Genomic DNA, 52,970 nt, shown 5'->3' on the forward strand with positions numbered 1-52,970 from the left:
TAACTTTTTTTAAAAAAGTTTTAACAACTCCTGCCTCAACTTGACAGCTATATTATATTAACAATTTTTTTATCCTTTGTCAATAGTTTTTTAGATAAAATAATATTTTTCGATAAAAAAGATTCTATGATATATCATAGAATCTTTTTCTTTTTAATCTTTGATATCGTCTTTACTTTCCTGAGCCATTTTTTCTTTTACTTCATCATATGACAGTGCATGTTCTTCTTTATCCATATTCTCTTCAGGCATTTTACCAGTTTCATAAATAGACTTGATTTGAGCAGCATCCAGTGTTTCATATTTGAGAAGGGCTTCTGCAATTAAGCGGTGGATTTCACGATTGTTATTGATAATATCAGCAGCTGTATTGCGAGCTTCATTAAGAAGATTTCGTACTTCATCATCAATAAGTTGTGCGGTCTTTTCAGAATACGAATGCTCTGGTGTAAATTGACCTGGTTGCATCGCATGGCTACCCTCATATTGAACTGGACCTAACTTCTCACTCATACCATATTCTGTAACCATGGCACGAGCCATTTGGGTAGCCTGTTCAAAGTCGTTAGAAGCTCCTGAGGTCTGCGCATTAAAAATGATTTCTTCTGCAACACGACCACCCATAAGACCTGCTAACTGCTCTTTCATATCATCTTTTGAAAGTAACATTTGATCTTCTTTTGGAAGAGCTATCATGTAACCACCTGCTCGTCCACGTGGTACGATAGTCACTTTATGAACCACACGGGCATTTGACAAAGTAAGACCAACAATAGTGTGCCCTGCTTCATGATAAGCAACCATTTGGCGCTCATGTTCAGAGACTGTACGGTCTTTTTTAGATGGACCTGCAATCACACGATCTTCGGCTTCATCAATATCGCTAGCATCAATAATGGTTTTATTACGGCGTGCAGCGACTAGGGCTGCTTCATTCAAGACATTTTCAAGATCAGCACCAACAAAACCTGGCGTTTGCTGTGCTACCACTTTAAGATCAACATCTTGTGCTAAAGGCTTGTTTTTCGCATGAACGCGTAAGATAGCTTCACGTCCTTTGACATCTGGGCGTCCAACTAAGACCTTACGGTCAAAACGACCTGGACGTAAAAGGGCTGGGTCTAAAACATCGCTACGGTTAGTTGCGGCAATAACGATAATATTCTCGTTACCTTCAAAACCATCCATTTCGATAAGGAGTTGGTTGAGCGTTTGTTCGCGCTCGTCATTACCTCCTCCCATACCTGCACCACGGCGACGTCCAACGGCATCGATCTCATCGATGAAGATAATTGCTCGTCCTGCTTTCTTTGCATCTTCAAAAAGCGAACGGACACGACTAGCACCAACACCGACAAACATTTCAACAAAGTCAGAACCTGAAATACTAAAGAATGGGACACCAGCTTCACCAGCAACCGCTTTTGCCAACAAGGTTTTACCTGTCCCTGGAGGCCCTTCAAGTAGAACACCAGAAGGAATACGGGCTCCAAGAGCTTTGTAACGCTCTGGCTCTTTCAAGAAATCAACAACTTCAACGAGTTCTTGCTTTTCTTCTTCCGCACCTGCGACATCAGAAAAACGTACTTTGACTTCACCTTTATTTGAAGAGCGAGCTTTATTTTTACCAAAACTCATGGCGCCACGTGCACCGCCACCACTTTGATTCATCATCATCATGAAAAATCCTAGCATGATAATGATAGGTAAAAAGCTAGCTAGAAACGAAATCCAAGCACCACTAGAACTCTCTGGTTTTACATTTACAGTGGTATCAGTCTCAGCTGCCGCATCTGTAATATCTTTGATACTAGCATCACTCGGCAGAACTATTGACGTAAATGACGTCACTTTCGAAGATGCCGCTCCACCTAAGAAGGTCAAACCAGTACTTTGAGAAGTCGTTTGTTCTTTTTCGTATTTACCACTAATTTCAATCACACTACCACTTGGTTGGTAAGTGATTGATTTGATGTCACCAGCTTTAAGCTGTTTGATAAGCTTTGAGTAACTAATTTGTTGGCTCTGTGTCCCACTGCCTCTAAAATAGTACTGGACAGAGGTCACAACAATAACAATGACTAGAATGTAAATAAAGGAACTTCTAATGAAGCCATTATTTTTATTGTTTTTCATATAATTGTTAACCTTTACTAATTATAAATTTCTTCTTTTAGGACTCCTACATAAGGAAGATTGCGATAATTTTCGGCATAGTCTAAGCCAAATCCAACGATAAATTCATTCGGAACATCATAGCAGACATAATCAGCCTCAATCTCAACCGCACGTCCTTCGGGTTTGTCAAATAGAGTGGCAATTTTAACAGAATTAGCCTGACGATATTTAAACATGTCACGAAGGTATTTTAAAGTACGCCCTGTGTCAATAATATCTTCAATAAAAATGACATCGCGCCCTTCGACGTTGGTATCTACGTCTTTCAAAATCTTCACTTCACCGCTACTCGTTGTACCACCATGATAGCTAGATACTACCATAAAGTCAATCTCGACATGTGTATCAATATGTTTCATCAACTCAGCCATAAATGGCACTGAACCTTTTAGGACTCCTACCAATAGTGGATTTTTACCTTCATAATCCTTGGTCAACTGTGCGCCTAGCTCTTTTGTTTTTAAAACAATGTCTTCCTCTGTATAGAGAATTTTTTTGATGTCATTTTCAAGCATAGTGTCTCCCTTATTTCATGCTTTTATAGTACAATTTGCCTAACATTATATCATGTTTATAGGCTTTTCTCAAATATGTTTTACGCTTTGTCACAACAAAGATAATCTGCCCATCTTGCTCACCAATAATAGCGTTTTGACGCTCAAACTGCGGTAACTTATCGTCAATAAAGAGTCTTGAGATTTTTTTATGAAATGCCCCCAAAAAGAGTTTATCACCATCTTGACGTCTTCTAAGATAAATCTTACTACGGCTATAAAGTGGTACAAAACGATCTGATTGCTCTAAAAAAGTAAACTGATACTCTCCATAATAACCCTCTTCACCATATAAAAGGCATAGAGTCTCGTCCTCTTGAGGCGATGTCAACGCTTTTTCAATCCAAAAATGCTTGTCATCTTTATACAAGACATAGCCCAACTTAATCTCATAGCTCAGATGCGAACGCCTTCTAAGTAAGTCTAACATTATTTTAAATTGCGCGCGACTAAGGTCTAATTCTGGAAAAGCAGTCAGATATTTCTGTAAAGACACTTCCTGGACAGACAGCGTTTGCTGATGAAATACTGTGACTTGTGTCATATCTTTATCAGCTGTCACATCATCAAAGGCTTGATATATCGTCTCAATATCTCTAGCCAAATAAGTCAGCGCTTTTTTTAATTGTGGGTTTTCCTTGGATAGACTAGGCAAATAGCTGTTTCGAACACGATTTCTAAAATAGTTTTCTGAGGCGTTAGAACTATCTTCAAAATGCTCAACATCAAGTAAGTCTGACTTTGATAAGTGTAAAAACGGTCTAATCAACTCACCACTACCAAAGCTTTGAACTTCCTTGATACCTGAAAGATGACGCAAACGACTCCCTCTGATAATCCTCATCAAAACCGTTTCAGCCTGGTCATCAGCATGGTGAGCCGTTACCAGAGCACTATAATGGTATTTTGACATAATCTCTTTGAAAAAAGCATAGCGAAAATCACGCGCACGTTTTTCTGTAAACTTACCTTCAAAATGACCAACATAAAGCGCTATTGAATGCTCTTTTGCCCACTGCCTGATGTAGTCTTCTTCAACACTAGCTTCAGGACGCTGATGGTGATTCACATGAGCAATCCCTAGCTCAATATCTAAAATATCACGATACGCATATAAAAAGTACAGTAAATTCATCGAATCTTTGCCTGTTGACACAGCGACAAGTACTTTTTGGTGCTTAGCAAATAATTGTTTATCTTGAAGATATGTTAATAATTTGGTGTCAGTCATCATTTTAAAATAGCATAGATATCATCAGCGATTTTGGTAATATCCTCGTAGGAGGCTTTATCTGTAAAAATGGATAGGATAAAAGGATGCTCTGCATACACAATAGCTACATCGTGCTTATAATCGTAAGCATCACCAATTTTATGAGCGACAGGGACCGATATGTTTTTTGAAATCCGATTATCATCGAAATCTGTATCAGACAAATACGAAATAATATCACCATCTTGATAGTAAATAGCCTCCATAAGATTGCCTGCACTATGAGCTGAAAACGAACGGTCCTTCATATTCCATGATTGTCCCATGATACTGGTCACTTGACTATAAAACGCAGTGTCATATTGATTGGTGATGTAATAACCAAGCATATTAGCAGCAACATTATCCGAATGTTTAGCAGTCATTTTAATCAGGTCTCCAACACTGTAATCTTTATTATCTGCTTTTTTAGGTAAATGCCCGCTGCCACTTGGGTCATATGCTCCATCAAATGTATTAACATCAGGTATGTAGCGTAACGTGTCTGATAAACTAATCTCACCATTGTTTAGCTTTTGTTGCGTAATATACAGCTCTGCTAGCTTAGCGATACTTGCTGAGTACATACTTTTATCCATATTGATGCCAGCAATAGTCTGAGTGTCTAGTTGCTTAACATAGATACTATAATTGTCCTTATTGTATTTTTCAGTTAAATACTTTTGGACTTTTAACATACGAGTATCTGTCGATGACACATCACTATCTAAAACCCAACTACCAACATCTAGTTTGTAGTAGGTTCCATAGTGTGTCTTGGCTTTAGCAACAACACGTACCTTATCGCCTGCAGTGAGTTTCGTTTCTTGGGGCTTAACCCCTATCTGATAAGGCGCCTGATACAAGACAAAACGGTCTTTTAACCAAAATGTCGCCTCCATCTCTAACGTCTCTACAACATCTTCATAGATAGCTTCTCGACTGGCCTCTATATAAGCACCGTCAGCCAATCGAAAAACGTAAATCCCTTGCTCATTGACCAATATCTCTGAAATACGCAACGAGCTATCTTTGGGTAAAGTCCCTAACTGCTGTGTCAAAGAAGAGTCACTGTAAGTCAAAGTGCTTGTCGCTAATCTTGGCTTTTGAGGAATACTTGTAAAATACATCAGTTGTGTAGCAGCTGTATTTGTCAACTCTTCTTTTAGCGTTTCGGACAATTCCCCCTCAACTTCGGTACTATCTACGGTCACTGGAAAAAAGAGCACTGCGGCTAAGATGATAGCCGTTAGTTTTTTCATGACTCCTCCTCTTTGACATCCTTTCCGTAAAATGCCTCTATAAGTCTTTGGTTTTTAACCTGCAATTCCTCTAACTTATCGTCTGAATATCTTAAAAATTGCTCTATTGTGGTTACGATATTTTCCATAGTTATTTTGGTAACAATCCTAGTACTAAATAAAGCGTTTCGCCGTCTTTTGAGAGATAGTACTTGGCACGCGCATATTTTTCAACATAAGTCGTATCCTGCAAACTTTTGGCAAGAAGCTGCTCCTTATCTGTCTTTTTAGCTAGTGCTTGGTACTCTTTATTTAACTTTGTTATTTCCGTTTTATTGTCTTGAATATTGCGGTAACTCTGAACAAGGTTAAATGTCGGCAGAATAAACAACAAGACCATACACAACATGATGATTCCCATCAAGCGATGACGACGACTCGTTTGCTCTTCTTCGTATCGCTTTTTTTGGTGCTCGTCTGTGATATATTGATTGTTCAGCTGAACGACTGGTTTTTTACTCATCTGCTTCTACCCTTACCTCGCTAATTAGCTCGTACATTTTAGCCGCATCTTCCTTCTTGGTACTATCTTTCATCTCTAGGACACGCACTGTTACTAGCTTTGTTCCAAATCGAATCTCAATAGTATCGTCAACCTTGAGAGAGGTTGATGATTTAGCTAAAACACCATTGACCTTGATACGTCCTTTATCAGCCACTTCTTTGGCAACAGGACGTCTTTTAATCAAACGTGATACTTTTAAATACTTATCTAAACGCATAGTTTCACCTCACTATCTTATTCATTCTACCATTTTTTTACAAAACAAACAGAGCTAGACCTCATATTATATCAAAAAAGAGGTATCCTATCCTCTTTTTACCTAACTGATAAAGCAGATACTGACACGTTTAAGATGTTTTATCTTGCTTTCTAGTTTTAATACTGACTAAGTGGCTCGCAAAAAGCATCAATTCAGCTAAAATGGTGTGATCTTTTTGTCGTCTGACATCAAAGGTAATTTCAACTTGACCTTGATGGTCGCTAATGCGTGCCTTAAGATGTGTCTTTGATAACGCTTCAAAGTAATCCTGAGTCAAGAAATGCTGTAACGATACTTTTTCAAAACGCACAACAACACTATCATGTTTACGCTCAATACGCTCTGCAAATGACTGATCTAAATAGGCTTTTAAAAGACCAATCTCTAAAAGATAGGCAACTTGATCAGGATATTCTCCAAAACGATCAATAATATCTGTTTGTAGCTCTTCATAATCGTGAACTGTTTCAATCTCACGAATACGCTTATAGATCTCGATTTTTTGACGCTCATCATCGATATATTCTTTAGGAATATAAGCATCGATATGTAGTATGATCTCACTATTACTTTTTTGTCTGACGGCTGTTTTACCTTGCTTTTCCAAAATAGCTTTCTCTAAGAGCTGAGAGTAAAGCTCAAATCCGACAGAGTCTATAAAGCCACTCTGTGACGCACCGAGGATATTTCCAGCTCCACGAATGGCTAAATCACGCATGGCAATTTTAAAACCAGAACCAAGCTCTGTAAAGCCTTTTATCGCTTCTAAACGCTTTTCAGACACTTCTGTCAAAAGTTTGTCAGGTCGATACATCAGATAAGCATAAGCAATACGATTGGAACGCCCCACGCGCCCACGCAATTGATACAGGGTTGATAGTCCCATATGATCAGCATTTTCAATAAAGAGAGTATTGACGTTTGAAATATCAACGCCTGTTTCGATTATGGTCGTTGCCACTAGGACATCATAATAACCATTTAAAAAATCAAGAAGTGTATTTTCAAGCTGAACCTCGCTCATCTGACCATGGACGAACCCAATGGTCGCCTCTGGTATTATTTCTTGGAGTTCTGAGACTTTTTGCTCAATCGTGTCAACCTTATTGTAAACATAAAAGACCTGTCCTCCTCGATTGAGCTCACGCATAACTGCTTCTCTAACCACGCCATAGTTGGTCTCCATCACATAAGTCTGTACAGGATAGCGATTGGTCGGAGGCGTTTCGATAACAGATAAATCACGAATTCCAAGCATAGACATATGCAACGTCCTTGGAATAGGGGTCGCTGTCAACGTTAGGACATCAACCTTGGTCTTCAGCGTTTTTAAAGCCTCCTTGTGTTTCACACCAAAACGCTGCTCTTCATCAATCACAATCAAGCCTAAGTCCATAAAGACGACATCTTTTGATAATAAACGGTGTGTCCCAATCAAAATATCGACTTGCCCTTTTTTAACTTTTTCTAATGTATCTGTCTGCTCTTTTTTACTCTTAAAGCGACTAAGGACATCCACCGTCACAGGATAATCCTCAAAGCGCTCTTTAAAATTATCATAATGTTGCTGCGCAAGTACAGTAGTAGGCACTAAAAAAGCGACTTGCTTGTGATCATTGACCGCTTTAAAAGCAGCTCTCATCGCCACTTCCGTCTTACCAAAACCGACATCTCCGACTAAAAGTCTATCCATCGGTTTATCACTTTCCATATCAGCTTTGATTTCCTTGATAGAGCGCAGTTGATCTTCTGTCTCAGCATAAGCAAAGGCATTGTCAAAATCATGCTGGAGATCATCATCAGGAGAAAAGGCAAATCCTTTTTGCTGACTACGCTTAGCATACAAAGCTATCAAATCATCGGCAATATCTTCTACTTGCTTTTCAACACGTTTTTTCGTTTTCTTAAAACGCCCATCATTAAGCGTATTAAGCTTGGGCTCCTTACCATCTGCGGATACATACTTAGAAAGTAACTCTATCTGATCAATAGGAATAGAAATACGGTCTGCACGTTGGTATTGGACCGTGAGGTAGTCTCTATGCACACCACCTACCTCAATCGTTTCAATCCCTAAATAACGACCGATACCATGAACGTTATGAACGACATAATCGCCAACTGCCAGCTCACTATAGTCTCTTAGACGCTCAGCATTACTGATATTTGAGCGGCGAATGCGACGCTTGACACTTTTATGAAAAATTTCTTTTTCCGTAATAAGGACTAGCTTACTATCTGAAACATAAAAACCATTAGAGAGATTGCCTATTGTCAACTGTACCTGATTAGCATGAAGCTGATTATGATTGACCACAGGCACAGACAAGCCATACTCTTCAAGGCTCTTTTGCAAACGCTCTAGCTGTTTTTTTGAGGAAGCTTGAAGGACAACAGTTGCTTTTGAATTGACATAACGATGAATCTCGTCAATCAACAGGGGAAATTGATTGAAAAATTCTTGCATGGCATATTGTGTTATCGTATAGCTTTTGTCAAACGTCAAACGACCCAAACCTTTTTGAAAAAGAGAAAAGAAGGTCGCTGGCTGATAGCCTCTCAGTTTTTTATAAATATCAGCAAAGTACGTCACCTGTGCAAAGCCCCGCCCTTGCTGTAAATCTTCTGTCAATAAGCTAGCACTTTCAAGATCAATGGCACTATTTCTGTCTATCAATTTTTGAAAATCATCAAAAAAGATAGGAGTACCCTTAGGAATATAATCAAGCAGTGTCCACTCTTTCTCATAAAAAAGCGATAGGAGCTTTCGTGTATCATCTAACCTATGTCCTTGTTGGCAGCTAGACAGCTGATTAGCAATATAACTCTTTAGTGGCTCACTGGGATTTTTTTGCCATTCTTTCTCTAAAAAACGACTCGCACGCGCAAAATCCTCAGAAGATAAAATCAGATCATCTGCTGGAGAGACATAAGCACTCTCTAGTGTCTCCAAAGACTTCTGACTATCGACATCAAAATACCTAATGCCATCCAACTCATCACCGAAAAATTCGAGTCGATAAGCTTTCTCACTCGTCATCTCAAAAATATCCAGAATATCCCCTCTATGACTATACTCACCAGGACTTCTGACTTGAGATACTTTTTCATAACCTATCTGAGCCAACTGCTTGACAAGCCTATCTAGCTCGTACTCTTCTCCTATGTCAAAGGAAAGTTGATTTTGATGATAAGCCTTAGGTGATGGTAATAATAAGCGTAACCCCAATAAACTAACCACTAAAATACCTGACTGATGCTCATCTTGTAAAAAACGCATAGCTGATAAACGAGAGACAGCTCTGTCTAACGACGAAAAGATAAACTCTGCTGGCAAAACATCATCTGTAAAGAACTGATAAACAGCCTCTTCACCAATAAGGCTAGATAGATTAGACGCTAATTCTTCTGCTTCATGTTGTGTGGCAACCACAACAACTATTTTTTCTCGACTATCCTCGTAAGCTGAGGCAATAGCTAGCGCTTTACTACTAGCAGACAAACCCATCACTAGCTGACGTCTAAGACTGTGCAGCACAGCGTGCCACTCTTGAATAGCTTCATTTTGACTAAATAACGTGACAATATCCATATCTCACCCATTAATACGTCGCATAATAGAGGCAGGTTCCTCTTCTTGTAAAAAAGCGTTGACAGCCTTGTCAACTTTGTCAAGGCTAATATCTATAACTATCCTGTCTTCGCTACTAAACTGTCCCAAAACATGATTGATGACAGTACCTTTCTTCTCAGGACGTCCTATACCTATTTTGATACGGTCAAATACTTGACTACCAATATGAGCTATAATACTTTTAATACCATTGTGACCACCTGCCGAACCTTGTTGACGAAAGCGAAGTTTTCCAACAGCCATATCAAGATCATCATAAATCACTAACATATCAGCAACATCAATATTATAATAAGTCAATAATGCTTTAACAGCCAGACCACTATTATTCATAAATGTTGTTGGTTTTACAAAATAGACCTTCTCACCATTGATAAAAGAGGAGGCTATCTGTGCTTTAAAAGTTTTATCTTCTGTAAAGGTGGTGTCAAGATTTTTGACAAAGTTGTCAATTGCCATAAACCCTACATTATGACGCGTGTTGTCATATTTACTGCCTGGATTTCCCAAGCCAACTATCATTTTGACCATGTCATTCTCCTTTTGAAATTGATGGTACGCAAAAATGATTAAGAGACCTAATAAGGTCTCCTAACCGCTAACTATTCGCCTTTTAAACGTTAAAACGAAATTCCATGATATCGCCATCTTGAACGATATACTCTTTTCCTTCCTCACGCAAGCGCCCTGCTTCCTTAACCGCTTTTTCACTACCGTAAGTCATCAAATCATCATAAGACATAGTGACCGCACGAATAAAGCCTCGTTCAAAATCAGAATGAATAATACCAGCTGCTTGAGGAGCTTTAATCCCTCTCTTGAACGTCCAAGCACGTACTTCTTTTTCACCTGCAGTAAAATAAGTCCCTAAACCAAGAAGATGATAAGCAGCTCGTGTCAACTTGTCAACACCAGACTCACTCAAACCAATAGCTTCTAAAAACTCTTGCTTGTCCTCATCATCTAGCTCTGAGATTTCCTCTTCTGCACGCGCAGAGATAACCACCACTTCGGCATTTTCTGTTGCAGCAAAATCTCTAATCTGTTTCACATAGTCAATATCATATGGATTAGCGACCTTGTCTTCGTCCACATTGGCGACGTAAAGGACCGGTTTGGTTGTCAAAAGAAAGAGACCTTTAACAATGTGTTTTTCTTCATCTGTAAAATCAATCGTTCTAGCAGATTTACCATCTTCTAAGACAGGCTTAATTTTTTGCAAAACAGCAAATTCAGCAACCGATTCCTTATCTTTTTGAGTGCGCGCCATTTTTTCAACACGCGCATAGCGCTTATTGATAGACTCTAAATCGGCTAAAATAAGCTCTAAATTGATCGTTTCGATATCTGCTAAAGGATCTACAAAAGCATCTTCACGCCCTTGCTCACGCATGACATTCTCATCGTCAAACGCACGAACAACGTGAACAATAGCATCTACTTCACGGATATTCGCTAAAAATTTATTACCAAGGCCTTCCCCTTTAGAAGCCCCTTTAACGATACCTGCAATATCTGTAAATTCAAAGGTTGTTGGAACTGTTTTTTTAGGGGTAATCAGCTCTGTCAACTTCTGCAAACGCTCATCAGGGACTTCTACCATGCCAACATTGGGATCAATGGTTGCAAAGGGATAATTGGCAGCCTCTGCTCCTGCCTTAGTAATTGCATTAAATAAAGTTGATTTACCGACATTTGGTAAACCAACGATACCTGCTGTTAAAGCCATAGATTAGTATTCTCCATTCAAAATAATCAGTCCTATTATACCAAAAAATAGGGACTTAGGTAAATATAGCGATCAAGACAAACCTGATTAAAATAACGCTCTGATAACTTTTTCTTAAGTTGAAATCTTTCACTAACAATACTATCAACTAGACGTCACTTGCTTTAGTTTTCGTTCAAAATCATGCCGACTCATCATAATGATATGCTGACAATTAGTACAGCGAAGTTTAATATCTGCTCCTAAGCGGGTAATCTCCCAAGCGTTTGCTTTTTTACCAGTTTCTTTAATAATACATGCATGTGGTTTTTTCATCTGTACGATAGAACCTAATTGGTACATATTATCTCCTTTTCTAGTTGTCAGGTATGAAAAAGAGCTAGAAAAATCACTCTTTTAATTCGTACGGACTGGCGTAATCAATTGAATGAAGTGATCAGCATCTTCAGTTGGTGTTAATGTGAAAGGACGTACAGGAGAGATAAAGTGAACACTGACTGTCTCACTTTTAAGAGCTTTCAAAGCTTCAATGAGATAAGTTGGGTTAAAACTAATGGTCAAATCACTACCTGATTGCTCTAAGGCCTCTAATTCTTCATTAACAGTACCAACTTCAGGTGAATTAACATGAGCAGAAACACTATTGGCTGCTATCTCTAAGCGGACAGTCCCATTTTGTGTTGCATTAGAGATAAGAAAAGCACGCTCCATAGCATGACGTAGGCCTTCTGTTTGAAAGACAACTTCTGTTTCAAATTGAGTCGTCAACAGACGATCAGTATCAGGATAAGTACCTTCTAACATGCGAGCATAAAAGCTGATATATTCGCTTTTGAAAAGTACTTGGCTATCTGAGAGATAGATTTCGATTGTTTTAATATCATCAGTAAAAACCGCTGTTAATTCTCTAAGGGAACGACTAGGAATAACAACATCAAAAGAAACTGAAGTATGATCTAATTCTAACTTACGTTGACTCATACGATGTGAATCAGTAGCAACAGCTTTAAACATATGATCTTCTAATACCATATGAACCCCTGTCAAGATAGGACGACTTTCTTGTTGACTAGCTGCAAAAGCCGTTTCAGAGATAAGCGTTTTTAAAACTTTAGTTTCTAAAACGAGAGGTTTATCTGTATTAACTTCTTGTAAAATAGGATAGTTTTCTACATCTTTACCTTTTAACGTGATTTCTGACTTACCACTAGTAAGAACTAATTGATGGTGTTCAATTTCTTTAAGGTCAACATTAATATCAGGAAGGCTTGAGATAACATTGATAAAAAAATTAGCATCAATTAAAATCGCACCCGTCGTGTTAATCAATAGCCCTGCATTTTGATGTTCAACTGGAATGGTATTTTCAATTGAAATTTGACCATTGGAACCTGTTAAGGTGACACCTTCGTTAGTCACTTGTAATTTTAAACTTGATAAAATAGGAATCGCGTTTTTAGACGAAATAGCACGTTTAGTTGCTGTTAGGGCTTGTAGAAAAAAAGTTTTGTTAATGGAAAAATGTAACATCATAACTCCTTTATTATAAGTATTATAGTTAGTAGTAGTAGTAGAACTTGTGGATAAGGTGGAAAAGGGTCTAAAAAGATCTTTTTTCTAAGATTAAGACTTGTGCACAATCTGTGGAAAAGATTGTTGTGTTTTGAGAGGTTATCCACATGTTAATTGATTTTACTTTTGATAGTTTCTAGCTCGATACGAAGATTTTCATCTTGTGAGAGCATATTTTTGATTTTATTATAAGCATGAAGAACAGTAGAGTGGTCACGTCCACCAAAGGATTTTCCTATTTTAGGAAGGCTATTGTCGGTGAGTTCACGTGCCAGATACATAGCGACTTGGCGGGCTAGGACAATATCTTGTGTGCGTTTGGTCGCTTTGATTTCTTTGACGGTAACGCCATAGAATTTACCAACTTGTTCTTGAATGTCGTCAATAGAAATCACGGTCATTGTCGGTGTATCATGTCGTCTAGCACGAATAGCTTCAGCAGCCAGCTCGACTGTGATAGTATCGGTGTGCTTAAAGTTAGCAACTAGATCAATATCTTTTAGGGCACCTTCCAAATCACGAACATTAGAGTTAAATTGATTGGCTAGGTACTCAATCGTATTTTGCTCAAAGGTATAAGGCAAGTGCTGGATTTTATTGGTTAAAATAGCGACGCGTGTTTCATAGTCTGGTGGTGTGATATCGACGGTTAAGCCCCAGTTAAAGCGCGAAACAAGTCGATTCTCAAGGCCGTTTAGCTGATCAGGCGTTCTATCACTGGTTAAGACGATTTGTTTGTTGTTGCTATGGAGGGCATTAAAGGTATTGAAAAATTCCTCCTGAGTAGCCTTCATCTTAGAGGTTCCCATTGATTGGATATCGTCAATTAAGAGGACATCCAAGGTCCTAAAGCTTTCTTTCATCTCATCTTTTTTACCTGTTTGGAGACTTTTTAGAAATTCATTGATAAAGGTCTCAGCAGAGATATAGCGAATTCTGGCATTTGGTCTATCGCTTAGGATTTGGTTTCCAATAGCATTGAGCAGATGTGTTTTACCAAGACCAGGTCCTCCATAGATAAAGAGTGGGTTATAGGTAATACCTGGAGAATTTGAAACAGCAATAGCAGCTGCTTTAGCCCATTTGTTGCCATCTCCTTGGACAAAGTTGTCAAAAGTATATTGTTTATCAATATTAGAGACAACAGGTGTCAGCTGATTAGGCGTGTCATTGTGATAAGCGTTCGTTGGCTCAAGATTAGGTTCTATTTTAGGTAGGCTATCTTCAAAGGTAAACTCACAGTTAATTTCTTGGTTAAAAATCTCAAAACCAGCTGTTAAAATTACTGATTTGAGATTTTGGCGCCAAAACATTTGTTTAAAATCTTCGAGATAAACCGTGGCTGTGTTGTCTTTAATAGTGAGAAGTCTAGCATCAGCCACGAAGTAATCATAGGCGGCTTGTTTTAGTTCTGCGCGTGCTAGCTCCAAGACACGATTCCAAAATAATTGTTCATTCGTCGTCATAATCGTCCTCTTGTGGATAATATCAGTTTCTCTATTGTATCATATTTATTTCAAGTTTTCCACAGGGCAAAACAAGCATTTTTTCGTTTAAAAAGTTATCCACAAATAGTGATATACCAAGCTTTTTAGGACCTCGTAGGACATAAGGTTAAAAAATTGTTACGAAAAAGTAAAAAAGAAAACCTCTAAGAGTTAAACTTGTGGATAAACGGAACTAACAGCTGTTTATAGCAGTTATCCACAAGTTGTGGATATTGTTCTTTGCTTACTGTCTCAGTGGATCTCAGCATTCTAGCCTGTGGAAAACTAAAATATAAAAAAAGAATTATCAACAGCATATTAAAAATTGTTGATAATTCTGTGTAATTCGGCTGTGTCTGAAAATGGAATGACTACTTGTCCTGAACCATCTTGTTTGTGCTTAAGGCGAACAGGAAGTCCTATCTGCTGGCTTAAGCGTTGTTCGATATCTTTTTGAAAAATATTTTTCTCTACTTTAGCTGGTGAGGATTGCTTAGATTTATGGAGTGCTTGTTGGACTTGCCTGACGCTTAGGTGCTCCTTTTGTATTTTGGCAAACCAATAGAGCTGCTCATCTTCTGAAAGTGTGAGGAGAAGTCGCGCGTGACCTGGGCTGATCTCTTTCTTTTGAAGTCCTTTTTGTAATGTTTGGGGGAGTTGAAGTAGTCTCAAGCTATTGGTAATATAAGGGCGTGATTTCCCCATATAGTCTGCAATAACTTCGTGCGTCAAGCCCTTCTTATCAATCAGTTGCTGATAAGCGAGCGCTTCTTCGATAGGATCCAGATCACTGCGTTGAAGGTTTTCGATGATGGCCTGTTGCATACTCTCAGTATTAGTCATGCTTTTCATAATAACAGGAATCTCTTTTAGCCCTGCCAATTTAGCAGCTCTAAGACGCCTTTCTCCTGCGACTAATTCGTAGCCAAAAATATCAGATTGTCGTACGATGATTGGTTGAATCAAGCCGTTTTGCTTGATAGAATTAGCCAATTCTTCTAACTCCTCCATTTTAAAATGAAGACGTGGTTGATAAGGATTGGGACTAATATCATCAATAGCAACAGTCAGTAGTGTGTCGTTTACCATAAGGGCTCCTTTATCAGTAATCAAAAAGAGGTTGAGAACCAACCTCTTTTTAAGATGCGAGTTTACTCGCTTTTATTGTACTATACCATTCAGGAAAAATCACTTCTTAATTTAGTTGTCAGATGAGCTAGATGACTGACTACTTAGATCTTGTGTTGATTTTGACAGAGTAATATCAACGGTTTTCTTGTCTGTTCCACGGTAGTAAGTCACTTTGATGGTGTCGCCAATGGCATGGCTGTAGAGAAGACTTTGCAAATCACTGGTTGAAGTGACTGCTTTACCATCAATTTCGGTAATGACATCGTATTTTTCAAGTTTGCCACTAGCAGGCATGCCATCTTGTACAGAAGCGACGACGACACCGCTTGTGATACTTGATGGGATATTAAGTTGACTAATAGCATTGGTAGAGAGGTTTGTCAAATCAGCCATAGAAATGCCTAGCGCTGGACGTGTGACACGACCGTCTTTTTCGAGTTGGTTGATGATGCTAACAACATCATTTGATGGAATGGCAAATCCCATTCCTTCGACAGAGTCGCCACTTGAAGAGTTGGTTGAAATCTTACTTGAGTTGATGCCGATGACTTGTCCTTCGATATTGATAAGAGGACCTCCTGAGTTACCAGGATTGATAGCGGCATCGGTTTGGATCGCGTTAGTGGAGATTGTCTCTCCGTTGTCATTGGTTAGAGTTACTGTACGGCTAAGGCTAGATACGATACCTTGTGTGACAGAGTTGGCATAGTCAGTCCCAAGAGGACTACCAATAGCAATGGCGACTTCTCCCACCTTGATGGTAGAAGAATCTGCAAAATCTGCAACTGTGATATCTTTTACTTTGTCAGAGCTGATTTTGATGACGGCTAAGTCGGAGTAAGTATCTGCTCCCACTAAATCTCCAACGACTTTACTGCCATCTGCGAGTTGAATTTCGATTTGTTGGGCTCCTTCGATGACGTGATTGTTGGTGACAAGATAGGCAGTGTTCCCCTCTTTTTTGTAAATGACACCAGATCCTTCACCATAGACGCTTAAATCACCCTCAGAAGCGTTGTCGCTACTATTGGTTTGGCTATCATTACCAAAAAGGCGACCGTAGAGTTCAGATAAATCAGCATTTGATGAGCTATCCTTTTGATAGTTAATAACAGAAACAACGGCTCCTTGTACTTTTTCGACAGCTTTAGTCGTGCTATTTGAGTTATCATAGACGACTTTGCCAGCGACAGTAGTAGATGAGCTAGAATTGTTAGTCAAGGGTGTGTGTGTGGCTACAAGAGTTCCTAAAATCCCACCGATAAAACCAATGAGAATAACCAGTAACCATTTACCCCATTGTTTGAAAAATGACTTGGTAGATTTCATAAATCCTCCTTTTAAAAGTTTTTTGTTTTTACAATATATCAGTTGACTTAATTTGAGCTTAAATCATCCCAAAAAAGTTATCAACAATTTGTGGAAAACTTTGTTCTGTTAATTATTATAGCGATATTATAAGCTTTTTACAAGAAAAAACACATATCCACTTGTGGAAAAAGTAGTGGATTTTATGTGGATATATGCTACAATAACAATTATGAAAATCAAAATTATCACTGTTGGCAAATTAAAAGAAAAATACCTTAAAGATGGTATTTTAGAGTATAGTAAGCGGTTAGGACGATTTACAAAATTAGAGTTGATAGAGCTAGTTGATGAAAAAACACCTGATAAAGCTAGCGCTAAAGAAAATGAGGCGATTTTGCAAAAAGAAGGAGAGCGCATTTTAGCTAAACTATCTGAGAGAGATTATATTTTTGCCCTAGCTATCGAAGGAGCAGAGCTTAGCTCAGAAGCCTTTAGTAAAACAATGAGTCAGGTAACTATACAAGGTTATTCGACGGTTACGTTTATTATTGGAGGTAGCTTAGGCTTGTCTTCAGACGTTAAAAAAAGAGCGCATCAACTATTGAGTTTTGGGCGCTTTACCCTTCCCCATCAATTGATGCGCTTGGTGCTTGTTGAGCAGATATACCGATCGTTTATGATTCAGCAAGGTAGCCCTTATCATAAATAAAAAGGCTATGTAGCCTTTTGAAATACTGATTCCAGCAGGATTCGAACCTGCGACCGTTCGCTTAGAAGGCGAATGCTCTATCCAGCTGAGCTATGGAACCATAACAGTATTATTTTATCAAAAAAGAGATGGTTTTGTCAAATAAAGATGAGTATTTATCTCTTCAAAAAAGAAAAAATTTTTTCAAAAAATACTAGACAAATGAAATCATTTTGTTATAATAGTAAGAGTGATAGAGATAACTATCTAATGGTCCGTTGGTCAAGGGGTTAAGACACCGCCTTTTCACGGCGGTAACACGGGTTCGAATCCCGTACGGACTGTTTCAAAGCTGCTTAGCAGTTTTTTGTTTATCCGGCATAGCTCAGTTGGTAGTAGCGCATGACTGTTAATCATGATGTCGTAGGTTCGAGTCCTACTGCCGGAGTGATAAGACACTTCTAGGAGTTCCTAGGAGTTTTTTTGATGTAAAAGAGCATCGGTCTATAAACCGATGCTCTTTATGTTTGATTTTGTTTAAAAAGATAGCTATTGATAGTGAGATAGCTAATAAAGCCAATAATGCCTAGGAGAGAGAGGATCACCCCTTCTTTAAATCCATTTGGGATAAAGGTTAAAGTCACTTCTCCTGTACCTTGTGGCACATCAACACGCATAAAGCCACCTTGAGCTTTTTTGAGTGCGACCTCTTTATTGTTTATTTTTGCAGACCAACCTTTATCATAGGGTAATGTCACCAAAAGGGAGCTTTCCTTATCCGTTTGATAAGAGATGTTAACATGATTAGATTGGGTGGTGACAGAGACGTCTTGATTATTGAGATGTGTCATTGCAGTCTGGTAAGCTGCTAAATCTAAGCCATAAAAGTGTGGTTCCTGAAAACTGATACGATTGTTATCAGGAAAACTAAAGATGACCTCTATGTTATCTCCAGCTACAAACTGTCCCAGATTAAAAAAAGTATAGGCATCATCGGTAGTGTAGGTGACTGTCTTACCGTTAATGGTGGCAGAGACAGTCTCATTTTGTGTGTTTGAAAAAATAATATTAGGCATACTGACATACACTTGGGAATCAGTCGTTATCTGAAATTGATAGGATATCGTTGCGGTGTTTGTGTCATTAGGTGTACTGGTAACAGTTGTTCCTAATAGATTAGCACCTGAGATAAGTTGCGACGACAGGCGATAAAAGTAGGTTAAATTAAGACCTGTCAATTGGTTTAAAAGTTTAGTCTGATTGTCAAGTGTATTGACAGTGAAGTCAACATCCTTGTAAACACCATTGCTTAGCAGAGCGAGTGGGCTAGCGTATTGATTTTCATAAAGAGAGGTGGTATTTTCAGTTTTAACACGCTTAAAGCCAAAGGTGTCAGGAATGGGTGTTGAGGAAAGTAGATACTTGATACCAAATAGACTATCTGCAATAAGGCTGTTATTTTGATAGCGTAGATTGAGATTGGTCCCTGTTGATTGGTAGCCTAAGCGGTCAAGGATGCTACTGGAAGAACGATTACGGATGGACGAAAATTGGGAGATGCCGTTGTAGCCAAATTTCATACTATCATTTCCTGTCTGGGGAATACTACGTTCCATTCGGTAGAAATCGGTATTTTGAGATTTTGTAAAGGTGACTAGATTGTCAATATCTGTCAAATGACGTTCGTAACCTTGGCGAGAAGGAAAGACCCATTCTTCTTTGATACCTACAATTTGAGAATGAGCATTTAATCCCATTTCTAAAAGGGTAAATAGTAGAGTGAAGCCTATGACAGCTTTTTTACTAATCCAGTTTTGAGATTGAGCAATGATTAAGATACTGTAAACAAGTGTAAAGAGTAGTGTAAAGATAAAAAGATAGCTTGTTAAAAAGCTATAGTGTTTTTGGAAAATGAAGGTCAGCAAAAAACCTACTGTTGGAATAGCCATTCCTACTATAAGACGTGGCAGACTTATTTGAGATAGGTAGGAAAGACTTTGTCCAGCTAGTAAAATCATAGTGAGAGAAAGAACCCAAGAATAACGATGTAAAAACATGTTTGGGGCGTGCATTCCCTGCCAGAAGAGATCTAGTGGTTGGAGGTAAAAACTTGCTATAATAAATCCGATGAGTAAAGCGTAAGCAAGGCGTGTTGTCCACTTGATTTGCTTTAGTGTAAAGAAGATAATGGTCAAGAAAAATGGAAATAGACCGACGTAAATCATCGGAATAGCACCGAACTTTGTCGTGTCGTAAGAACCAACGATCGTTTTAGCAAAAAGGTCAAGAAACCAGCTATTATCTGTAAACCAGCTTGTCAACTCTGTAAAGGTTTCACCGTGAGTTGACAGGTCTAAGTAAGTGGGAAGAAGCATGATAGCACTTGTCAGAGCGCTTAATATAGATATGAAACCAAAGCGGAAAAAGGCTTTTAGACGGCTTTTCCAATTAGGTAGACTAGTCATCTGAACCAAGCTATACAAGCTCAGGAAAATGGCCATCATAAATCCAAAATAGTAATTCTGAATCAATAAGATAGCTAAGCTAAAGTAATAGAGACTTACTTTTTGGTTAAAAATGAGGCGATGTAGTCCTAAAATAATGAAAGGAGCTATAATAAAGACATCTAGCCACATATTGATTTCAATTTGGCTAATGGCAAAACTCATCAAAGCGTAAGAGAGTGACAAACTAAGCGATAAGACGGGGTGAAGCTTTGTATAGAGCCTCCTGAGCATACTAAAGGAGGCTAATCCCATCAAACCGACTTTGATGAGTGTGAAAAGATAGATAGCATCAGGCATAGATGTCAAGTCAAAGAAATAGACAAAAGGGGCTAAAAAACTTCCCAAATAGTAGCTCATCAAGGCATAAAAGTTGAGTCCAAGACCGCTACTAAAGGTATAAAAGAGACTATCTTGTCCGTGTAAAATATTACGTAGTGTCTGTGCAAAGATGACATACTGGTGAAAACCATCACTAGCAAGAATGGTTGTAGGACTTTTCCAATAAATATTTTGAGATAAAAAGACAAGCCCTAAAATAGTTAACGGTAATAAAAAACTAGCTAGGTAAGTCAATAAAATCGTGTGTTTTCGAATAAAGGTCATAAAACAATCCCTTAATGGTAAATAGTAAAAAAGTCAAGTCTGGAATAGAATTCCAGACTTTAGATTATGATTATTTCCAAAGCTCCTGTACTTTTTCTTGTACTTCAGCATTGTTGAGAAAGTCATCGTACGTTTCGTCAATACGGTCAATGACACCATTTTTTGAAATGACAATGATATGATTGGCGAGAGTTTGGATAAATTCGTGGTCATGGCTGGCAAAGATGATAGATTCTTTAAAATCTTTGAGACCGTCATTTAAGCTAGAAATAGATTCTAAGTCTAGGTGATTGGTAGGGTCATCTAAGATAAGCACATTAGATTTTAAAAGCATAAGTTTAGAGAGCATGACACGCACTTTTTCGCCACCAGAGAGGACATTGACAGATTTGTTGACCTCATCTCCTGAAAAGAGCATACGTCCTAAAAAGCCTCTTAGGAAGGTATTATCGTCTTCTTCTTTGCTTGCAAATTGGCGGAGCCACTCAAGAATAGACTCGTCTGTAGCAAAATCTTTAGAGTTATCTTTAGGAAGATAAGATCGACTAGTTGTCACTCCCCACTTGATAGTTCCTTCGTAGTCGATCTCTCCCATCAAAGCACGAATTAAGGCTGTTGTTTGAATGTCGTTTTGTCCGATAAGAGCTGTTTTATCGCCTGGACGTAGGATAAAGCTAATATTATCAAGAATTTTCTCACCATCAATAGTGACGGAGAGATTTTCAACAGTGAGAAGATCTTTTCCTGTTTCACGTTCGGAGACAAACTTAATAAAAGGATATTTACGACTAGATGGGACAATCTCTTCAAGCTCAATTTTATCAAGCATTTTTTTACGTGAAGTGGCTTGCTTGGATTTTGAAGCATTGGCAGAAAAGCGAGCGACAAATTCTTGGAGTTCTTTGATTTTTTCTTCAGCTTTAGCATTACGGTCAGCTTGTAATTTAGCGGCAAGCTCACTTGATTGTTTCCAGAAATCATAGTTTCCGACATAGAGTTTGATTTTACCAAAATCAAGGTCAGCCATATGTGTGCAGACTTTGTTAAGGAAGTGACGGTCATGGGATACGACAATGACTGTATTGTCAAAATCAATCAAGAAATCCTCTAACCAAGCGATAGACTGAATGTCAAGACCGTTGGTAGGCTCGTCAAGTAGTAAGACATCAGGTTGTCCAAAAAGAGCCTTAGCTAAAAGCACTTTGACTTTGTCACCATTGGCAAGCTCACTCATGGTTTGATAGTGAAGCTCTTCTGGAATATTTAGGTTTTGTAGAAGTTGAGATGCTTCGCTCTCAGATTCCCATCCTCCAAGCTCGGCAAATAGCCCCTCTAGCTCAGCTGCACGGACACCATCTTCATCAGAGAAATCTTCTTTCATGTAGATGGCATCTTTTTCTTTCATGATACCATAGAGCTTTTCATTTCCCATGATAACCACGTCAATCACGCGCTCGTCTTCGTAGTCAAAGTGATTTTGACGTAGGACAGATAGTCTCTCATCTGGGCCTAGAGAGACGTGTCCTGTACTTGGTTCAATATCGCCAGCAAGAATTTTTAGGAAAGTTGATTTTCCAGCACCATTAGCGCCAATAAGCCCATAGGTGTTACCAGCTGTAAAGTTAATCGTTACATCATCAAATAATTTTCGATCGCTAAAGCGAAGCGATACATCAGAAACTGTTAGCAAATTTTTTCACCTCAATCTTTTGTTGCCTTTTCATTTTACCGAAAATACGGTGATTTTTCAATGAACTACATTGGTGGGATGATATCATCACCTGTTTTATGGTAGTGTTTGGTGATACTAAAGCCTCGTCCCATCACTTGGCTAGCTGGCATGACAACGATAAAGGCAGTTTCGTCAATCGCAAGGACGCCTTTTTGCAATCGAGGAAATTCTAAACTGGTGATAGTGGTCATGATCATGTCTTTTTGGCCACCTGTAAATCCACCGATAATAGGCCACTGACTGACTCCACGATCAAGTGTCTGTGTAATGTAGTCTTTGATCTCATCGGTATGTCTTGAGACAATCATGATATTTTTAGATGATTGAAAGCCAGTGCTTATAATATCAACGACATAAGAGATGACTAAAAGAGCTATAATAGAGTACATGACTGTATCGACATCAAAGGCAATAAAGCCTGTCCCAACGACCAAACCATCAATTAAAATAAGGATGACGCCAAACGGTAGGGGAGTGTATTTATTGATAATTTGAACGAGGATACCAGTACCTCCTGTGGATGAATTGCCTAAAAAGACAATGCCTAGTCCAATGCCTACAATAATCCCGCCAAAAAGCGCCGCTAGGAGCTGGTTGTCTGTGATATTGGGTAGCTGAGAGGTTAATCTCATAAAAATAGGATAGATTAGCGAACCATAAATGGTTTTGATAAAAACAGCTTTTCCTAGGAAAAGTAAGCAAAGAAAAAGCAAAGGAACATTTAGTGCCATAACAAAGTTAGACGGTGTCCAGCCAAATAATTTTTCAAAACTAACAGCTAGCCCTCCAACCCCTCCTGAGGCAATATGGTTATGTAAAAACATAGTATTAAAGCCAATTGATGCAATAAAAGCCCCTACTGTAACGAGACAAAAATCATATACTCTTTTCATCCTGTATCCCCTTTCATAAATGATTGCTCTCTCATTATCACAAAAGATAGAAGGCTAGTCAAGTGCTTTTCCTTTGAAATGACTGAAGTGGCAAGATGTTTGACGTGAAACAATCAGCTAATGTTCCTAGCCTTGGCAAAGAAGGCTTAGATTTGATATAATGGGTCTGTAATATGCTTAGTATGATAGCATTGATGTGACTTTTAGAGATAGAAAAGCGTTTTTTGTTTAGAGCGCTAGAGGAGTAAGAATTATGACAAAACCTATTATTCTAACAGGTGATCGCCCCACAGGAAAATTACATCTAGGGCATTATGTAGGCAGTCTAAAAAATCGTGTCTTGTTGCAAAATGAAGATAAGTATCAAATGTTTGTTTTTCTAGCTGACCAACAAGCGCTCACGGACCATGCAAAAGAATCAGCAGCCATTCGTGAGTCTATAGGTAATGTAGCGCTTGATTATCTGTCTGTTGGCTTGGACCCAGCTAAAGTCACTATTTTTATTCAAAGTCAGATTCCAGAATTGGCAGAATTGACCATGTATTATCTGAACTTGGTGTCAGTATCTCGCCTAGAGCGCAATCCAACGGTCAAATCCGAGATTGCTCAGAAAGATTTTGGGGAGTCGATTCCGTCAGGTTTTTTAGTCTATCCTGTGTCACAAGCAGCTGATATTACAGCATTTAAAGCTAATTTTGTGCCTGTTGGGAATGACCAAAAACCGATGATTGAGCAAACAAGAGAAATTGTGCGTTCGTTCAATCATACCTATCAGACAGATATTCTCGTTGAGCCAGAAGGGATTTTCCCAGCTAATGAAGCAGCAGGTCGCTTGCCTGGTCTTGATGGGAATGCTAAGATGTCTAAATCACTAGGCAATGGTATTTATTTATCGGATGATGCTGATACTGTCTATAAAAAAGTAATGAGTATGTACACCGATCCAAGTCACGTGCGCGTGGAGGATCCAGGACATATCGAAGGGAATATGGTCTTTCATTATCTTGATATTTTTGCAGGGCCAGAAGATAGAGCTGATGTTGAGGCTATGAAAGAGCATTATCAGCGTGGTGGTCTTGGAGATGTCAAGACAAAGCGTTATTTGCTCGAGATTTTAGAGAGAGAGCTAGAACCTATTCGTAAGCGTCGTCTAGAATATGCTAGTGATATGGGACAAGTTTTTCGTATGTTAGATGAAGGTAGCCAAAAAGCGCGTGAAGTTGCTGGACAGACTCTTTTTGAAGTGAAATCAGCAATGGGAATCAATTATTTTTAAAGAGTGGTTACCACTCTTTTTTAGTTAAGGAGAATACTTGAAAATTCTGAAAAAATCAACTTCAAAAAATAGCAGTTGAAGTAGTTGACAAATGATTTTGGCATGATATGATATTAACAATAACCGTAAGGCTAGGGACTATAGTCTCTGATGACCAACTAGAAAAGAGGAACTGTAAATGTCAAATTGGGACACTAAATTTTTGAAAAAAGGATTTACTTTTGATGATGTCTTACTTATCCCTGCAGAAAGCCACGTGCTTCCAAATGAAGTCAATATGCAAACAAAGCTTGCCAAAAATTTGACATTGAATATTCCTATTATTACAGCGGCTATGGATACTGTGACAGATAGCCGCATGGCAATTGCGATTGCGCGTGCAGGTGGTCTTGGTGTCATTCATAAAAATATGTCCGTTAAAGACCAAGCAGAAGAAGTCCGTAAAGTAAAACGCTCTGAAAATGGGGTTATCATCGATCCATTCTTCTTACAACCAGACAATACAGTGTCTGAAGCAGAGGATTTAATGCAACGTTATCGCATTAGTGGTGTACCGATTGTTGAGACTCTTGAAAACCGTAAGCTAGTCGGTATTATTACCAATCGTGATATGCGCTTTATCTCTGATTATAATCAACCTATCTCAGCTCATATGACTAGCCAAGACTTGGTGACAGCACCAGTTGGGACAGACTTGGAAACAGCAGAGCGCATTCTTCATGAACACCGTATTGAAAAACTTCCTCTTGTGGATGAAAACGGGCGTTTATCTGGTTTGATTACCATTAAAGATATTGAAAAAGTCATTGAGTTTCCAAATGCAGCTAAAGACGAATTTGGACGACTTTTAGTGGCAGGTGCTGTCGGAGTAACATCAGATACGTTTGAGCGTGCAGAAGCTCTCTTTGAGGCTGGTGCGGATGCTATTGTTATTGATACCGCACACGGACATTCAGCTGGCGTACTTCGTAAAATCGCAGAGATTCGTGCGCATTTCCCAGATAAGACTTTGATTGCAGGAAATGTAGCGACTGCCGAAGGAACACGTGCTCTTTATGAAGCTGGTGTTGACGTGGTTAAGGTGGGTATCGGACCAGGTTCTATTTGTACAACACGTGTTGTAGCAGGTGTAGGTGTCCCACAGGTGACAGCTATTTACGATGCTGCTAGTGTTGCTCGTGAGTACGGTAAAGCTATTATCGCAGATGGTGGTATTAAATACTCTGGTGATATTGTGAAGGCTCTGGCAGCAGGTGGTCATGCTGTTATGCTTGGTTCTATGTTTGCAGGCACAGATGAAGCTCCAGGTGAAACAGAGATTTACCAAGGTCGTAAATTTAAAACTTATCGTGGTATGGGCTCTATTGCAGCCATGAAAAAAGGGTCAAGTGATCGCTATTTCCAAGGTGCTGTTAATGAAGCTAATAAGCTTGTTCCAGAAGGTATTGAAGGTCGCGTAGCTTATAAAGGTTCAGTATCCGATATCGTCTTTCAAATGCTTGGTGGTATTCGCTCAGGTATGGGTTATGTCGGTGCAGCAGATCTTCATTCCTTACGTGAAAATGCTCAGTTTATCGAAATGTCTGGTGCGGGCTTGAAAGAAAGTCATCCACACGATGTTCAAATTACAAATGAAGCACCTAACTATTCTGTACAATAAAAAAGAGAGGGATTTCCTCTCTTTTTCATTTACAATTACGTCAATATTTTTGTCATAACTGTAAATCAATTTGTAAATAACAATAACTAAAACAACTGGTTTAATAACTATTGACGTGACAAGTAGTTGTAAATCATAGTGTCAATCATCTTTAGTGTTGTTCAAATGCCCATTTGAGATCGTAAAGGTTTTGAGCTCAGATGGGAGATTGTGGAGATGACTGATACTTGTTGTGGTCATAAAGGTTTGAACCTTGTTATCTTTGATAGCTTGGATGAGTTTATCTTGTCGTGTATTATCAAGCTCGCTCATAACATCATCCAGTAGTAAAATGGGGGAATCCTCAGTCATTTGTGAAATAAGATCAACCTCAGCCAACTTTAAAGAGAGGATTAGACTACGTTGCTGTCCTTGGCTAGCAAAGCTAGCATTAAGATCATTAATGAAAAAGGCTAAATCATCGCGATGGGGTCCTACCCCTGTATTTTTTTTGAAAGCATCTCGCTTAAATGATGCTTGTAATTGTTTGGAAAAAGTATCTTCAAGCTGGTCAATATCCTCAAAACGGATGGAAGATAAATAACGGATATCTAGATGTTCCAATTGGTTAGAGATGGTAAAATGGTGTTTGTCTGCTTGTTGGGAGAGATTAGTGATAAAGTGATGACGATGTCGTATAACACGACTCCCATAATGGACGAGTTGTTCATCTAGGACTGCTAAAAAATCGTTATCAATCGTTTCTGCTGCTTTTAGATAGCTATTACGTTGCTTGAGGACATGGTTATAATGAGATAAATCAGAAAGATAAAGTGGCTTGATTTGTCCAAGGTCTATATCAATGAATTTACGCCTTAAAAGAGGAGAACCTTTGACTAATTGTAAATCTTCAGGCGCAAAAAGAACGACTGTCATAGCACCGATATAATCGGATAATTTATCTTGCTTTAAATGATTAACTTTAGTAATGCGCCCACGGTTGGAGAGTTGAATAGCCAGTGAGAGATTGCCATTTTTCCGCGCAATAGTCCCAGAAACGTCGAGCATTTCATGATTAAAGCTGATAACTTCCTTATCTGAGCGCGTTCTGTGACTACGTGTCAAGGCTAGAAAATAGATAGCCTCTAAAAAATTGGTCTTACCTTGCGCGTTTTCTCCTACAAAAATATTCAGTGAGGGAGAAAAGTCAGCAGTCAACTGCTCATAATTACGATAGTTTTTGAGTTGTATTGATTGTATCCACATGATTAGGTTCCTGGGAAGCGTGGCTTCTTTTGAGGTTTTGATGCCACTTTAGTAGCGTTTGGAGTCACCTTTTTATTAAGCTTTTTGACAATAGCAGCCACACGTTGTTTTTCGTCTAAGTCTTCTTGATGTTGTTTGATTTGCTCGTCACTTGGCTGGGTAAGTGTGATAGTGACATTTTGGTTAACGATAGTGATAACATCACCAAGTCGCAGTTTTTTTCCTCGGCGTGTTTCCCTTTCTGTGTTTAAAAGAACCTGATTGTCTTGTAAAAAGGATTTGACTGCACCACCACTTTGAATGATACGAAGATCTTTTAAAAGGGCTTGCAGTGTGATATAGTCGTCAAATAATGGGTAGTTCATAATAACCTCTCTTGTTAGTGATGATGTTATTATATCATATGAAAGGCAGATAGCTAGTCTTTAGGCAGTAAAGGTGGTGTCAATATACTTGACAATCTTGTTAAATATAGCTTTAAAGCATGAACTATATTCTTAAAAATGATATAATAAAGAGATTATTTAACTAGAAAGGCATGTCATGAAACTTGCAGAAGGTGTCCAGCTACATCTTATTAAACATCGTCAGTATAAGACGAATCATATCACCTTTCGTTTTTCTGGGGAGTATCTCCAAAAAACAGTTGCTAGACGAGCTTTGGTTGCTCAGATGTTGGCTACAGCTAGCCAAAAGTATCCTAACAGCTTGAGTTTTCGCAAAAAGTTGGCCTCACTATATGGGACTAATCTGTCAACGTCAGTGTCAAGAAGAGGGAAAACACATATTGTTGATATTGAGTTGAGCTTTATCAAAGACAAGTACACATTTCAAGAAGAAAGCCTACTAGAAGACGTATTTCATTTCTTAGAAGAAATACTGTTAGCACCTCTGGTTTCCATTGCCAAATATAGTTCTAAGGTGTTTGAGTTGGAGCGTGACAATATGGCGCGTTACCTAGAAGCTGATAAGGATGATGTTTTTTACAGTAGTCAACTATCTTTACAAGAACTTTACTATAACGACAACGACCTTAAAACACCTAAATACGGCAAGGTTTCAACGGTGCTAACTGAGACATCTTATTCAGCTTATCAAGAGTTTCAGCGTATGCTCAATCAGGATATTTTAGATATATTTGTGGTTGGTGAGTATGATGATTATCGTATGATTCAATTATTTAATCAGCTGTCCTTTAGTGATCGTCACAAACAGTTAGTATTAGACTATCATCAACCTTATAGTAATCTTATCCCTGAGCGGACACATCAGCTTCCTGTTCAACAATCTATTTTAAATGTGGCTTATCATTTTCCTATCAGTGTCAATGAAAGAAACTTTCTTGATGCAACTGTAGCTGTGGGGATGCTGGCTAATTATGCTCACTCACTGATTTTTGCAGAGATACGTGAAAAAAGAGGATTAGCTTATCAAATAGGAGCGTCCTTTGATGGCTTTACAGATTTACTATCGGTTTACGCAGGAATTGACAAAGATAATCGTGATAAGGTGTTAAAGCTCATTTCTCAGCAATTATCACGCTTAAAATGCGGACGTTTTTCAAATGATTTACTCACACAGACTAAGCGTTTGCTTTTATCGCAACGTAAAGCATTGGAGGATAATATCTACTATCTGATAGAACAAAGATATCTGAGAGAGCATCTAAAGTTAACTTATTCATTTGAAGAGTGGTGTTTACAGCTTGAGCAAATCAGTAAAGACGATATCATTAAGGTCATGAGACAAGTGAAGTTACAAGCCTTATATTTTATAGAGGGGCAAGGATAGATGGTGACATTAGATAAACGTGTATATACAGAAAGTGGCGAAGTTTCTTATCAAGCGGTACTTGACAATGGTTTACAACTTGTTTTGATCCCTAAAAAAGAAGGTCGTGAAGTCACAGCCTTGATGTCAGTACAATTTGGCTCAGTCGATACTGCTTTTTCTTACGAAGGAGTGGAGTATGCGTATCCTGCTGGTCATGCTCATTTTTTAGAGCACAAGATGTTTGAGGCAGAGGACGGCAGCGATGTGTCGTTGTCATTTAGTCAGCTAGGCACTGATTGTAATGCTTATACTAACTTTGCTAAGACAGCTTATTTCTTTTCAGCGACAGATAATCTCGATGCTCTGTTGCCTTTATTGGTATCATTTGTAGAGACAGCTAGCTTTACAGACGAATCTATTGAACGCGAAAAAGAGATTATCAAACAGGAAATCAAGATGTATCAAGACGACCCAGATAGTCAATTGTATCAGACGGTCTTAGCAAGTCTTTTTCCAGGTACTCCTTTGGCAGTTGATGTTGCTGGAGACGTCAATACAATTCGTCACATTAGTAAAGATGATTTAGTCAATAGTCATCGTATGTTTTATCAACCAAGCAATTGTCGTTTGATTTTGGTCGGTTGTTTTAATCCCTATGAGGTCATAAAGGCAGTCAGTTCATGTCAAAAAGCTGATAGAGAGCTATTAAATAGCCCTGTCATTAGACAACAAATAGCTTATCAGCCTGTTATACCGAAGCAGACGTTGAGGCAAAGTGTTACGACTCCGAAGTTAGCAGTAGCGTATAGAGGCTTATCGCTTGACACAGCTGAGGATAATCTATATCGGCAGTTAGTGTTGAAGATATATTTGGCTATGATTTTAGGATGGACCTCAGAAATATACCAAGTGTGGTACGACAATGGTCTCATTGATGATAGTTTTGATATGGAAGTGGAGGTTTGCCAAACAACACAATTCATCATCATCACTGGTGATACTAAAGAACCTATCGGTCTTGCGACACGGATAAAACGATTCTTAGCTCAATCGTGGACGTCTAAAGACTTAAATCAAGAACAGTTTCAGCTTGTCTGTTATGAACTATATAGTGAATATCTTAGAAGTTTGGATAATACGGAGTTATTAGCTAGTCAACTAAGTCAGTTTGTAAACTACCTTGATTTCCCTACTATTCTGAAACAGTTGACTTTAGAAGACGTTGTGGCTGAGGGAAGAGGATTCTTTGAGACGGCAGATGTCGTCGAGGTGACTATGCTTCCTAAGTAATCGCCATCGAAATAATCCTTATTTTTTGATATAATGAAAGAACTAGAAATCGTTTAGAGGATATACCATGAAAGAAACAACACTCGGAGACCGCTTGAGATTGCGACGTCTCCAGTTAGAGATGAGTTTGAAAGATGTAGAGTCAAAAGCTGATGTTCCCCTGCATTATCTACTTGCTATAGAGTTAAATCAACTAGATGCTATTCCTATTGAGGACGTTGACCATTATATTAGCCGCTATGCTAAAGCAGTTTCCTTGGCTTCTAAAGAAGACGCGCGATTGACGCAAGAAGCATTTGAGGAGAGACTTGCTGTGATGCAAAATGCTAAGATAGAGCAGTCACAGATTCAAAAAATTGCTATACCTGAATCACATGAAGAAGCTGACAACGAGAGCATTGAGGCGTCTTCTCATGAGGAGGGTGATTTATCACGCGCTAGACGACAGAGTTATCGGACTTTAAAAAAATGGTTCATTTTTGGAGCGCTATTTATTATTTTAGTTGCAGGTGTAGCCCTAACCTTTTTGTGGCAACAACAGTCTAATCAATTGCCTGTCAGTAAAAACCTCACACAGACAAGTCAGCTGTCAAGTTCATCAGAGTCCAGCTCAAGTACTGAGGTTTTGCCTCAGTTAACGCTCACCCAAGATGAAAATGGTGCCAATATAGCGACTCTTTCTCAAGCTAAATCACCAATTACCCTTACAATAAGCCTCAAGGGTGATAGCGATAGCTGGGTTTCTATTAGTAATACTGATTTGCCAACGCAAGGAGTTCTCTTAACATCTGAAAATACTTCTGTTGATGCTCATTTGGTAGATGGTGCTGATAGTGCAGTGCTTGTTTTTGGTTATCCAGAAGGTGTTGAGGTGACGATCAATGGTCAAGTACTAGATATGTCAACTGTCACCAGCGCAGCTAATACCGTGACTTTAACTGTTGTAGAAGGAGGATAAGATGTCATGAAAAAAGAAAATATTCCTAATGCGCTCACATTATTACGTATTATCTTGATTCCTGTCTTTTTACTGTTAACTAGCTTGCCTACTAACCCCACGTGGCACTATGTGGCAGCTTTTATCTTTGCCTTGGCTAGTCTGACAGATTATTTGGATGGTTATCTGGCTAGAAAGTGGCAAGTCGTTACCAATTTTGGGAAGTTTGCTGATCCTCTTGCCGATAAGATGCTAGTGATGAGTGCTTTTATCATGTTAGTTGGGCTAGATATGGCTCCTGCTTGGATCAGTGCCATTATTATTTGTCGAGAGCTAGCTGTGACGGGTTTACGTCTTTTGTTGGTTGAGACTGGCGGCACCGTTTTGGCGGCGGCTATGCCTGGTAAGATAAAAACAGCGACGCAGATGTTTTCAATCATTCTTTTATTATGTCATTTGACATTTTTGGGAACTATCATGCTCTATTTAGCCCTTTTCTTTACTATTTATTCAGGTTATGATTATTTTAAAGGGACCGGCGATTTATTCAAGGACACGTTTAACTAATGGCTATTATTGAAGTAAGTCATCTTAAATTTCGTTATGATGACAAAACACCTTATAATATAGATGATCTCTCGTTTCACGTGAAACAAGGAGAATGGTTGTCTATTGTTGGACACAATGGCTCAGGAAAATCCACACTTGTGCGTCTTTTAGATGGTTTATTAGAAGCTGAGTCAGGAACGATTGTCATAGACGGTCAAGAACTAAATGAGGAGACTGTTTGGGATATTCGCCATAAGATTGGTATGGTATTTCAAAATCCTGATAATCAGTTTGTCGGCGCGACAGTCGAAGATGACGTGGCCTTTGGTTTAGAAAATAAAGGAGTTGCTTTTGATGAGATGAAAGCAAGGGTAACTCACGCTCTTGAGAGTGTCGGTATGTTGGATTTTGCCCAAAGTGAGCCTGCGCGTCTATCTGGAGGACAAAAGCAACGTGTGGCTATCGCAGGAGCTATTGCTATGCGCCCTAAAGTTATTATCTTAGATGAAGCGACTAGTATGTTGGATCCTGAAGGTCGTCTAGAGCTTATTAAGGTGATTAGTCAGATTCGAAAAACACAGGATTTGACAGTGATTTCGATTACACATGATTTAGATGAGGTAGCCTTGAGTGACCGTGTTTTGGTGATGAAAGGTGGTAAGATGGAGTCTAGTACAAGCCCCAAGGAGCTTTTTTCGCGTCAAGATTTAAAGTCTTTAGGTTTAGATATCCCCTTTACATCTCATCTTTTGGAGGCTCTAAAACCTTTAGGTTTGGTCTCTGAAACTCCCTATATGACAGAGCAAGAAGTGGAGGAATGGCTATGGAGCTCTCTCTCAAAAATGTGAGTTACACCTACCAAGAAGGGACGCCTTTTGAAAGAAGAGCTCTTTTTGACGTGAGTATGTCGATTGAAGAGGGGACTTATACAGCGGTTATTGGTCACACAGGTTCTGGTAAATCCACTATCATGCAGCTATTAAATGGTCTCAATATCCCCAGTCAAGGTGAAGTCGTAGCAGGGGATGTTAGGATTGTAGCAGGCGCAAAACCCAAATCCATAAAATCCGTTCGTCAAAGAGTAGGTCTGGTTTTTCAATTTCCAGAAAGTCAGTTATTTGAAGAAACCGTGTTAAAAGATGTCGCTTTTGGCCCACAAAATTTTGGGGTGTCACAGGTAGAGGCTGAGAAGCTTGCGCGTGATAAGTTAGCCCTTGTAGGTCTACCAGAAGAGCTCTATAGCAAAAATCCTTTTGATTTATCAGGAGGTCAGATGCGTCGTGTGGCTATTGCAGGTATCTTGGCTATGGAGCCTGATGTGCTTGTTTTAGATGAACCCACCGCTGGCTTAGACCCTAAGGGACGCCTAGAGTTGATGAGTTTATTTGAAGAATTACATAGGGCTGGTCAGACTATTGTCCTTGTAACACATATGATGGATGATGTTGCCAATTATGCTGATGCTGTTTATGTTCTTGAAAAAGGTCAGATTATCTTATCAGGAAAGCCTAGAGACGTGTTTCAAAAAGTAGCGTTTCTAGAATCTAAACAATTGGGTGTTCCCAAAATTACAAAATTCACACAACGTTTAGTAGATAGAGGTTTGAGCCTTTCTCGATTACCGATTACTCTAGAGGAGTTTGTCAAGGAGGTCGGTCAATGGATAAACTGATTTTAGGGCGCTATATACCAGGTAATTCTTTGATTCATAGGTTGGATCCAAGAAGCAAATTGTTGGCTATGTTTTTGCTGATTTTGATTGTATTTTGGGCCAATAATGTCGTTACGAATCTTATTTTATTGATCTTTACACTGTTGTCAATATACTTATCACAAATTAAGCTATCTTTCTTTTTTAGAGGCATACAACCTATGATTGGGATTATCCTCTTTACAACACTGTTTCAGATTTTCTTTACAACAGGCGGTGAGACTTTGGTTCATTTTGGTATTATAAAAATTACCTCTCATGGTCTCAGTCAAGCCCTGCTAATCTTTATGCGCTTTATTTTGATTATTTTATTTTCAACAGTACTTACACTTACGACGACACCTCTTAGTTTATCAGATGCCGTGGAGTCCTTATTGAAACCTCTAAAAGTCATAAAGGTGCCTGTTCATGAGATTGGGTTGATGTTGTCTTTAAGTTTACGCTTTGTTCCGACCTTGATGGATGATACGACACGTATTATGAATGCGCAAAGAGCTCGTGGTATTGATTTTGGTGAAGGCAGTTTGTTGCAGAAAGTCAAGTCTATTATACCTATTCTTATCCCATTATTTGCTTCTAGCTTTAAGCGTGCAGATGCTCTTGCCATTGCTATGGAAGCCAGAGGTTATCAGGGTGGTAGCGGACGTAGTAAATACCGTCAATTACAATGGGAGCGTAAAGATAGCTTGACAATCTTTGTCATTCTCCTTGTGGCACTCATCTTATTTATCTTAAAAAGTCCCTAAAAAACGCTAATTCAAGCGTTTTTTTATGTTTACAACACTGTTTTGTAATATTTTTAATCTGAAACCAATCTTAAAGTAATAAATAAATTATATGATAAGGCTGTAAGAACGAAATATGGAGTGAATAATCAATATGACAAGATTAAAACGTCGATATGAGGAACGTCGTCAAAGTAAGCGCCGTCTCGTAAGTTATACAGTGCTTGGTTTTTTGACGATTGTAGCCAGTGTCAGTGTTTTCTTCTTTACTATGGCAACATCAAAAGTAGCCACAGAAACCTTGCGTGCTAATGTTGCTACATCAAGTGATAATGTAGAAGTGAATCAAGACTCATCAAGTTTATCAAGCTCAGCTAGCTCTTTTAGTGAGGGTGTTGTTGAAGGGTATTCGGAAGAAATGAAAACAGAAGAACAGCCGTCACAGGAAGTTATCTTGGGCGCTCAAGAAGCGAATTCTGTTGAGGAAAATGTTGTTGAGGTGGCTACGACTCAAGTGAGTCAAGCGACACAAGCAGTTGCTTACAGCGAGCCATCTTATGTAACCTCACCAGCTAGCAGCCAGTCAGTTAGCGTGACAGCCTCTCTATCAAATGGCAATACTGCTGGTGTCGTTGGCTCTGCAGCTGCAGCACAAATGGCAGCTGCAACGGGTGTTCCACAATCTACTTGGGAATACATTATTGCGCGTGAGTCAAATGGAGATCCAAATGTCAGCAATGCTTCAGGAGCTTCTGGTCTGTTTCAAACGATGCCTGGTTGGGGTTCAACAGCAACAGTACAAGATCAAATCAACGCTGCTATAAATGCGTATAATTCGCAAGGATTATCTGCTTGGGGTTATTAAAAAGGTCACTTAATAAGTGACCTTTTTTCTTATATCGAAAGTGATAGTAGTTCTTTTGGATGATGGATTAGGGTATCAGCACCGCTTTTTTTCAAATCATCAGCACTACCAAATCCCCACGTTACACCAACGCAGGTTATATTGGTTTCTCTGCCTCCAATCATATCAAAACGAGTATCACCAATGATGGCAGCCTCGTCGTGAGGAATATGATGGTTGTTAAGGCAGACCTTGATAACATCTGTTTTTAAATAACGTTCAGGGAGAGAGCCATAGATAGCTGTAAAGTATTTGTCAATATCTAAATCACTGAGCATTTTATGCGCCATAGGTTGGTGTTTACTAGTTGTGACAAATAAACGGTGTTCTTGACTAAGTGCTTCTAGTGTTTCAGGGATATCTTGATAGAGCTTAGCTTGATAGACACCTTGAGTCTCATAATAGTCTCGAAAGATAGAGATGGCATGTGTGATAGCTTCTTTATTATCAAAATAGTGAGCAAAAGTTGTTTCAAGAGGAGGACCAATAAAGGTTGAGAGTGTCTTGTCGTTAGGGTGTGTCAGCCCTAACTCTGTAAAGCTATGGTAAAAAGCATTTTTGATACCAGTACTCGAATTAACGAGCGTTCCATCTAAGTCAAAGAGTAAATAAGCCATATAATCTCCTTTAACGATTGTCATTACCAAAAATCTCTTTGGCGAGTTGTTTTCCTGTTGGTGTAGCAGCCAAACCTCCTTCAGCTGTCTCACGAAAGGCTGCAGGGAGGCTAGAGCCGACTTGATACATCGCATCAATAACCTCATCAACTGGTATTTTGGATGTGATGCCAGCTAGTGCCATATCTGCGGCAATGAGGGCGAAACTAGCTCCCATGGCATTTCGTTTGACACAAGGGACTTCTACAAGTCCAGCCACAGGATCACAAATGAGCCCTAACATATTTTTGATGACAAAACAGACAGCTTGGCTAGCTTGTTGGACAGAGCCTCCAGCAGCTAGAGTCACCGCAGCCGCAGCCATTGCTGAAGCAGAACCAACCTCTGCCTGACAGCCTCCTTCAGCTCCAGAAATAGAAGCATTATTGGCAATGACTAGCCCAAAAGCCCCTGCTGTAAACAGAAAATTAAGTTGTTCTTTTTCACTGAGATGTAGCTTTTTGATAGCAACACTTAGAACAGCAGGAAGGCAACCAGCAGAGCCTGCTGTCGGTGTAGCACATACTAGGCCCATTTTAGCATTATGTTCGTTGACAGCCATAGCATTTCTAGCAGCGGATAAAATAGTTGTATCAGCTAGAGTTTTTCCTGCTTTGATGTAAGTATCTAGCTTTAAAGCATCACCGCCTGTAAGACCAGATAAGGATTTATCTGGATTTAGCCCATCAGTGACAGATGACAGCATCACTTGGAGATTTCGTCTCATCATATGGATGATTTCATCTCGGCTCCGTCCGCTTAGCTCTATCTCAGTAGTAATCATGAGTTCAGCAACATTGCCATTGTGGTAGGTTTCAGCTTGTTTGATAAGGTCAGAAATAGAATAAAACATATAGCGCTCCTAATCAAAGAAATGAACATTGTGGAGATTTGGAATGGCTTTCATATCCTTTACAGCATCTTGACAATCATGTGAATCAACTTCGATGATCATAATAGCTTTTTCCCCAGCATTTTCACGTGTAACACTCATCTGAGCGATATTGATATGGTAAGAGGATAAAATCTCAGTGACTTCAGCAATCATTCCTGGGACGTCTTGGTGTACGATGATAATAGTAGGTGTGTTCATATTGACATTAACGGCAAAGCCATTAAGTTCAGTGACACGAATATTGCCTCCCCCAATAGAGATACCAGTCGCAGAGAGACTTTTATGAGCATTTTTTATCAAGATGTGCGTGGTATTGGGATGAGGGGCATTTGATTCTTTATTGACCTTCCAGTAGATTTTGATTCCTTTTTCGTGGGCTATGTCAAGAGCTTTGGGGATATTGGGGTCATCTGTATCCATGCCCAAAATACCTGCCACAAGGGCAACGTCTGTCCCATGTCCACGGTAGGTTTTGGCAAAGGAATTATATAGTTGAAATTCAACTTCACTTGCTTCTTCGCCGAAAATAGCAGCAACAATTTTACCAATACGGACTGCTCCAGCCGTATGGCTACTTGATGGACCAATCATCACAGGTCCTATAATATCAAAAACAGATTGAAATTTTAAATGTGCCATAACCTGTATATCCTTATCATAGAGTTATTGTTATTATAACAAATAAGTCCAAAAATCCATAGATGAAATCTAAACACTAAGACTTTAAAAAGAATTGTATTCTTGTTATAATAGACAATAGCGCTTAGGCGTCTTCAAAATCGACCTTCAAATCGACTTTTGAACATCTAGTGTGACTAGATGACTATTTTAATTGATGGGAGACATAATGATGACTGATAAGTCTAAGACACGTGTTGTCGTTGGTATGAGTGGTGGCGTTGATTCGTCTGTAACAGCTCTTCTTTTAAAAGAGCAAGGTTATGATGTGATTGGCGTTTTCATGAAAAACTGGGATGACACCGATGAAAATGGCTATTGTACAGCGACAGAGGATTATAAAGATGTTGCTGCGGTAGCTGATCAGATAGGGATTCCTTACTATTCTGTTAATTTTGAAAAAGAGTATTGGGATCGTGTATTTGAGTATTTTTTGGCAGAATACCGTGCTGGTCGTACGCCAAATCCAGACGTCATGTGTAATAAAGAAATCAAATTTAAGGCATTTTTGGACTATGCCATGACTTTGGGAGCGGATTATGTGGCGACAGGTCATTATGCCCAAGTAGCGCGTGATGAAGATGGTACTGTCCATATGCTAAGAGGGGCTGATAGCAATAAAGATCAAACTTACTTTTTAAGTCAGTTATCTCAAGAACAATTGCAAAAAGTTTTGTTTCCTCTAGGACATCTGGAAAAGCCAGAGGTGCGTCGTATTGCAGAAAAAGCAGGTTTAGCGACCGCTAAGAAAAAAGACTCAACAGGAATTTGCTTTATTGGTGAAAAGAATTTTAAAGAATTTCTTGGTCATTATTTACCTGCCCAACCAGGCTATATGATGACAGTTGATGGTCGCTATATGGGTGAACACGCAGGGCTTATATATTATACAATTGGCCAACGTGGAGGGCTTGGTATTGGTGGTCAACAAGGTGGTGATAATGCTCCTTGGTTTGTTGTTGGTAAAGACCTATCTCAAAATATTTTATATGTCGGGCAAGGTTTTTATCATGAGTCTCTGATGTCAACAAGCTTGACAGCTTCTGACGTTCACTTTACACGCCCTATGCCAGAAGAGTTTACACTACATTGCACCGCTAAATTCCGCTATCGTCAACCAGATGCGAAGGTCACTGTTAAGGTGAAGGGAGATAAAGCAGAAGTCATCTTTGATGAGCCACAACGTGCGATTACACCAGGACAAGCTGTTGTCTTTTATGATGGGGAAGAATGTTTAGGAGGGGGACTTATTGATAATGCCTTCAAAGAGGATAAGGTATGTCAATACATCTAACCTAAGGAGGTGTAAACACTAGATGTTTACCAAGTTTATTTTAGCATTCATGGCATTCTTTGCCATCATGAATCCTATATCAAACCTACCAGCTTATATGGCGATTGTAGCAGATGATGATCAGAATATTTCACGAAAGATTGCTCGTAAGAGTATTTTAGTCGCTTTTGCTATTATCTTCGTTTTTGTTTGGAGTGGTCATCTGATTTTCCAACTCTTTGGTATTACTTTGGATGCTTTAAAGATTGCAGGTGGTATTTTGGTTGCACTTATTGGCTATCATATGATAAACGGTGTACATTCTCCTAGCTCAAATAATATGCCAAATGATAAAGAGGATCCGACAGATGTGGCTATCTCTCCATTGGCTATGCCTTTATTTGCAGGTCCTGGGACTATTGCGACTGCTATTAGTTTATCTGAAGGCAAAGTGACAAGCCAAGTGATAACCTTACTTGCTTTTGCTTCATTATGTTTAATAACATATTGTTTACTAATCAGTGCTAAAAAAGTATCCAAACTTTTAGGCAAGAGTATGATGAGTATCATTACACGGATGATGGGACTTATTTTAACCACGATTGGCATTCAGATGTTGATAGAAGGTATTAAAGGCGCATTGTTGTAGAGACTCTGGCTTGACTTTTTATCATGATTTGATACAATAAAGAAAACATCACTATGAAGGTCAAAGCTCATAGGAATGGACGTTTTTTGACGTACTATTCTAGGAGTTTTGGCTATTTTTATATAATTGACATATACTTGACAGCGTTGTCAATCATATGTCTCTAAAATAGAATTGTCAGAAAGGACAAAAATGACTTATCAATTTGCAGAAACATACGACGTTATTGTTGTTGGTGCTGGCCACGCTGGTGTAGAAGCTAGTCTAGCAGCGAGCCGCATGGGCTGTAAGACCTTGCTTGCTACAATCAATTTAGAGATGTTGGCTTTCATGCCATGTAATCCGTCTATTGGAGGCTCTGCTAAAGGGATTGTAGTGCGTGAGATTGATGCGCTTGGTGGCGAAATGGGTAAAAATATTGATAAAACCTATATCCAAATGAAGATGTTAAATACTGGAAAAGGTCCCGCAGTTCGTGCGCTTCGTGCCCAAGCAGACAAAGCTCTTTATGCGCAGACGATGAAAGAGACGGTGGAACAACAAGAAAATCTAACGCTACGTCAAACCATGATTGATGAGATTTTGGTTGATGATGGTAAGGTGATTGGTGTTCGTACAGCTACAAATCAATATTTTAAAGCAGATGCAGTTGTCATTACCACAGGGACTGCCCTTCGTGGTGAGATTATCTTAGGAGATTTAAAATACTCATCTGGTCCTAATAACAGTCTTGCTTCAATTACTTTAGCTGATAATTTACGAGAACTCGGTCTTGAAATCGGACGTTTTAAGACAGGAACGCCACCGCGTGTCAAGGCATCCTCTATTAACTATGATGTGACTGAAATACAGCCAGGAGATACTAAGCCAAATCATTTTTCTTTCTTATCACGAGACGAAGATTATGTGAGTGATCAAGTACCTTGTTGGTTGACTTATACCAATAGCTCAAGCCATGAGATCATTCAAGATAATCTGCACCGTGCGCCTATGTTTTCAGGTATTGTCAAGGGAGTTGGGCCACGTTATTGTCCATCCATTGAAGATAAGATTGTTCGATTTGCCGATAAAGAGCGTCATCAATTATTTTTAGAGCCAGAAGGACGCCACACAGAGGAAGTCTATGTACAGGGCTTATCAACTAGTCTGCCAGAAGATGTTCAAGTGGAGCTGTTGCATTCTATCAAAGGTTTGGAAAATGCTGAGATGATGAGGACAGGTTACGCGATTGAGTACGATATTGTTTTACCGCACCAATTGCGTGCCACATTGGAGACAAAACGTATCTCAGGTTTGTTTACAGCAGGACAAACTAATGGTACATCAGGCTATGAAGAAGCAGCAGGACAAGGTTTGGTTGCAGGTATCAATGCAGCGCTTAAAGTGCAAGGAAAACCTGAGTTGATACTAAAACGTAGCGACGCTTATATAGGTGTCATGATTGATGATTTGGTGACAAAAGGGACACTAGAGCCGTATCGTCTTTTGACCAGTCGAGCAGAGTATCGATTGATTTTGCGACATGACAATGCCGATATGCGCTTGAGTGAGATTGGACGTCAGATTGGTTTGGTAGATGATGAGCGTTATGCTATTTTCAAAAAGCGTAAGGATGCTTTTGACAAAGAATTGACAAGATTGTCAACGACTAAATTAAAACCTGTCAAGGAAACTAACGCTAAAATCGAAGCATTAGGCTTTAAGCCGTTGACAGATGCGCTAACAGCTAAGGAATTTATGCGTCGTCCTGAGATTAGCTATGCTATTGTGACAGATTTTATAGGAGAGGCAGATACCCAACTAGACGATAAGGTTATAGAGTTGCTAGAGACGGAAATCAAATATGAAGGGTATATCAACAAGGCTCTTGATCAAGTGGACAAGATGAAGCGTATGGAGGAAAAGAGAATTCCTAAGACAATTGACTGGGATGCGATAGATTCGATAGCGACAGAGGCACGTCAAAAATTTAAAAAAATCAATCCTGAAACGATTGGTCAGGCAAGTCGTATTTCAGGTGTCAATCCTGCGGATATCAGTATTTTGATGGTTTATTTAGAAGGGCGCCAAAAATCATCTAAAAAGCACGATAAATAGCAGTAAAATGGCTCTAAATTGCACTTTAGGGTCATTTTGTGGTATAATTATCCTTTAGAGGTTAACTATGAAAAGATTTCGCTTTGCAACTATTCATTTAGTCCTTATAGGACTGATTCTCTTTGGTATTTTGGCTATTTGTGTCCGTTTATTACAGTCTCAGGTAGTTTTGCTTGCTGTTATCTTTATCGAAATAGCATCTGTAACTGCCCTTTTGTATTATCAAAAAGAGACGTATGAGCTCTCAGAATTAGAGCAAATCGAGCTTTTAAATGATCAAACGGAAGTGACACTAAAAACCCTACTAGATAAAATGCCTGTTGGTGTTATCCAATTTGATTTAGACACAAATGAAGTGGAGTGGTTTAATCCCTATGCTGAGCTGATTTTTACTGATGAAGAGGGTGTTTTTGATGACGCTGCTCTCAAGGAGATTATCATCAGTAAGCGTGACGGCGCTGCTAGTCAAGCTTTTGAAAAAGGGGGCAATAAATACGCTGCTTATTTGGATGTCAAGGCAGGAGTCTTTTACTTTTTTGATAGTAGCATGGGGAATCGTCAGTTAGCTGATTCGGAGTTACTTAGGCCTGTTATTGGGATTATTTCTGTAGATAATTACGATGATATGACGGGTAATCTATCAGATGCGGAAGTTGCTTCGATCAACAGCTTCATTGCTAGTTTTATATCTGATTTTGCCAAGACACGTGATATTTTTTATCGCCGTGTCAATATGGATCGTTTCTACTTTTTCACTAATTATGCCATTTTAAAAGAGCTGATGGATACCAAATTTGAGGTTCTTGATCAATTTCGTAGGCAGACAGCAGAACATGATTTTCCGCTGACGCTTAGTATGGGTATTTCGTTTGGCGATGGTAGTCACAGTCAAATCGGACAAGTAGCTCTTCAAAATCTCAATATGGCTATGGTTCGTGGAGGTGACCAGATTGTTATTCGGGAAAATGATGACCATTCTCCTGCTAAGTTCTTTGGCGGAAGCAGTGTCTCCACAGTCAAACGTTCACGTACTAGGACACGAGCCATGATGTCAGCTATTTCGGATCGTCTCAAGATGGTTGATAAGGTGTTTATCGTCGGACATCGTAATCTTGACCTAGATGCGCTAGGTGCTTCTGTTGGGATGCAATTTTTTGCTAGCAATATCATAGAGAGTGCCTATGTTGTCTATAATCCAGATGAGATGCAGTCAGACATTGAGCGAGCTATTTATTATCTAATTGATGATAAGAAGACGAAATTGGTGACGATTCAACAAGCAATGCAGATGGTGACACCCCATTCCATTTTGCTGATGGTTGACCACTCTAAAATTAGTTTAACCTTGTCTCAAGAATTGTATCAACAGTTTCATGAGGTTATTGTTGTGGATCATCATCGCCGTGATGAGGATTTTCCAAAAAATGCGACCTTATCCTTTATTGAGAGTGGGGCCAGTAGTGCTAGTGAGTTGGTGACGGAGTTGATTCAGTTCCAACAAGCCAAAGAGACGCTCAGTCGTACCCAAGCTAGTATCTTGATGTCTGGGATTATGTTAGATACCAAGCATTTTTCGTCTGGTGTGACGAGTAGGACTTTTGATGTTGCAAGTTATCTGCGATCTTGTGGTAGCGATAGTAGTGAAATTCAAGAGATTTCTGCGACTGATTTCAGTGAATATAGAGCTGTCAATGAATTAGTCCTAAGAGGTGAGCATGTCGCACAGGGTATTATTATTGCCACAGGAGATGAGGCTAGGATTTACAATAATGTCACAGCTAGTAAAGCAGCTGACACCCTATTGTCAATGGCAGGTGTTGAAGCGAGTTTTGTGATTACCCACAATTCAGCAGGCAATGTTGCTATATCGGCGAGAAGTCATCAGAATCTCAATGTGCAACGCATTATGGAAAAATTAGGTGGAGGCGGGCATTTTAATTTTGCAGCTTGTCACTTGGTTGACACGAGTGTAAACGATGCGAAAGTGCAGTTGTTAGCGATTATCAAGGAAGAGTTAGCTGAGCAAAGCGTAATAGAGGAGGAGTTATCATGAAAGTTATTTTTTTACAAGATGTTAAAGGCAAAGGCAGAAAAGGTGAGATCAAGGAAGTTCCTACAGGCTATGCCCAAAACTTTTTAATTAAAAAAAATCTAGCCAAAGAAGCGACTAATCAAGCTATCGGAGAGTTAAAAGGTAAGCAAAAATCTGAAGCTAAAGCTCAAGCAGAACTATTAGCAGAGGCTAAAGCTGTCAAGGAGCAACTTGACAAAGAAGAAACACGTGTGCAATTTAGCGAGAAAGTAGGTCCAGATGGGCGCACCTTCGGGTCTATTACTGCTAAAAAAATTGCAGAAGAGTTATCAAAACAATTTGGCTTGAGAGTTGATAAGCGTCATATTGAGCTAGAGCACCCTATTCGTGCTATTGGTCTTATTGAAGTGCCTGTCAAATTGCATAAGGAAGTTAACGCTGAGATAAAATTACAAATTAAGGAAGCGTAAGACTCATATGAGGGGAAGATAAGTGACATCGACAGCAGAATTAAGGGTTCAGCCACAAGATTTGTTGGCTGAACAGTCCGTTTTAGGATCTATTTTTATCTCACCAGATAAGCTACTGCTTGTACAGGAATTTATCAGTCCTGAGGATTTTTACAAGTATGCCCATCAGATTATTTTTCGTGCTATGATCACTCTGAGTGAGCGTCAAGATGTTATTGATGCGACGACTGTTCGGGGGATTTTAGATGACCAAGGCGATTTGCAAAATATTGGTGGTCTCGCCTATATTGTGGAGTTGGTCAATAGTGTTCCGACCAGTGCTAATGCCGAGTTTTATGCGAAAATAGTTGCTGAAAAGGCGATGCTACGTACCATTATCAGTCGCTTGACAGAGACTGTCAACTTAGCTTATGAGGGAGCGACTGAGTCAGATGATATTATCGCCAATGCCGAAAAGGCTCTGGTTGATATTAGCGAGCACAGTAATCGCAGTGGTTTTCGTAAAATATCCGACGTGTTAAAAGTCAACTATGAAAACTTGGAATTACGTTCTCAGCAAACAAGCGATGTCACGGGCTTGCCGACAGGATTTAGAGATTTAGATAAGATTACGACAGGGCTTCATCCTGACCAGCTAGTTATTTTAGCAGCACGTCCTGCTGTCGGAAAAACAGCCTTTGCCTTGAATATTGCTCAAAATGTTGGGACTAAGCAAAAACGACCAGTGGCTATTTTCTCGTTAGAAATGGGTGCTGAGAGTTTGGTTGACCGTATGTTAGCGGCTGAGGGTATGGTAGATGCTCACCATTTAAGAACAGGACAGCTAACTGAGCAGGATTGGAATAATGTGACTATCGCACAAGGTGCTTTGGCTGAGGCTCCGATCTTTATTGACGATACACCAGGTATCAAAGTGACAGAGATTAGGGCACGCTCTAGAAAGTTAGCCAAGGAAGTAGGCGATTTGGGTTTGATTGTGATTGACTACTTGCAGTTGATTTCAGGGACACGACCTGAAAATCGTCAACAAGAAGTCTCTGAGATTTCACGTCAACTAAAAATTTTAGCTAAAGAACTTAGAGTTCCTGTTATTGCTTTGAGTCAGTTATCGCGTGGTGTGGAGCAAAGGCAAGACAAGAGACCAGTCTTGTCAGATATCCGTGAATCAGGGTCTATCGAGCAAGATGCAGACATTGTCGCTTTTCTCTATCGTGAAGATTACTACCGCAGAGAAAGTGATAACGAGGAAGACTCACCTCAGGTTGATGACAATGTCATTGAAGTGATTTTAGAGAAGAACCGTGCTGGGGCGCGTGGTACGGTGAAGCTCATGTTCCAAAAAGAGTACAATAAGTTCTCAAGTATTGCGACATTTGAAGAAAGATAAAGAGGTTAATGACGATGAGTGATGCATTTGCAGATGTAGCAAAGATGAAAAAAATCAAAGAGGATATCAAAAACCATGAAGGTCAACTGGTTGAGTTGACTTTGGAGAATGGTCGTAAGCGTGAGAAGAATAAGATTGGACGCTTAATCGAAGTCTATCCATCTCTTTTTATCGTTGAGTATAAAGATGAGTCAGGTATTCCAGATGTAGAGGACAATACTTACGTGGAATCTTATACGTATTCTGATATTTTGACTGAAAAAACACTTATTAGATATTTTGATTAAAAACTAGTAAATAAGCTAGTTTTTTTCATTATCTAAAATTCACAAAATAGTGAGCGTTACGACCTAGCTTTGGGTTAAAACGTGATATACTGATGATATAAAGAGAGAAGGGACAGGGATTATGAAAAAGAATCGTTACAGCCTAAAAAAATTAAAAGTAGGCTTGGTATCTGTCGTGCTTGTATTTGCTTTTTTCTCAGCTACACAAGTTCAAGCGTCAGAACAGGGAAATGCTCCAAGTATTTCTGATATCGTCGTTGTTGAAGATGATGCTATCGGTGAGGAGGTCGAAAGTGTCATACAAGAAGGACCTGTTGGTGAAGCGCTATCAGAAATTCTAGAGGTAGAAGAGACACCTATAGTTGATGAAGATGAAGCTGTTGAAGGGGATGTCGTTGATAGTGAGATTAGTATTGATGACGCTTCTGAGTTTGAAGATGATGGCTATTACGCATCAGAATTGCAAGTTAGCGTGACGACAAAAACAGTGGTGTCTAATGACTATCCAGAAGGAGAGTTAGAGCCAATCGTTACCACTAAAAGCTCAGAAAAGACTCTAGAGACTGAAGAAGGTCGTCTATTGGTTAGACAAACAGTGGTTAAGACTAGCACAGGTGAGATTGTCAAAGAAGTAAGGGATTATGAGACGAGTACAGGAGCAGATATCGTCTTTATGATTGACCATACAGGCTCAATGGTTGATAAAATTGCAGCTGTCAAACAACACATCACTTCTTTTGTAGAAGAACTGTATAAGTATTCGATTACACCACGTCTAGGCTTAGTGGACTATGCAGGAGAAGACTATATTCATTATGCACGCTTTGATGACTCTCATTTCACAAGTGAGCCTGTTGCCTTCCTAGCAGCCTTATCTGCTATTAAAGCGTCTGGCGTTAGCGAAGAAGGAACAGCATCATTGTCTCATGTGGCATTATCAAGTGATTATGATTGGTCTGAGGATGGCAAACGCTTTGTCATTTTAGTGACAGGTGAAGAGTTTGATTACAGTAGTGAGGATATTTCAAGCTTAGAAGAGACGATTGCTTTACTCAAAGAAGCTGATATTTCAACATCTGTTATTAGTTTGAATAGTCTAGCAGATTATTTCTTACCACTTGTGACAGAGACAGATGGTGTCTTTCTTGATGTGACATCCGATTTTTCAACATTATTGACAGGTGACCTTGTTAACTGGATTGTGGCTTTGAGTGAAACAGAGACAACATACCTCATTACAGAAGATGTTTATGAGATGTTGGTTGAATTAATCCTTGAAGCTGATATCCAGGATAAGGTATCTCCGATGGTTAAGGGGTCTCAGATGGCGGGTATGTTACCTCTAGCTATGATTAAGGATAGCTTGAAAGAGCAGGCATTATCACCTAAAGAGCGTTCTTCTAATAGTAAAATATTGCCAAATACAGGAGATATGGACAATACCTTCCTTAGTCTTCTTGGAGGCGGTTTATGGTTGAGCGCTTTTGTGGCAGCCTACACTAAAGCACGAAAAATAGACTAAAAAGATAGTAGCGCTTTTGATTAACTCTTTTTAGCGCTAAAAAGTTTACAACTACCAGAAACTATGGTATAATATCCATTGTGTGAAATAGCAGCAAAAAGAGCATGAAGCTCGTCAACAGTTGATACTAAGCGAAAGCTGATACAAGTAACCTTTGCTGTTTGGGCGAAGATTAACTGCACGAATCAGGGCTCTTTTCAGTGACTATTTCCTCAGATTATTTAATTTAGAGGAGGACATGTAAATGTCACGTTATACAGGACCATCATGGAAACAATCACGTCGTCTTGGCTTGTCTCTTACAGGTACAGGTAAAGAATTGGCACGCCGTAACTATGTGCCAGGTCAACATGGACCAAACAACCGTAGCAAATTGTCAGAGTACGGTTTGCAATTGGCTGAAAAGCAAAAATTGCGCTTCACTTATGGTTTAGGTGAAAAACAATTCCGTAACTTGTTTGTGCAAGCTACTAAAATCAAAGGTGGAACACTTGGTTTCAACTTTATGGTACTTCTTGAGCGCCGTTTGGACAACGTTGTTTACCGTCTTGGTTTAGCAACTACACGTCGTCAAGCACGTCAATTTGTAAACCATGGTCACATCCTTGTTGACGGTAAACGTGTGGATATCCCATCATACCGCGTAACACCAGGTCAAGTGATTTCAGTTCGTGAAAAATCTCTTAAAGTGCCAGCAATCCTTGAAGCTGTTGAAGCAACTCTTGGACGTCCAGCATTTGTATCATTTGATGCTGAAAAACTTGAAGGGTCATTGACTCGCCTTCCAGAGCGTGATGAAATCAACCCAGAAATCAATGAAGCTCTTATCGTTGAATTCTACAACAAGATGCTTTAAGATTATCATATTAAAAAGCCCTTTTGGGCTTTTTCTTATGGATAGAAAAAAGACTAGATAACTAGTCTTATGGGTTTAAGAGAGAAGTGTTAGCAGTAATTGTGTGATTTCTTGAGGTGTTTCTTGTTTACCTCGTGTGACCCACATTTGATAAACCCCAAAGATAGCGTGGCTAAAGTATACGCTACTATAAAGCTTTTCAGCGGGAATATCTTCTTTATCGTGATAAACATCAAAGAGATCTTGAGAAATCATTCGTTGCAGCTTGTTACGGATAAAAGTCTGAATCTCAATAGTGCCGTTTTGGGTGAGTAGAGCAGCAAACAGAGATTCACGGTCTAAGAATTCAAAAATTTCTAGAAAGGCTCTAGATTTGTCAAATTGATTTTTGTCAAAAATCGCCTCCAATTTGTGAAAAACGGTTTTTTGATAGATATCAATCATTTCATATTTGTCCTTATAATGATTGTAAAAATTGGAACGGCTGATGTTGGCAGTTTTAGCTAAGTCGCTAGTTGAGATATCATTGAAATTTTGATGTTCCAATAAGCTCACCAAGGCTTCTTCTAAGGCTTTTTTCGTTCTTTCTTTACGCGTATCATGTGACATATGGATCTCCTTTTAAACAAGTTTGCACACGGTGTCTAAAAAATAACCATTACGATTGCAAAATAGATTGAAATTTGTATAATAATATATTATAACAGAAAAAGGAAGAAACTGTCTAAATAGGAAGGGAATTATGTTAGACGAATTAAAAGCAATTATTAAAAGTCCACAATTATGGATAACGATTTTTGGTGTTTCCCTGATTCCGATGCTTTATAATGTCATCTTCTTATCTTCTATGTGGAACCCATATGGTAAGCTGGATCAACTGCCTGTAGCAGTTGTTAATCAAGATAAATCAGCAACGCTAAACAATAAGACCATTGCGATTGGTAGCGATATGGTGGAGAGTCTTGAGAAGAGCAAGAGCTTAGATTATCATTTTATATCTAAGGAAAAAGCGCAAGAAGGACTCTCTAAAGGGGATTATTATATGGTAATCACCTTTCCAGAAGATATGTCTGAAAATGCCGCTAGTCTTATGACGACAGACCCTAAGCAAGTGACTATTGACTATCAGACCACAAAAGGACGTAGTTTTGTAGCGTCTAAGATGAGTGAATCAGCTATGAATCAACTTCAATCTAAAGTGTCTGAGTCTATCACAAAGACTTATACCTCAGCGGTCTTTAAGAGTATGTCTAGTATGACAGATGGCATGGGGCAAGCTGTTGATGGGACGCAACAGTTAGCTGATGGTACGACTAAGTTATTAGATGGTAGTCAGACCTTGACAAGTGGTTTAAATACATTGGCAGACTCCAGTCAGACCTTTGCCAATGGAGCTAATACCCTAAATAGTGGTTTGATTACTTATACTAATGGTGTAGGTACCTTATCAGGTGGTATTGGGACATTGTCAAGTGGGTTGACAACTTATACTAATGGTGTCAACCAAGTGGCTAATGGTCTTAATCAACTAGATAGCAATACCCAACGTCTAGTAGATGGTGTCTCTAGCTTGTCAAGTAGTTCCGATAAAATTCAAGCACTTGTTGATGGTGCTAATCAATTGACAGCAGGACTAGAAACACTAGCTTCAAAGACCAGTCTATCAACTGAGCAACAAGCTAATATCAATAACTTAATAGCAGGGTTGCCTCAGCTGAATCAAGCTATTCAAGCCTTAAATAGTGGCTTGAGTTCTCAGACAATGCCAAGTATTGATACTTCAGCGATAGCAGGAGCCTTGGATAGCTTATCAAGTCAGCTTCAAGCATTAGCTACTCCAAGTAGCAATAACCAGTTAGCAGCAGTTCAAGCGACCTCTGCTTATCAAAGTCTTTCAGAAACTGAGCGTGCTGAGATTGACTCAGCCTTAGCAAGTACTAGCTCATCTGCACCAGATGTTTCCGCTGCTTTAGGGACTATTTCTGCGTTGAAATCACAATTATCACAACTTCAAAATACAGGCGCGACAAGTCAGTTGGCGACTTTGCAAGCACAAGTTGCTAGTTTAGCAGCAAGCGCTGATACGGCTTTAAATGGTGCTAGTGCAGCCCTTACACAATTGCAAACAGGCTTATCAGAAGTCAATGCAGCAACAACACAGCAATTGGTACCAGGTAGTCAACAAATCGCAGGTGGTGTTGCGACGCTTCAAAGTCAACTTTCTAGCGGTGCTAATCAGCTTATGTCAGGTGTGACAACCTTTAGTAGTGCTATCTCTGCTTTAAATAGTGGTGCAAGCCAATTATCAAGCAATAATGGACAATTGCTATCAGGTGTTGGACAGTTAGCGTCAGGTGCTGAGCAATTGACCAGCAATTCAAGCACGCTTATCAATGGTGCTAGTCAGCTCGCCTCAGGAGCAGATCAGATTGCTTCAGGTTCTGGACAGCTGGCTCAAGGTGGAAGCAGCATGACAAATGGCTTGACAAGCCTGTCAACTGGTACAGACACGCTCTTAGGCTCACTTAGCAAAGCAGAAGACCAACTTAAGCTCGTCTCTGTCAAAGAAGATAATGCTCAAGCTGTGGCAAACCCTGTTACACTTAGTCATACTGATAAGGACAATGTCAAGACTAATGGTGTCGGTATGGCACCGTACATGATGTCAGTTGCCTTGATGGTCGTTGCCCTTTCAGCCAATGTTATCTTTGCTAAAGCTTTGTCAGGAAAAGAACCTAAGAATCGCTTTGAGTGGGCACGTAACAAACTGCTCATCAACGGTATCATTGCAACAGCTTCTTCCGTTATTTTAGTCTTGGCGGTGCAAGCGATTGGAGTGAATCCATCCTATGTTGGAAAGACCTTTATCATTGCCTTATTAGGTGGTTGGAGTATGATGTCCTTGGTAACGGCTCTTGTCGGCTGGAATGACCGTTATGGTTCATTTATTAGCTTGCTTTTCCTACTAGTGCAACTAGGAGCAAGTGCAGGGACTTACCCTATCCAGTTGAGTAATCGCTTCTTTGAGACAGTTCAGCCTTTCTTGCCGATGTCTTATGCGGTATCAGGTTTTCGTGAGACTATCTCGCTAACGGGAGATATTACGACCCAAGTGAGTGTTCTTCTCGCCTTTATGATTGGATTTATGGGCTTGGCGTTACTGATCTACCGTAAGCCAAAACAAGAAGCTTAATGTTTTTTGACGATCATGATTCCCCTTCAAGCTTATTAGCGCTTGGAGGGGTTATTTGTTTTTGTCGATGACCTTTAGGAGTGCTTTGATTGTAGGTCATTTTTTAGTTTGATAATGAGCTGTTAGTAGTATAATCGTTGTGAGTAAAAGAGTGTTGATAGTCAATTTTAGCACTGCTCATGTTTTAATGTGTTTTATTGGAGGCTAGTTTGTTTTTTAGTTGTCATCATTGACATAACATCAAAAGAGCGGTATAGTGACAAAAGAGATGTTAAGGAGGAAAATCATGCAAATTTCAAGTCGTTTTACGATTGCCATGCATATATTGACCTATATTGCTTATTTTTCACAAGAAGAGAAGGTGACTAGCGATAAACTAGCTGACAGTATCAGGGTCAATCCTGTTATTATTCGTAATATCATGTCTCAGCTGAAAAAAGCAGGTCTGATTGAGGTCAAGCGTGGTCAGGGTGGGGCAAGCATTATCAAAGATTATCATGAGATTAGCTTATTTGATGTTTATCAGGCGGTAGATAGTATCAAAGAGCAAGGCTTATTTGCTTTTCATGAGAATCCTAATCCCAACTGCCCAGTGGGGCGTCATATCCATGATATGTTAGATGATAGGCTCCTTGCGGCTCAAAAGGCGATGGAAGATAGCTTGGCTAAGCAGACACTAGCAGACGTTGTCGAGGCTGGTAGACCATATATCTAAAAAGCGATAATTTTAAGGTGTAACTATTGACATTACATTAAAAAGAGGCTATACTGGTTATATCACTTAGATGTAATAACTATCATTACAACAAAAACGGAGGTTCTTATGTCAACTATTGCAGTTATTGGGTCAAACGGTCGAGCAGCTAAGGCTATTATTGATGAATTGGTGTCAAGAGGTCACGATGTGACAGGTTTTGCGCGTGGTGCTGACAATCACTCAACAGCACAAGAGTATGTGTCAAAAGATTTATTTGATTTGAATAAGGCAGATTTAGCACCTTTTGAGGTGGTTATCAATGCTTTTGGGGCTTGGACACCTGAGACGTTAGATCTCCATACAAAAGCATCGATGCACTTGGCTGATATCTTGTCTGGGACAAAGACACGTTTATTAGTTGTTGGAGGGGCAGGTAGCTTGTATGTGAGCGATAAGCATGATGTACAGCTTTTTGAGACAGCTGATTTTCCAAAAGAGTATTATCCTCTAGCTAAGGCGCAAGCACAAGCCTTGGAAGCTCTTAGAGAGCGCTCAGATGTCGAGTGGACTTTTATTAGCCCAGCGGCAGATTTTCAAGCAGAGGGTGAGCGTACGGGGCGCTATATTAGAGCAGGTGAAGAGTTTACACTTAATAGCGACGGCGAGAGCGTCATTAGTTATGCGGATTATGCTATCGGCTTTGTCGATGAGATAGAAAGTGGTCATCACCTAAAAGAGCGTATTAGCTTACTTGGTAGATAATACCTAGACTTAAATCATAAGAGTTTAAAGTCAATATAAAAATCCGAGAGATGTAATGTACTGCCCCCCAAAAGTTGGACACTATATATTTAGCTGAAGGATTGAGTTCT

The 52,970-nt window shown here is 39.3% G+C and carries 47 protein-coding genes and 3 tRNA genes; 25 read left to right on the forward strand and 25 right to left on the reverse strand.

The genetic code is table 11. From position 1 onward, the window contains the following. Positions 1–153 precede the first annotated feature (153 nt). The 15 genes from ftsH to ACLN19_RS06035 form a co-directional block, all read right to left on the reverse strand. Positions 154–2,136 (reverse strand): ATP-dependent zinc metalloprotease FtsH, encoded by a 1,983-nt coding sequence (gene ftsH / locus ACLN19_RS05965; protein ID WP_413384319.1) that lies wholly within the window; start codon positions 2,134–2,136, stop codon positions 154–156. A 17-nt stretch (positions 2,137–2,153) separates the two neighbouring features. Continuing rightward, positions 2,154–2,693 carry a hypoxanthine phosphoribosyltransferase gene (gene hpt / locus ACLN19_RS05970; RefSeq protein ID WP_413384321.1) on the reverse strand — a complete coding sequence of 180 codons (540 nt, stop codon included), beginning with the start codon at positions 2,691–2,693 and terminating at the stop codon, positions 2,154–2,156. Between the two features lie 10 nt (positions 2,694–2,703). After that, on the reverse strand, positions 2,704–3,963 hold the full coding sequence (gene tilS / locus ACLN19_RS05975) for a tRNA lysidine(34) synthetase TilS (protein WP_413384410.1): 1,260 nt from the start codon (positions 3,961–3,963) through the stop codon (positions 2,704–2,706). Beyond that, on the reverse strand, positions 3,963–5,246 hold the full coding sequence (locus ACLN19_RS05980; protein ID WP_413384323.1) for a serine hydrolase: 1,284 nt from the start codon (positions 5,244–5,246) through the stop codon (positions 3,963–3,965). The genes tilS and ACLN19_RS05980 overlap by 1 nt, the downstream gene beginning before the upstream one ends. Next, entirely contained in the window at positions 5,243–5,374 is a 132-nt protein-coding gene (locus ACLN19_RS05985; protein ID WP_413384326.1) for an SP_0009 family protein, read from the reverse strand. The genes ACLN19_RS05980 and ACLN19_RS05985 overlap by 4 nt, the downstream gene beginning before the upstream one ends. Before the next feature lie 2 nt (positions 5,375–5,376). Further along, positions 5,377–5,748: an FtsB family cell division protein gene (locus tag ACLN19_RS05990; RefSeq protein WP_413384328.1), complete on the reverse strand. Its 372-nt coding sequence runs from the start codon at positions 5,746–5,748 to the stop codon at positions 5,377–5,379. Continuing rightward, entirely contained in the window at positions 5,741–6,007 is a 267-nt protein-coding gene (locus ACLN19_RS05995) for an RNA-binding S4 domain-containing protein (protein ID WP_413384330.1), read from the reverse strand. Before ACLN19_RS05995 ends, ACLN19_RS05990 begins: the two co-directional genes overlap by 8 nt. A 130-nt stretch (positions 6,008–6,137) precedes the next feature. After that, complete coding sequence (gene mfd, locus ACLN19_RS06000) at positions 6,138–9,641, reverse strand: transcription-repair coupling factor (RefSeq protein WP_413384332.1); 3,504 nt, start codon at positions 9,639–9,641, stop codon at positions 6,138–6,140. Positions 9,642–9,644: 3 nt separating this feature from the next. Then, a complete protein-coding gene (gene pth, locus ACLN19_RS06005) occupies positions 9,645–10,214 on the reverse strand; it encodes an aminoacyl-tRNA hydrolase (protein ID WP_413384334.1) in 570 nt (189 codons plus the stop codon). A gap of 82 nt (positions 10,215–10,296) precedes the next feature. Then, entirely contained in the window at positions 10,297–11,412 is a 1,116-nt protein-coding gene (ychF, locus tag ACLN19_RS06010; RefSeq protein WP_413384337.1) for a redox-regulated ATPase YchF, read from the reverse strand. Between the two features lie 144 nt (positions 11,413–11,556). Next, a complete protein-coding gene (locus ACLN19_RS06015; protein ID WP_413384340.1) occupies positions 11,557–11,754 on the reverse strand; it encodes a DUF951 domain-containing protein in 198 nt (65 codons plus the stop codon). Positions 11,755–11,808: 54 nt separating this feature from the next. Next, complete coding sequence (gene dnaN, locus ACLN19_RS06020; RefSeq protein WP_413384412.1) at positions 11,809–12,942, reverse strand: DNA polymerase III subunit beta; 1,134 nt, start codon at positions 12,940–12,942, stop codon at positions 11,809–11,811. Between the two features lie 152 nt (positions 12,943–13,094). Further along, on the reverse strand, positions 13,095–14,450 hold the full coding sequence (gene dnaA, locus ACLN19_RS06025; RefSeq protein ID WP_413384343.1) for a chromosomal replication initiator protein DnaA: 1,356 nt from the start codon (positions 14,448–14,450) through the stop codon (positions 13,095–13,097). Between the two features lie 339 nt (positions 14,451–14,789). Then, positions 14,790–15,560: a ParB/RepB/Spo0J family partition protein gene (locus ACLN19_RS06030; RefSeq protein ID WP_413384346.1), complete on the reverse strand. Its 771-nt coding sequence runs from the start codon at positions 15,558–15,560 to the stop codon at positions 14,790–14,792. Positions 15,561–15,671: 111 nt separating this feature from the next. Further along, the gene (locus ACLN19_RS06035; RefSeq protein WP_413384348.1) at positions 15,672–16,931 is read right to left on the reverse strand and encodes a S1C family serine protease; all 1,260 of its coding nucleotides are present in this window, start codon (positions 16,929–16,931) and stop codon (positions 15,672–15,674) included. Between the two features lie 211 nt (positions 16,932–17,142). Between ACLN19_RS06035 and rlmH the strand changes: the two genes are divergently transcribed. After that, the gene (gene rlmH / locus ACLN19_RS06040; protein WP_413384350.1) at positions 17,143–17,622 is read left to right on the forward strand and encodes a 23S rRNA (pseudouridine(1915)-N(3))-methyltransferase RlmH; all 480 of its coding nucleotides are present in this window, start codon (positions 17,143–17,145) and stop codon (positions 17,620–17,622) included. Positions 17,623–17,648: 26 nt separating this feature from the next. Here the strand turns inward: rlmH and ACLN19_RS06045 are convergent. Next, positions 17,649–17,722: transfer RNA gene (locus tag ACLN19_RS06045), tRNA-Arg, on the reverse strand. A gap of 151 nt (positions 17,723–17,873) precedes the next feature. Here ACLN19_RS06045 and ACLN19_RS06050 point away from each other — a divergent pair. Together ACLN19_RS06050 and ACLN19_RS06055 are read left to right on the forward strand one after the other, a co-directional pair. Next, positions 17,874–17,945, forward strand: a tRNA-Glu gene (locus ACLN19_RS06050). Between the two features lie 30 nt (positions 17,946–17,975). After that, positions 17,976–18,049, forward strand: a tRNA-Asn gene (locus tag ACLN19_RS06055). Positions 18,050–18,122: 73 nt separating this feature from the next. Here ACLN19_RS06055 and ACLN19_RS06060 read toward each other — a convergent pair. The 3 genes from ACLN19_RS06060 to ACLN19_RS06070 form a co-directional block, all read right to left on the reverse strand. Beyond that, positions 18,123–20,711, reverse strand: coding sequence for a YfhO family protein (locus tag ACLN19_RS06060; protein ID WP_413384352.1), 2,589 nt, complete (start codon positions 20,709–20,711; stop codon positions 18,123–18,125). Positions 20,712–20,781: 70 nt separating this feature from the next. Next, positions 20,782–22,401, reverse strand: a complete 1,620-nt coding sequence (locus ACLN19_RS06065; protein WP_413384354.1) for an ATP-binding cassette domain-containing protein — start codon at positions 22,399–22,401, stop codon at positions 20,782–20,784. A 65-nt stretch (positions 22,402–22,466) separates the two neighbouring features. Beyond that, entirely contained in the window at positions 22,467–23,336 is an 870-nt protein-coding gene (locus tag ACLN19_RS06070) for a YitT family protein (RefSeq protein WP_413384356.1), read from the reverse strand. Positions 23,337–23,589: 253 nt separating this feature from the next. Here ACLN19_RS06070 and trpS point away from each other — a divergent pair, with 253 nt between their 5' ends. Then, positions 23,590–24,612, forward strand: coding sequence for a tryptophan--tRNA ligase (gene trpS / locus ACLN19_RS06075; protein WP_413384358.1), 1,023 nt, complete (start codon positions 23,590–23,592; stop codon positions 24,610–24,612). Positions 24,613–24,790: 178 nt separating this feature from the next. Then, complete coding sequence (guaB, locus tag ACLN19_RS06080; protein ID WP_413384360.1) at positions 24,791–26,272, forward strand: IMP dehydrogenase; 1,482 nt, start codon at positions 24,791–24,793, stop codon at positions 26,270–26,272. 141 nt (positions 26,273–26,413) lie between these two features. On the opposite strand, the gene recF is transcribed toward guaB, so the two are convergent. Further along, positions 26,414–27,517, reverse strand: a complete 1,104-nt coding sequence (gene recF / locus ACLN19_RS06085; RefSeq protein WP_413384362.1) for a DNA replication/repair protein RecF — start codon at positions 27,515–27,517, stop codon at positions 26,414–26,416. Between the two features lie 2 nt (positions 27,518–27,519). Continuing rightward, positions 27,520–27,882, reverse strand: a complete 363-nt coding sequence (yaaA, locus tag ACLN19_RS06090; protein ID WP_413384364.1) for a S4 domain-containing protein YaaA — start codon at positions 27,880–27,882, stop codon at positions 27,520–27,522. A 178-nt stretch (positions 27,883–28,060) separates the two neighbouring features. Here yaaA and yfmF point away from each other — a divergent pair, with 178 nt between their 5' ends. The 8 genes from yfmF to ACLN19_RS06130 all read left to right on the forward strand — a co-directional run bounded on the left by yfmF (position 28,061) and on the right by ACLN19_RS06130 (position 35,367). Next, positions 28,061–29,308, forward strand: coding sequence for an EF-P 5-aminopentanol modification-associated protein YfmF (yfmF, locus tag ACLN19_RS06095; protein ID WP_413384366.1), 1,248 nt, complete (start codon positions 28,061–28,063; stop codon positions 29,306–29,308). After that, a complete protein-coding gene (gene yfmH / locus ACLN19_RS06100; RefSeq protein WP_413384368.1) occupies positions 29,309–30,580 on the forward strand; it encodes an EF-P 5-aminopentanol modification-associated protein YfmH in 1,272 nt (423 codons plus the stop codon). Between the two features lie 67 nt (positions 30,581–30,647). After that, entirely contained in the window at positions 30,648–31,538 is an 891-nt protein-coding gene (locus tag ACLN19_RS06105) for a RodZ domain-containing protein (RefSeq protein WP_413384370.1), read from the forward strand. Positions 31,539–31,544: 6 nt separating this feature from the next. Beyond that, a complete protein-coding gene (gene pgsA / locus ACLN19_RS06110) occupies positions 31,545–32,084 on the forward strand; it encodes a CDP-diacylglycerol--glycerol-3-phosphate 3-phosphatidyltransferase (protein ID WP_413384372.1) in 540 nt (179 codons plus the stop codon). Continuing rightward, positions 32,084–32,914 (forward strand): energy-coupling factor ABC transporter ATP-binding protein, encoded by an 831-nt coding sequence (locus ACLN19_RS06115; protein WP_413384374.1) that lies wholly within the window; start codon positions 32,084–32,086, stop codon positions 32,912–32,914. Before pgsA ends, ACLN19_RS06115 begins: the two co-directional genes overlap by 1 nt. Then, a complete protein-coding gene (locus ACLN19_RS06120; protein WP_413384414.1) occupies positions 32,890–33,738 on the forward strand; it encodes an energy-coupling factor transporter ATPase in 849 nt (282 codons plus the stop codon). Before ACLN19_RS06115 ends, ACLN19_RS06120 begins: the two co-directional genes overlap by 25 nt. Next, positions 33,726–34,523, forward strand: a complete 798-nt coding sequence (locus ACLN19_RS06125) for an energy-coupling factor transporter transmembrane component T family protein (RefSeq protein WP_413384376.1) — start codon at positions 33,726–33,728, stop codon at positions 34,521–34,523. Before ACLN19_RS06120 ends, ACLN19_RS06125 begins: the two co-directional genes overlap by 13 nt. 133 nt (positions 34,524–34,656) lie before the next feature. Next, a complete protein-coding gene (locus tag ACLN19_RS06130) occupies positions 34,657–35,367 on the forward strand; it encodes a transglycosylase SLT domain-containing protein (RefSeq protein ID WP_413384378.1) in 711 nt (236 codons plus the stop codon). A gap of 29 nt (positions 35,368–35,396) precedes the next feature. Here the strand turns inward: ACLN19_RS06130 and ACLN19_RS06135 are convergent, their stop codons facing one another. From ACLN19_RS06135 to sdaAB, 3 genes are read right to left on the reverse strand one after another with little or no spacing between them, the layout of a single operon-like run. After that, complete coding sequence (locus ACLN19_RS06135; RefSeq protein WP_413384416.1) at positions 35,397–36,023, reverse strand: HAD hydrolase-like protein; 627 nt, start codon at positions 36,021–36,023, stop codon at positions 35,397–35,399. A gap of 10 nt (positions 36,024–36,033) precedes the next feature. Then, positions 36,034–36,915 carry an L-serine ammonia-lyase, iron-sulfur-dependent, subunit alpha gene (gene sdaAA, locus ACLN19_RS06140; protein WP_413384381.1) on the reverse strand — a complete coding sequence of 294 codons (882 nt, stop codon included), beginning with the start codon at positions 36,913–36,915 and terminating at the stop codon, positions 36,034–36,036. Positions 36,916–36,924: 9 nt separating this feature from the next. Then, positions 36,925–37,596 carry an L-serine ammonia-lyase, iron-sulfur-dependent subunit beta gene (sdaAB, locus tag ACLN19_RS06145; RefSeq protein ID WP_413384383.1) on the reverse strand — a complete coding sequence of 224 codons (672 nt, stop codon included), beginning with the start codon at positions 37,594–37,596 and terminating at the stop codon, positions 36,925–36,927. Between the two features lie 211 nt (positions 37,597–37,807). Between sdaAB and mnmA the strand changes: the two genes are divergently transcribed. From mnmA to rpsD, 9 genes are all read left to right on the forward strand, one after another. Then, complete coding sequence (gene mnmA, locus ACLN19_RS06150; RefSeq protein WP_413384418.1) at positions 37,808–38,929, forward strand: tRNA 2-thiouridine(34) synthase MnmA; 1,122 nt, start codon at positions 37,808–37,810, stop codon at positions 38,927–38,929. Between the two features lie 22 nt (positions 38,930–38,951). Further along, entirely contained in the window at positions 38,952–39,557 is a 606-nt protein-coding gene (locus tag ACLN19_RS06155; RefSeq protein WP_413384385.1) for a MarC family protein, read from the forward strand. 192 nt (positions 39,558–39,749) lie between these two features. Further along, positions 39,750–41,654 carry a tRNA uridine-5-carboxymethylaminomethyl(34) synthesis enzyme MnmG gene (mnmG, locus tag ACLN19_RS06160; RefSeq protein ID WP_413384387.1) on the forward strand — a complete coding sequence of 635 codons (1,905 nt, stop codon included), beginning with the start codon at positions 39,750–39,752 and terminating at the stop codon, positions 41,652–41,654. A gap of 67 nt (positions 41,655–41,721) precedes the next feature. Continuing rightward, on the forward strand, positions 41,722–43,707 hold the full coding sequence (locus tag ACLN19_RS06165; RefSeq protein ID WP_413384389.1) for a GGDEF domain-containing protein: 1,986 nt from the start codon (positions 41,722–41,724) through the stop codon (positions 43,705–43,707). Then, entirely contained in the window at positions 43,704–44,156 is a 453-nt protein-coding gene (gene rplI, locus ACLN19_RS06170; protein WP_413384391.1) for a 50S ribosomal protein L9, read from the forward strand. Before ACLN19_RS06165 ends, rplI begins: the two co-directional genes overlap by 4 nt. Positions 44,157–44,178: 22 nt before the next feature. Next, the gene (gene dnaB / locus ACLN19_RS06175) at positions 44,179–45,543 is read left to right on the forward strand and encodes a replicative DNA helicase (RefSeq protein ID WP_413384393.1); all 1,365 of its coding nucleotides are present in this window, start codon (positions 44,179–44,181) and stop codon (positions 45,541–45,543) included. A gap of 14 nt (positions 45,544–45,557) precedes the next feature. Continuing rightward, positions 45,558–45,830: a Veg family protein gene (locus ACLN19_RS06180; protein WP_413384395.1), complete on the forward strand. Its 273-nt coding sequence runs from the start codon at positions 45,558–45,560 to the stop codon at positions 45,828–45,830. Positions 45,831–45,951: 121 nt separating this feature from the next. Further along, positions 45,952–47,352, forward strand: coding sequence for a VWA domain-containing protein (locus ACLN19_RS06185; protein ID WP_413384397.1), 1,401 nt, complete (start codon positions 45,952–45,954; stop codon positions 47,350–47,352). Positions 47,353–47,596: 244 nt separating this feature from the next. Beyond that, positions 47,597–48,208 carry a 30S ribosomal protein S4 gene (rpsD, locus tag ACLN19_RS06190; RefSeq protein WP_413384399.1) on the forward strand — a complete coding sequence of 204 codons (612 nt, stop codon included), beginning with the start codon at positions 47,597–47,599 and terminating at the stop codon, positions 48,206–48,208. Positions 48,209–48,283: 75 nt separating this feature from the next. Here the strand turns inward: rpsD and ACLN19_RS06195 are convergent, their stop codons facing one another. Then, the gene (locus tag ACLN19_RS06195; RefSeq protein ID WP_413384401.1) at positions 48,284–48,817 is read right to left on the reverse strand and encodes a TetR/AcrR family transcriptional regulator; all 534 of its coding nucleotides are present in this window, start codon (positions 48,815–48,817) and stop codon (positions 48,284–48,286) included. Between the two features lie 133 nt (positions 48,818–48,950). Here ACLN19_RS06195 and ACLN19_RS06200 point away from each other — a divergent pair, with 133 nt between their 5' ends. From ACLN19_RS06200 to ACLN19_RS06210, 3 genes are all read left to right on the forward strand, one after another. Further along, positions 48,951–51,401: a YhgE/Pip family protein gene (locus ACLN19_RS06200; protein WP_413384403.1), complete on the forward strand. Its 2,451-nt coding sequence runs from the start codon at positions 48,951–48,953 to the stop codon at positions 51,399–51,401. A gap of 286 nt (positions 51,402–51,687) precedes the next feature. After that, on the forward strand, positions 51,688–52,116 hold the full coding sequence (locus ACLN19_RS06205) for an Rrf2 family transcriptional regulator (RefSeq protein WP_413384406.1): 429 nt from the start codon (positions 51,688–51,690) through the stop codon (positions 52,114–52,116). A gap of 108 nt (positions 52,117–52,224) precedes the next feature. Then, positions 52,225–52,860 (forward strand): NAD(P)-dependent oxidoreductase, encoded by a 636-nt coding sequence (locus ACLN19_RS06210; RefSeq protein ID WP_413384408.1) that lies wholly within the window; start codon positions 52,225–52,227, stop codon positions 52,858–52,860. Positions 52,861–52,970 lie beyond the last annotated feature (110 nt).

The organism is Streptococcus lishijunsis (genome assembly GCF_047290665.1).
Lineage (GTDB): Bacteria > Bacillota > Bacilli > Lactobacillales > Streptococcaceae > Streptococcus.

Bases quoted from the DNA above. Each gene is read 5' to 3' on its own strand.
- ACLN19_RS05995 (WP_413384330.1), bottom strand. From the start codon at position 6,007: ATGCGTTTAGATAAGTATTTAAAAGTATCACGTTTGATTAAAAGACGT.
- rpsD (WP_413384399.1), top strand. From the start codon at position 47,597: ATGTCACGTTATACAGGACCATCATGGAAACAATCACGTCGTCTTGGC.
- dnaN (WP_413384412.1), bottom strand. From the start codon at position 12,942: ATGTTACATTTTTCCATTAACAAAACTTTTTTTCTACAAGCCCTAACA.
- dnaA (WP_413384343.1), bottom strand. From the start codon at position 14,450: ATGACGACGAATGAACAATTATTTTGGAATCGTGTCTTGGAGCTAGCA.
- recF (WP_413384362.1), bottom strand. From the start codon at position 27,517: ATGTGGATACAATCAATACAACTCAAAAACTATCGTAATTATGAGCAG.
- sdaAB (WP_413384383.1), bottom strand. From the start codon at position 37,596: ATGGCACATTTAAAATTTCAATCTGTTTTTGATATTATAGGACCTGTG.
- mnmG (WP_413384387.1), top strand. From the start codon at position 39,750: ATGACTTATCAATTTGCAGAAACATACGACGTTATTGTTGTTGGTGCT.
- ftsH (WP_413384319.1), bottom strand. From the start codon at position 2,136: ATGAAAAACAATAAAAATAATGGCTTCATTAGAAGTTCCTTTATTTAC.
- ACLN19_RS06115 (WP_413384374.1), top strand. From the start codon at position 32,084: ATGGCTATTATTGAAGTAAGTCATCTTAAATTTCGTTATGATGACAAA.
- ACLN19_RS06200 (WP_413384403.1), top strand. From the start codon at position 48,951: ATGTTAGACGAATTAAAAGCAATTATTAAAAGTCCACAATTATGGATA.
- guaB (WP_413384360.1), top strand. From the start codon at position 24,791: ATGTCAAATTGGGACACTAAATTTTTGAAAAAAGGATTTACTTTTGAT.
- ACLN19_RS06185 (WP_413384397.1), top strand. From the start codon at position 45,952: ATGAAAAAGAATCGTTACAGCCTAAAAAAATTAAAAGTAGGCTTGGTA.
- trpS (WP_413384358.1), top strand. From the start codon at position 23,590: ATGACAAAACCTATTATTCTAACAGGTGATCGCCCCACAGGAAAATTA.
- ACLN19_RS06195 (WP_413384401.1), bottom strand. From the start codon at position 48,817: ATGTCACATGATACGCGTAAAGAAAGAACGAAAAAAGCCTTAGAAGAA.
- ACLN19_RS06165 (WP_413384389.1), top strand. From the start codon at position 41,722: ATGAAAAGATTTCGCTTTGCAACTATTCATTTAGTCCTTATAGGACTG.
- ACLN19_RS06070 (WP_413384356.1), bottom strand. From the start codon at position 23,336: ATGAAAAGAGTATATGATTTTTGTCTCGTTACAGTAGGGGCTTTTATT.
- ACLN19_RS06035 (WP_413384348.1), bottom strand. From the start codon at position 16,931: ATGAAATCTACCAAGTCATTTTTCAAACAATGGGGTAAATGGTTACTG.
- ACLN19_RS05985 (WP_413384326.1), bottom strand. From the start codon at position 5,374: ATGGAAAATATCGTAACCACAATAGAGCAATTTTTAAGATATTCAGAC.
- yaaA (WP_413384364.1), bottom strand. From the start codon at position 27,882: ATGAACTACCCATTATTTGACGACTATATCACACTGCAAGCCCTTTTA.
- yfmF (WP_413384366.1), top strand. From the start codon at position 28,061: ATGAAACTTGCAGAAGGTGTCCAGCTACATCTTATTAAACATCGTCAG.
- rlmH (WP_413384350.1), top strand. From the start codon at position 17,143: ATGAAAATCAAAATTATCACTGTTGGCAAATTAAAAGAAAAATACCTT.
- pgsA (WP_413384372.1), top strand. From the start codon at position 31,545: ATGAAAAAAGAAAATATTCCTAATGCGCTCACATTATTACGTATTATC.
- ACLN19_RS06125 (WP_413384376.1), top strand. From the start codon at position 33,726: ATGGATAAACTGATTTTAGGGCGCTATATACCAGGTAATTCTTTGATT.
- ACLN19_RS06060 (WP_413384352.1), bottom strand. From the start codon at position 20,711: ATGACCTTTATTCGAAAACACACGATTTTATTGACTTACCTAGCTAGT.
- mfd (WP_413384332.1), bottom strand. From the start codon at position 9,641: ATGGATATTGTCACGTTATTTAGTCAAAATGAAGCTATTCAAGAGTGG.
- ACLN19_RS06180 (WP_413384395.1), top strand. From the start codon at position 45,558: ATGAGTGATGCATTTGCAGATGTAGCAAAGATGAAAAAAATCAAAGAG.
- ACLN19_RS06155 (WP_413384385.1), top strand. From the start codon at position 38,952: ATGTTTACCAAGTTTATTTTAGCATTCATGGCATTCTTTGCCATCATG.
- yfmH (WP_413384368.1), top strand. From the start codon at position 29,309: ATGGTGACATTAGATAAACGTGTATATACAGAAAGTGGCGAAGTTTCT.
- ACLN19_RS06130 (WP_413384378.1), top strand. From the start codon at position 34,657: ATGACAAGATTAAAACGTCGATATGAGGAACGTCGTCAAAGTAAGCGC.
- mnmA (WP_413384418.1), top strand. From the start codon at position 37,808: ATGACTGATAAGTCTAAGACACGTGTTGTCGTTGGTATGAGTGGTGGC.
- tilS (WP_413384410.1), bottom strand. From the start codon at position 3,963: ATGACTGACACCAAATTATTAACATATCTTCAAGATAAACAATTATTT.
- pth (WP_413384334.1), bottom strand. From the start codon at position 10,214: ATGGTCAAAATGATAGTTGGCTTGGGAAATCCAGGCAGTAAATATGAC.
- ACLN19_RS05980 (WP_413384323.1), bottom strand. From the start codon at position 5,246: ATGAAAAAACTAACGGCTATCATCTTAGCCGCAGTGCTCTTTTTTCCA.
- hpt (WP_413384321.1), bottom strand. From the start codon at position 2,693: ATGCTTGAAAATGACATCAAAAAAATTCTCTATACAGAGGAAGACATT.
- ACLN19_RS06205 (WP_413384406.1), top strand. From the start codon at position 51,688: ATGCAAATTTCAAGTCGTTTTACGATTGCCATGCATATATTGACCTAT.
- sdaAA (WP_413384381.1), bottom strand. From the start codon at position 36,915: ATGTTTTATTCTATTTCTGACCTTATCAAACAAGCTGAAACCTACCAC.
- ACLN19_RS06120 (WP_413384414.1), top strand. From the start codon at position 32,890: ATGGAGCTCTCTCTCAAAAATGTGAGTTACACCTACCAAGAAGGGACG.
- ACLN19_RS06015 (WP_413384340.1), bottom strand. From the start codon at position 11,754: ATGTACCAATTAGGTTCTATCGTACAGATGAAAAAACCACATGCATGT.
- ychF (WP_413384337.1), bottom strand. From the start codon at position 11,412: ATGGCTTTAACAGCAGGTATCGTTGGTTTACCAAATGTCGGTAAATCA.
- rplI (WP_413384391.1), top strand. From the start codon at position 43,704: ATGAAAGTTATTTTTTTACAAGATGTTAAAGGCAAAGGCAGAAAAGGT.
- ACLN19_RS05990 (WP_413384328.1), bottom strand. From the start codon at position 5,748: ATGAGTAAAAAACCAGTCGTTCAGCTGAACAATCAATATATCACAGAC.
- ACLN19_RS06030 (WP_413384346.1), bottom strand. From the start codon at position 15,560: ATGGTAAACGACACACTACTGACTGTTGCTATTGATGATATTAGTCCC.
- ACLN19_RS06105 (WP_413384370.1), top strand. From the start codon at position 30,648: ATGAAAGAAACAACACTCGGAGACCGCTTGAGATTGCGACGTCTCCAG.
- ACLN19_RS06210 (WP_413384408.1), top strand. From the start codon at position 52,225: ATGTCAACTATTGCAGTTATTGGGTCAAACGGTCGAGCAGCTAAGGCT.
- ACLN19_RS06135 (WP_413384416.1), bottom strand. From the start codon at position 36,023: ATGGCTTATTTACTCTTTGACTTAGATGGAACGCTCGTTAATTCGAGT.